General features: G+C 70.4%; 51 protein-coding genes, 2 tRNA genes and 1 riboswitch (1 of these 54 only partly in view). Of the genes, 31 read left to right on the top strand and 22 right to left on the bottom strand.

The features are described from left to right. Positions 1-194: 194 nt before the first annotated feature. Together ACIRC0_RS18825 and ACIRC0_RS18820 are read right to left on the bottom strand one after the other, a co-directional pair. Positions 195-279, bottom strand: a tRNA-Ser gene (locus tag ACIRC0_RS18825). Positions 280-364: 85 nt separating this feature from the next. Further along, on the bottom strand, positions 365-1,867 hold the full coding sequence (locus ACIRC0_RS18820; protein ID WP_403617247.1) for a trypsin-like peptidase domain-containing protein: 1,503 nt from the start codon (positions 1,865-1,867) through the stop codon (positions 365-367). Positions 1,868-2,146: 279 nt separating this feature from the next. Here ACIRC0_RS18820 and ACIRC0_RS18815 point away from each other — a divergent pair, with 279 nt between their 5' ends. From ACIRC0_RS18815 to ACIRC0_RS18805, 3 genes are all read left to right on the top strand, one after another. Beyond that, positions 2,147-2,956 (top strand): glycerophosphodiester phosphodiesterase, encoded by an 810-nt coding sequence (locus tag ACIRC0_RS18815; protein ID WP_403617246.1) that lies wholly within the window; start codon positions 2,147-2,149, stop codon positions 2,954-2,956. A 201-nt stretch (positions 2,957-3,157) separates the two neighbouring features. Beyond that, positions 3,158-3,700 carry an ATP-binding protein gene (locus tag ACIRC0_RS18810; protein WP_403617245.1) on the top strand — a complete coding sequence of 181 codons (543 nt, stop codon included), beginning with the start codon at positions 3,158-3,160 and terminating at the stop codon, positions 3,698-3,700. 452 nt (positions 3,701-4,152) lie between these two features. Beyond that, complete coding sequence (locus ACIRC0_RS18805) at positions 4,153-5,133, top strand: DUF5926 family protein (RefSeq protein WP_366025222.1); 981 nt, start codon at positions 4,153-4,155, stop codon at positions 5,131-5,133. Positions 5,134-5,538: 405 nt separating this feature from the next. Here the strand turns inward: ACIRC0_RS18805 and ACIRC0_RS18800 are convergent, their stop codons facing one another. Together ACIRC0_RS18800 and ACIRC0_RS18795 are read right to left on the bottom strand one after the other, a co-directional pair. Further along, entirely contained in the window at positions 5,539-6,102 is a 564-nt protein-coding gene (locus ACIRC0_RS18800) for a hypothetical protein (RefSeq protein ID WP_403617364.1), read from the bottom strand. A 92-nt stretch (positions 6,103-6,194) separates the two neighbouring features. Then, positions 6,195-6,860 carry a bifunctional DNA primase/polymerase gene (locus ACIRC0_RS18795; RefSeq protein ID WP_403617244.1) on the bottom strand — a complete coding sequence of 222 codons (666 nt, stop codon included), beginning with the start codon at positions 6,858-6,860 and terminating at the stop codon, positions 6,195-6,197. A gap of 552 nt (positions 6,861-7,412) precedes the next feature. On the opposite strand from ACIRC0_RS18795, the gene ACIRC0_RS18790 reads away from it, so the two are divergent. Both ACIRC0_RS18790 and ACIRC0_RS18785 read left to right on the top strand, forming a co-directional pair. Beyond that, positions 7,413-8,876, top strand: coding sequence for a PP2C family protein-serine/threonine phosphatase (locus tag ACIRC0_RS18790; protein WP_403617243.1), 1,464 nt, complete (start codon positions 7,413-7,415; stop codon positions 8,874-8,876). A 94-nt stretch (positions 8,877-8,970) separates the two neighbouring features. Continuing rightward, positions 8,971-10,452 carry an aminopeptidase P family protein gene (locus tag ACIRC0_RS18785; RefSeq protein WP_403617242.1) on the top strand — a complete coding sequence of 494 codons (1,482 nt, stop codon included), beginning with the start codon at positions 8,971-8,973 and terminating at the stop codon, positions 10,450-10,452. Between the two features lie 240 nt (positions 10,453-10,692). On the opposite strand, the gene ACIRC0_RS18780 is transcribed toward ACIRC0_RS18785, so the two are convergent. Further along, positions 10,693-11,148 (bottom strand): ATP-binding protein, encoded by a 456-nt coding sequence (locus tag ACIRC0_RS18780; RefSeq protein ID WP_366025227.1) that lies wholly within the window; start codon positions 11,146-11,148, stop codon positions 10,693-10,695. 252 nt (positions 11,149-11,400) lie between these two features. Between ACIRC0_RS18780 and ACIRC0_RS18775 the strand changes: the two genes are divergently transcribed. The 10 genes from ACIRC0_RS18775 (at position 11,401) to ACIRC0_RS18730 (ending at position 21,922) form a co-directional block, all read left to right on the top strand. Then, positions 11,401-12,213 carry a hypothetical protein gene (locus tag ACIRC0_RS18775; protein WP_403617241.1) on the top strand — a complete coding sequence of 271 codons (813 nt, stop codon included), beginning with the start codon at positions 11,401-11,403 and terminating at the stop codon, positions 12,211-12,213. A 158-nt stretch (positions 12,214-12,371) separates the two neighbouring features. Further along, positions 12,372-13,124 carry a YcnI family protein gene (locus ACIRC0_RS18770; protein ID WP_403617240.1) on the top strand — a complete coding sequence of 251 codons (753 nt, stop codon included), beginning with the start codon at positions 12,372-12,374 and terminating at the stop codon, positions 13,122-13,124. A 105-nt stretch (positions 13,125-13,229) separates the two neighbouring features. Continuing rightward, positions 13,230-13,904 (top strand): SCO family protein, encoded by a 675-nt coding sequence (locus tag ACIRC0_RS18765; protein WP_403617239.1) that lies wholly within the window; start codon positions 13,230-13,232, stop codon positions 13,902-13,904. Positions 13,905-13,930: 26 nt separating this feature from the next. Then, a complete protein-coding gene (locus tag ACIRC0_RS18760; RefSeq protein ID WP_403617363.1) occupies positions 13,931-14,383 on the top strand; it encodes a copper chaperone PCu(A)C in 453 nt (150 codons plus the stop codon). A 58-nt stretch (positions 14,384-14,441) separates the two neighbouring features. After that, positions 14,442-16,595 (top strand): copper resistance protein CopC, encoded by a 2,154-nt coding sequence (locus ACIRC0_RS18755; RefSeq protein WP_403617362.1) that lies wholly within the window; start codon positions 14,442-14,444, stop codon positions 16,593-16,595. A gap of 8 nt (positions 16,596-16,603) precedes the next feature. Then, a complete protein-coding gene (efeB, locus tag ACIRC0_RS18750; RefSeq protein ID WP_403617238.1) occupies positions 16,604-17,854 on the top strand; it encodes an iron uptake transporter deferrochelatase/peroxidase subunit in 1,251 nt (416 codons plus the stop codon). Positions 17,855-17,956: 102 nt separating this feature from the next. Beyond that, a complete protein-coding gene (gene pheA / locus ACIRC0_RS18745) occupies positions 17,957-18,889 on the top strand; it encodes a prephenate dehydratase (protein ID WP_403617237.1) in 933 nt (310 codons plus the stop codon). A gap of 519 nt (positions 18,890-19,408) precedes the next feature. Beyond that, positions 19,409-20,686, top strand: a complete 1,278-nt coding sequence (gene serS, locus ACIRC0_RS18740; protein WP_403617236.1) for a serine--tRNA ligase — start codon at positions 19,409-19,411, stop codon at positions 20,684-20,686. Then, positions 20,683-21,513 carry an HAD family hydrolase gene (locus ACIRC0_RS18735; protein WP_403617235.1) on the top strand — a complete coding sequence of 277 codons (831 nt, stop codon included), beginning with the start codon at positions 20,683-20,685 and terminating at the stop codon, positions 21,511-21,513. The genes serS and ACIRC0_RS18735 overlap by 4 nt, the downstream gene beginning before the upstream one ends. Positions 21,514-21,836: 323 nt before the next feature. Continuing rightward, positions 21,837-21,922: transfer RNA gene (locus ACIRC0_RS18730), tRNA-Ser, on the top strand. Between the two features lie 13 nt (positions 21,923-21,935). Here the strand turns inward: ACIRC0_RS18730 and ACIRC0_RS18725 are convergent. From ACIRC0_RS18725 to ACIRC0_RS18705, 5 genes are all read right to left on the bottom strand, one after another. Continuing rightward, positions 21,936-22,151 carry a hypothetical protein gene (locus ACIRC0_RS18725; RefSeq protein ID WP_103837239.1) on the bottom strand — a complete coding sequence of 72 codons (216 nt, stop codon included), beginning with the start codon at positions 22,149-22,151 and terminating at the stop codon, positions 21,936-21,938. A gap of 140 nt (positions 22,152-22,291) precedes the next feature. Then, entirely contained in the window at positions 22,292-23,011 is a 720-nt protein-coding gene (locus ACIRC0_RS18720; RefSeq protein ID WP_403617234.1) for an ABC transporter permease, read from the bottom strand. A gap of 10 nt (positions 23,012-23,021) precedes the next feature. Beyond that, positions 23,022-23,933: an ABC transporter ATP-binding protein gene (locus tag ACIRC0_RS18715; protein ID WP_403617233.1), complete on the bottom strand. Its 912-nt coding sequence runs from the start codon at positions 23,931-23,933 to the stop codon at positions 23,022-23,024. Further along, positions 23,930-24,838 carry an ABC transporter permease gene (locus ACIRC0_RS18710; protein WP_403617232.1) on the bottom strand — a complete coding sequence of 303 codons (909 nt, stop codon included), beginning with the start codon at positions 24,836-24,838 and terminating at the stop codon, positions 23,930-23,932. The genes ACIRC0_RS18715 and ACIRC0_RS18710 overlap by 4 nt, the downstream gene beginning before the upstream one ends. Continuing rightward, complete coding sequence (locus ACIRC0_RS18705; protein ID WP_403617361.1) at positions 24,828-25,790, bottom strand: ABC transporter ATP-binding protein; 963 nt, start codon at positions 25,788-25,790, stop codon at positions 24,828-24,830. The genes ACIRC0_RS18710 and ACIRC0_RS18705 overlap by 11 nt, the downstream gene beginning before the upstream one ends. A 261-nt stretch (positions 25,791-26,051) precedes the next feature. Here ACIRC0_RS18705 and ACIRC0_RS18700 point away from each other — a divergent pair, with 261 nt between their 5' ends. From ACIRC0_RS18700 to ACIRC0_RS18685, 4 genes are all read left to right on the top strand, one after another. After that, complete coding sequence (locus tag ACIRC0_RS18700) at positions 26,052-27,806, top strand: SDR family oxidoreductase (protein WP_403617231.1); 1,755 nt, start codon at positions 26,052-26,054, stop codon at positions 27,804-27,806. A 212-nt stretch (positions 27,807-28,018) separates the two neighbouring features. Next, positions 28,019-28,579, top strand: coding sequence for an RNA 2'-phosphotransferase (locus ACIRC0_RS18695; RefSeq protein WP_403617230.1), 561 nt, complete (start codon positions 28,019-28,021; stop codon positions 28,577-28,579). Positions 28,580-28,654: 75 nt separating this feature from the next. Continuing rightward, entirely contained in the window at positions 28,655-29,557 is a 903-nt protein-coding gene (locus tag ACIRC0_RS18690; RefSeq protein ID WP_403617229.1) for an LLM class flavin-dependent oxidoreductase, read from the top strand. Between the two features lie 77 nt (positions 29,558-29,634). Next, positions 29,635-30,522: an HAD hydrolase family protein gene (locus ACIRC0_RS18685; protein ID WP_403617228.1), complete on the top strand. Its 888-nt coding sequence runs from the start codon at positions 29,635-29,637 to the stop codon at positions 30,520-30,522. A 114-nt stretch (positions 30,523-30,636) separates the two neighbouring features. Here the strand turns inward: ACIRC0_RS18685 and ACIRC0_RS18680 are convergent, their stop codons facing one another. The 5 genes from ACIRC0_RS18680 to hisC all read right to left on the bottom strand — a co-directional run bounded on the left by ACIRC0_RS18680 (position 30,637) and on the right by hisC (position 39,227). Next, positions 30,637-31,596: a peptidoglycan DD-metalloendopeptidase family protein gene (locus ACIRC0_RS18680; protein WP_403617227.1), complete on the bottom strand. Its 960-nt coding sequence runs from the start codon at positions 31,594-31,596 to the stop codon at positions 30,637-30,639. Between the two features lie 187 nt (positions 31,597-31,783). Further along, positions 31,784-35,287 (bottom strand): thiol reductant ABC exporter subunit CydD, encoded by a 3,504-nt coding sequence (cydD, locus tag ACIRC0_RS18675; RefSeq protein WP_403617226.1) that lies wholly within the window; start codon positions 35,285-35,287, stop codon positions 31,784-31,786. A gap of 52 nt (positions 35,288-35,339) precedes the next feature. Further along, positions 35,340-36,359, bottom strand: coding sequence for a cytochrome d ubiquinol oxidase subunit II (gene cydB, locus ACIRC0_RS18670; RefSeq protein WP_403617225.1), 1,020 nt, complete (start codon positions 36,357-36,359; stop codon positions 35,340-35,342). A 20-nt stretch (positions 36,360-36,379) separates the two neighbouring features. Beyond that, complete coding sequence (locus ACIRC0_RS18665) at positions 36,380-37,888, bottom strand: cytochrome ubiquinol oxidase subunit I (RefSeq protein ID WP_403617224.1); 1,509 nt, start codon at positions 37,886-37,888, stop codon at positions 36,380-36,382. Positions 37,889-38,147: 259 nt separating this feature from the next. Then, positions 38,148-39,227 (bottom strand): histidinol-phosphate transaminase, encoded by a 1,080-nt coding sequence (gene hisC / locus ACIRC0_RS18660; protein ID WP_403617223.1) that lies wholly within the window; start codon positions 39,225-39,227, stop codon positions 38,148-38,150. 571 nt (positions 39,228-39,798) lie between these two features. Between hisC and ACIRC0_RS18655 the strand changes: the two genes are divergently transcribed. From ACIRC0_RS18655 to ACIRC0_RS18645, 3 genes are all read left to right on the top strand, one after another. After that, positions 39,799-40,911, top strand: a complete 1,113-nt coding sequence (locus ACIRC0_RS18655; RefSeq protein ID WP_403617222.1) for a LacI family DNA-binding transcriptional regulator — start codon at positions 39,799-39,801, stop codon at positions 40,909-40,911. Between the two features lie 227 nt (positions 40,912-41,138). After that, the gene (locus ACIRC0_RS18650) at positions 41,139-42,248 is read left to right on the top strand and encodes a metallophosphoesterase (RefSeq protein WP_403617221.1); all 1,110 of its coding nucleotides are present in this window, start codon (positions 41,139-41,141) and stop codon (positions 42,246-42,248) included. 193 nt (positions 42,249-42,441) lie between these two features. Continuing rightward, positions 42,442-43,308 (top strand): hypothetical protein, encoded by an 867-nt coding sequence (locus ACIRC0_RS18645; protein WP_403617220.1) that lies wholly within the window; start codon positions 42,442-42,444, stop codon positions 43,306-43,308. A gap of 238 nt (positions 43,309-43,546) precedes the next feature. Here ACIRC0_RS18645 and thiC read toward each other — a convergent pair whose 3' ends face one another. Continuing rightward, positions 43,547-45,331 (bottom strand): phosphomethylpyrimidine synthase ThiC, encoded by a 1,785-nt coding sequence (gene thiC / locus ACIRC0_RS18640; RefSeq protein WP_403617219.1) that lies wholly within the window; start codon positions 45,329-45,331, stop codon positions 43,547-43,549. Continuing rightward, a riboswitch (TPP riboswitch) is annotated at positions 45,324-45,480 on the bottom strand. It overlaps the preceding gene by 8 nt. A gap of 71 nt (positions 45,481-45,551) precedes the next feature. On the opposite strand from thiC, the gene ACIRC0_RS18635 reads away from it, so the two are divergent. Then, positions 45,552-46,991, top strand: coding sequence for a YibE/F family protein (locus ACIRC0_RS18635; RefSeq protein WP_403617218.1), 1,440 nt, complete (start codon positions 45,552-45,554; stop codon positions 46,989-46,991). Positions 46,992-47,088: 97 nt separating this feature from the next. Here ACIRC0_RS18635 and ACIRC0_RS18630 read toward each other — a convergent pair whose 3' ends face one another. From ACIRC0_RS18630 to ACIRC0_RS18615, 4 genes are all read right to left on the bottom strand, one after another. Continuing rightward, positions 47,089-47,526 carry an SsgA family sporulation/cell division regulator gene (locus tag ACIRC0_RS18630; RefSeq protein WP_059127372.1) on the bottom strand — a complete coding sequence of 146 codons (438 nt, stop codon included), beginning with the start codon at positions 47,524-47,526 and terminating at the stop codon, positions 47,089-47,091. Between the two features lie 99 nt (positions 47,527-47,625). Then, complete coding sequence (locus ACIRC0_RS18625; protein WP_403617217.1) at positions 47,626-48,477, bottom strand: IclR family transcriptional regulator; 852 nt, start codon at positions 48,475-48,477, stop codon at positions 47,626-47,628. Between the two features lie 239 nt (positions 48,478-48,716). Further along, on the bottom strand, positions 48,717-48,929 hold the full coding sequence (locus ACIRC0_RS18620) for a DUF5326 family protein (protein WP_403617216.1): 213 nt from the start codon (positions 48,927-48,929) through the stop codon (positions 48,717-48,719). Between the two features lie 180 nt (positions 48,930-49,109). Next, positions 49,110-49,427, bottom strand: coding sequence for a cupin domain-containing protein (locus tag ACIRC0_RS18615; RefSeq protein WP_103837260.1), 318 nt, complete (start codon positions 49,425-49,427; stop codon positions 49,110-49,112). A gap of 59 nt (positions 49,428-49,486) precedes the next feature. Here ACIRC0_RS18615 and ACIRC0_RS18610 point away from each other — a divergent pair, with 59 nt between their 5' ends. The 6 genes from ACIRC0_RS18610 (at position 49,487) to ACIRC0_RS18585 (ending at position 54,323) form a co-directional block, all read left to right on the top strand. Further along, positions 49,487-49,867, top strand: a complete 381-nt coding sequence (locus ACIRC0_RS18610; RefSeq protein WP_403617215.1) for a phage holin family protein — start codon at positions 49,487-49,489, stop codon at positions 49,865-49,867. A gap of 9 nt (positions 49,868-49,876) precedes the next feature. Continuing rightward, complete coding sequence (locus tag ACIRC0_RS18605) at positions 49,877-50,368, top strand: low molecular weight protein-tyrosine-phosphatase (RefSeq protein ID WP_403617214.1); 492 nt, start codon at positions 49,877-49,879, stop codon at positions 50,366-50,368. Then, entirely contained in the window at positions 50,365-51,519 is a 1,155-nt protein-coding gene (locus ACIRC0_RS18600) for a cystathionine gamma-lyase (protein ID WP_403617213.1), read from the top strand. The genes ACIRC0_RS18605 and ACIRC0_RS18600 overlap by 4 nt, the downstream gene beginning before the upstream one ends. Before the next feature lie 259 nt (positions 51,520-51,778). Further along, positions 51,779-52,684, top strand: a complete 906-nt coding sequence (locus ACIRC0_RS18595) for a LysR family transcriptional regulator (protein WP_403617212.1) — start codon at positions 51,779-51,781, stop codon at positions 52,682-52,684. Positions 52,685-52,841: 157 nt separating this feature from the next. Further along, on the top strand, positions 52,842-53,324 hold the full coding sequence (locus ACIRC0_RS18590) for an NUDIX domain-containing protein (RefSeq protein ID WP_200421664.1): 483 nt from the start codon (positions 52,842-52,844) through the stop codon (positions 53,322-53,324). A 132-nt stretch (positions 53,325-53,456) separates the two neighbouring features. After that, positions 53,457-54,323, top strand: coding sequence for a GNAT family N-acetyltransferase (locus ACIRC0_RS18585; protein WP_403617211.1), 867 nt, complete (start codon positions 53,457-53,459; stop codon positions 54,321-54,323). Positions 54,324-54,390: 67 nt separating this feature from the next. Here ACIRC0_RS18585 and ACIRC0_RS18580 read toward each other — a convergent pair whose 3' ends face one another. Continuing rightward, a complete protein-coding gene (locus ACIRC0_RS18580; RefSeq protein WP_403617210.1) occupies positions 54,391-55,599 on the bottom strand; it encodes an MFS transporter in 1,209 nt (402 codons plus the stop codon). 139 nt (positions 55,600-55,738) lie between these two features. Between ACIRC0_RS18580 and ACIRC0_RS18575 the strand changes: the two genes are divergently transcribed. Beyond that, complete coding sequence (locus ACIRC0_RS18575; protein ID WP_200421661.1) at positions 55,739-56,197, top strand: MarR family winged helix-turn-helix transcriptional regulator; 459 nt, start codon at positions 55,739-55,741, stop codon at positions 56,195-56,197. A 53-nt stretch (positions 56,198-56,250) separates the two neighbouring features. Continuing rightward, a complete protein-coding gene (locus tag ACIRC0_RS18570; protein ID WP_403617209.1) occupies positions 56,251-56,703 on the top strand; it encodes a GNAT family N-acetyltransferase in 453 nt (150 codons plus the stop codon). Positions 56,704-56,765: 62 nt separating this feature from the next. On the opposite strand, the gene ACIRC0_RS18565 is transcribed toward ACIRC0_RS18570, so the two are convergent. After that, a protein-coding gene (locus tag ACIRC0_RS18565) for a serine hydrolase domain-containing protein (protein WP_403617208.1) crosses the window boundary here: on the bottom strand, positions 56,766-56,862 show its end. Its footprint extends 1,289 nt past the window's final position; only the last 97 of its 1,386 coding nucleotides appear in the window; its start codon lies off the right edge, out of view — the gene reads right to left on this strand; it ends in the stop codon at positions 56,766-56,768.

Raw genomic sequence — 56,862 nt, 5'->3', positions numbered from 1 at the left:
CGACGCGCCCCGAGGCACAGAATTCAAGATCGCGCCCCGGGACCGAGAAGCCGTGAATCCCGGCCGCAGGTTGGCCGCACGGGCTGGTCAGAGGTGGGATGCCGCCGAATCAGGGTGAGACGGAGTGCATGCGGAAGGGGTGCCGCTCTGGAGAGTGGCACCCCTTCTGACCTGCAAGTCTCTGACCTGCGAAGCGGTGGGTGTGGGATTTGAACCCACGGTGGCTCGCGCCACGACGGTTTTCAAGACCGTTCCCTTAGGCCGCTCGGGCAACCCACCTCGCCCCGGTCCGCCTGGGGCGGGGCGGGACAAGCCTACCGGTCCCGGGCCGCGCTCGTCCGTGCCACCTGGCGCACCGTGCGGCTCAGTTGTCGCCGACGCGGGAGCCCAGGGTCACTTCCGCCGTGTGGGTGCTGCCGTTGCGCTGGTAGGTGATCGTCACCTTGTCGCCGGGCTTGTGGGTCCAGATCTCGCCGATCAGGGTCGGGCCGCTGTCGATCACCCTGTCGTCCAGCTTCGTGATCACATCGCCCGGCTTGAGGCCCGCCTTGTCCGCGGGGCCGCCTGACTCGACCGCGGAGGAGCCGTCCGTGCCCTGGTCGGTGATCTTCGCGCCGCCGGAGGAGTCGTCCAGCGAGACCGATGCGCCGATCTTCGCGTAGACCGGCTTGCCCGTGGCGATCAGCTGCTGGGCGACGTACTTCGCCTGGTCGATCGGGATCGCGAAGCCCAGGCCGATGGAACCGGACTGGCCGCTGCTGCCGAACCCGCTGTTGTTCGTCGACTGGATCGCCGAGTTGATGCCGATGACCGCGCCCTGGGCGTCCAGCAGAGGGCCGCCGGAGTTGCCCGGGTTGATCGAGGCGTCCGTCTGCAGGGCGCTCATGTAGGACGCCTTGCTGCCGGAGCTGCCGTCGCTGGAGGCCACCGGACGGTGCTTGGCGCTGATGATCCCCGAGGTCACCGTGTTCGACAGGCCGAAGGGCGCGCCGATGGCGATCGCCGGATCGCCGACCTCCACCTTGTCCGAATCGCCGAGGGCGAGCGGCTTGAGGTCCGACGGGGCGTTCTTGAGCTTGATGACGGCCACGTCGTAGCCCTGCGCGTGACCGATGATCTCGGCGTCGTACTTCTTGCCGTTCGGGAACGTCGCCGTGAGCTTGCCGCCGTCGACCGCGTCGGCGACCACGTGGTTGTTGGTGATGATGTGGCCCTGCTTGTCGAAGACGAAGCCCGTGCCGGTGCCGCCCTGGCCGTTGCTGGACTCGGCCTCGATGGTGACCGTGCTCGGCAGCGCCCTGGCGGCCACGGCGGCGACCGTGCCGTTGTCGTGCCTCACATCGCCGCCGCTGGTGGCCGCGGAGACCGTCGTGGAGCCGCTGGAGTCGTCGTCCTTGGCCAGCTGGTAACCGATGCCGCCACCGACACCGCCCGCGACCAGCGCGGCGACGAGGACCGCGGCGACCAGACCGCCCCGCCTGTTCTTCGGCTTCGGGGCGGGGTTCTCGTACGGGGCGCCCCAGGGGTCGCCCGCACCGGCGCCGCCCGCGTACGCGGGGGTGGCCGGCGGAGGCGGCCAGCCGGACTCGGGGGCGGAGGAGGCCACGGGGTGACCCGGTGGCACCGGCGGGAGCTGCGCGGTCGGCGCGCCCTCCGGCTGCGGCGCGCCCTCAGGCCTCGGCGGCTGCGGGGCGCCGTGTTCGAACGGCGCGCTCCCAGCGGGCTGAGTGCCCCCCGCGCCCGGGGTGCCTGCGGACGGCGCCTGCCCTTCGGGGGCCTGGCCCGGCGCGGAAGGGGGAGCGTCCACCGGCACGGGAGGTGCAGACGGGGCCGGGGGTACCGCAGTGCCCTCGTTCTCGGTGCTCACAGCTCTTCTCCTCGTTCCACGGCTGTCTTCTCGGTCGCACTCGGCCGCACTCGCACACCCACGCGCGGCGCCGGGCGCTCTCAGCTGTGCGTGTCCCTTTGTACGCCGTCCAGCTTTTCCCACCGGACGTCAGGGCACCATAAGCGGTGGCTGTGGGTCCGTGGCCATCCTTTATAACGGACCGGTGCGAACAAAAATCTGCATTCCCGACACCTCGCCGATTCCGTCACGTCGCCCTCGGGTCCCACGTGTACCCCTCGACGGTGGGACGATGACGCGGTGACCCACGCACGACAGCACCAGGTTCAGGTCGTCGCTCACCGCGGGGCCTCCGAGGACGCCCCTGAGCACACCCTCGCCGCGTACAAGAAGGCGATCGAGGACGGTGCCGACGCCCTCGAGTGCGATGTCCGGCTGACCGCGGACGGACACCTCGTCTGCGTCCACGACCGGCGCGTCAACCGTACGTCCAACGGGCGCGGCGCGGTCTCCGCCCTGGAACTCGCCGAGCTCGCCGCGCTGGACTTCGGCTCCTGGAAGAGGAGCGACGAGGAGCCCGACTGGGAGCACCGGCCGCAGGACCCCGAGGACACCTCGGTGCTCACCCTGGAACGACTGCTGGAACTCGTCGCCGACGCCGGGCGGCCCATCGACCTGGCCGTCGAGACCAAGCACCCCACACGCTGGGCGGGGCAGGTCGAGGAGCGGCTGCTGCTCCTGCTGAAGCGGTTCGGCCTGGACGCCCCGGAGTCCCCGGAGAAGTCGCCGGTACGGATCATGAGCTTCTCGGCGCGGTCGCTGCACCGCGTGCGGACGGCCTCGCCCACGCTTCCGACGGTGTACCTGCTGCAGTTCCTCTCGCCCCGGCTGCGGGACGGGCGGCTGCCGGCCGGTGTCCGGATCGCGGGGCCCTCGATGCGGATCGTGCGCACTCACCCGGCGTACATCCAGCGGCTGAAGCAGGCCGGCCACCAGGTGCACGTGTGGACGGTGAACGAGCCGGAGGACGTCGACCTCTGCCTGGAACTGGGCGTCGACGCCATCATCACCAACCGCCCGCGCGCGGTGCTGGACCGGCTCGGTCGCTGAGCGGGGTCGACCTCCGCCACGGAACGTTTCTCCCCGGGCCCCATATACGACGAAACCAGCCACGGCGATGACAGGGAGTGCACCGGCGCGTTCACTTCGTGTTCGATCGTGTCGAGTGCATCACTCGCCGTGTACGGACGGTTTCCGGCCCGGTCACGCGGGGCATTCACACCGTGGCGTGGGGCGAAGGAGGTCTCGGGGGTGGCGTTGGTGGTGGCACAGGAGGTGCCCACGTCGTCGAGCATGGCCGTACCCCATGGTCCTGCGGGCGTGGGGGAGGCAAGACACCGGATGCGCGATCAGTTGCGCACCGGTGGCATGTCGGAATCGGTCATCGACGATGCTGTATTGATCCTTTCGGAACTGCTCAGCAATGCGTGTCGGCACGGCAGACCACTCCGCGACAGCTTGACGGCAGACGGGGACGTGCGCGCCGCATGGCGTGTCGACACCTCCGGACGGCTCACGGTCGAGGTGACGGACGGGGGCGGCCCGACCCGTCCGGTTCCGGCGACCCCCTCGGTGACCGCGCACGGCGGCCGGGGGCTGAACATCATCAGGGCGCTGGCCAAGGACTGGGGCGTACGGGACGACGCCGACGGCGAGGTCACGGTCTGGGTCGTCGTCCAGGACGACACCGACTCGGCCCGCCGCAGCGAGGACTTCGCATCACGGGTCACGGCACCGGCCGTGTCCCAGATACCGGGCCTGGACTTCGAGGACGCGTTCGACGACCTGGACTGAGGCGGTCGGGGACGCGTACGACGACCAAGACCGAGGTGGTCGGGACGCGTACGACGACCAGGAGTGAACCGGTCCAGGGGGCGTTCGACGACCAGGAGTGAAGTGGTCCGGGTCGCGCTCCATGCCCCAGCGCCGACCGGTCCAGGACACCTTCGACGACCGCGACTCAGGCCGTCGGCGACCGGTCCGCCGACCCCGCGCCGCCCGGCAGCCACGCCCACCCGGCTCCGCACAGCCCGGCGCCGCACAGTCCGCTCCCCCGTCCAGCCCGAACCGGCGGACGCGCACAGTACGGGCCGTCGGCGAACCGCCGCATGCCCCCTCCCCACCCCCCGATCCGCGTACCGCCAGGTGGACCCTCCGGTGCGTTGTCCACAGGATCCCGTCGGGCGTCGTACGAGCGGCTAGGCTCGCGACCGTACGAAACGAGCCGTAACCGGGAGACACCCACGATGGCCAAGAAGCGACCCCAGACCCAGGCCAAGCGCCCGCAGCCCACGGACGGTGCCCGCGCCGATGGGGACGTCCCGGTCGTCGGCGGCCGGGAGCCCTGCCCCTGCGGCAGCGGCCGCCGCTACAAGGCCTGCCACGGCCGTGCCGCCGCGCACGCGGTGACCGAGCTGGTGCAGCGCCCGTTCGAAGGACTGCCCGACGAGTGCGACTGGGTCGCGCTGCGCGAGCTGGTGCCGGCGGCGACCGTCGAGCTGAAGCTCCGGGAGGAACTCCCCGAGGGCGTCCCCTCGGTCACGCTCGCCACGGTGCTGCCGATGGCATGGCCGGCGCTGCGCCGCGACGACGGCTCGATCCTGCTCGGCCTGCAGAACGACACGGCGTCGGGCGACATCAGCCGCGACCTCGCCGACACCCTCCAGCGCGCCCTCACCGCCGAGCCGGGCACCCCGGTCCAGGGCCGCCGGCCGCCCGCCGACGGCCCGCGCCTTCAGGACCTGCTGGACCCCGAGGGCCCCTTCGAGCCCGTCGTGCACAGCGGTTTCGAGTTCTGGGTCCCGGACGCGGAGAACACGACGCCGGAGGTGGCCGCCTCCCTGGAGCGGGCCAACGCCGCGGCGATCCCCACCGTCCGGCTGACCGGCGTGGACGCCGCGTACTGGTGCCAGACCCCCGAGAAGAACCACCTGCGGTGGGTCATGCCGCATCCGGAGGAGCGGCTTCTGGACGCTCTCGCACGGCTGCACGCGGCCGGCGGGTCGAGCCTCGGCGAGGGCACGCGCCTGGTCGGCTCCTTCCGGGCGCACGGGCTCACGGTGCCGGTCTGGGACCTGCCGAGCGACATGGGCGCGGAGGACGTGGAGAAGCCGGCGGCCGAGTTCGCCGAGCGTCTCGCGACCGCGCTGGCCTCCGACGCACCGCTCACCGCGGACGAGCGCCGGGCCCGCGGCGGGCTGACCAACCGCCAGGTGACCCTCAGCTGACGCGCAGCCCCGGCCCGGCCACACGGTCGGGCCGGGGCGGACGCCGGCCAGGAGTCCGACCTCAGGTGACTCCTGTCACAAGTCCCCGCTGCGACCGGCCAATCCGTGTCCGAATAGCCGAGATCGAATTTGCGAACCGCCGATCTCTTGTTACCGTTCCTGTAGCCCGGTTGCTGGTGCATCCCCCGTCGCCAGCAACCGGGTCTTTCCATGTACGGGTACGTGCGGCGCAACAGGCCGCGAGATCAACTCCCGTACGAAAGCGGGGAGTTACTGCCGTACGAGAGCGCAGAGTTACCGCTGACCAGATCGGTGAGTCCCTGCCGTACGGGATCAGTCAGTCACAGCCGAGGCCGGTGAGTCACTGCCGTACGAGATCGGTCAGTCACAGCCGGGACCCGCGAGTCACTGTCCGCTCGCGGCCGCCTGGTCGCTTCCCGAGCGCAGCAGCAGTGGTCCGCCCCCGTCGCTCGGGGAGAACTCCGCGACCGCCGAGTAGGCGCCCATGTCGCCCGCGACACGCTGCCGTGGCGTGTCACAGACCGCCGGGTCGTCCGCGGCGTCCACCGCGCAGTGCATCTCCACGCTGCGCCCGCCCGGCGCCATGAAGCTCAGGACCCCGGACAGTTTCTCGCCGGTGGCGTTGCGGTAGTAGGTGCGCGCCCAGGTGTCCCGCCCCTGCGTCAGCACACACGTCTGCGCCTCGATGCCGTCGCCGGAGGAGAGTTGGGGGCCGCAACGGGCGGCGGTGGCGAGGCCGAGACCCAGCAACCGGGGGCGGGAGGGGACCGCCCGCTTCCCGTCCTCGTGCGCGGGCGGGCGGAGCGCGGCGTGGTCCGCCTCGCCGACCGGTCCGGCGGACGCCACGGCGAGCGGGAGCGCGATGACGGCCGCCACCACGCCCAGGAGCGCGAGCAGCCGCTTCCTGCCGGACCGGGGCCGATCCTCGGCCCACGCGCCCGACTGCATCCCCCGTTTCCCCTGTCCCCCAGGACGAATCAGCATGAGGCCGAAGATATCGGCCGATCACGGGCGCCCGGTCCGTCGCGCGCCCGACACCCTCAGAACTCGGGCGCGCTCACACCCGTACGAGTGAGGACGTCCACGACCGCGTCCACCACGGCCTCGACGTCGGGCACCCAGGGGGAGGCCGAGCCGGGCAGCGGCGCCCGCTCCCAGCGGATGGCACCGTGGCCGGTCTCGGACGGGGGCAGTGCCAGATAGCCGCCCTCGCCGTGGAAGCGCAGCGAGCCGGGGACGAAGTCCTTGGCGTACAGCAACTCGCCGAGCTGCTCCATGGAGTACGGCTTCACGAGGATCGCCCAGCGGTGCGGCGCCGCCACGACCGGGCCGAGGCGCATGCCCTTCCGGTCGAGCGCAGTCAGGGCGCGCGAGGCGGCGAGGGCGGGCAGGCTCACCGCGCAGGGGGCCTGGCCCCCGGTGGCCAGCACGATCGGCGCGGACGGCCGGTTGGTCCACCACCAGCGAACCATGCGCTCGTCGGTGGTGGCCGCGAGCAGCCCGGGGTCGAACGGGTGTGCGCCGGGCACTGTGCACTCCGGGTCGGGACACCCGCAGCGGGCACGCCCCTGCGGGTCCGGTGCCACACCCGGGAGTACGGGCCACTGCCATTCGGTCGCGAAGGTCAGGGCCGCGCTGATCAACTCAGGCGTCCCGTCGTTCCGCCTGGACAGGAGCCTGCGTCGCCTTCCGAGGATCTCGCGCATGAGCGCTCGTTCCTTTCCGTTGCACGCCGGCAACACCGAGGGCCATCACGTCATGTGTCGATCATGGTCGATCACTTCACTGTGCGTACCTGCTGGCGCATCACACCCCTGTCCTGGACAAGGGGAACCCCTATGGGCCGAGCGTTGGCTGCGTCCGCGTCCATACTGCGCCCACGACAAGCATGGGCATGGCGTGGGGTGGCGACGCCTGGCGTTTTACCGTCCCGCTCTTACTCGCCGCCTCCGCCACGGGAGGATGGGGCTCGGCCGTCGGTGGTTATGACGCCCGGTTGCGGTGCCAGGTTCCGGGTGGCCGCCAACCACCCCTGGCCTTCACCGAGTACGTACCCATCACGACCGTTGTGACGCTCCGTTGAACAAGGCCAGTCGACCGCAATACGACGGTCCTTGAGGCTATTTTAAGCCAACTTTGCTGTGCTGTAAGGGGGGAGAACCTGCATCCCGGACACCAGGAATCCCAGCAGGACAATGCTGGACATCCCCTCCTGAGTGCGTGTACATGTGGAGCCACCGCTAGCGGCGCAGATTGACATGGGGGTTTGCGATGCTATCGAGCGATACGCTCCGGCCCGAAAGCCGGACGACATGAACGCCCCTCACCCTCCGAAAGTGGCCGGAATCGATTCAACGGTTCCCCCGCCCACCCACACTGTCGCGCCGACGCCTGCCGCCACGGAAGCCCCCTCGGCCGCCCTCTCCGCCTCCACCGGCCCTTCCGGCGCCGGAGCGCTCCTCCAGGACCGGCTCGCCGGCTGGGTCTCCGATCTGACGACCCTCCACGAACTGACCGAACGCCTGGCCCGCACCGGCTCCCTCGCCGAAGCGCTCCAGGAAACGCTGCGCGCCGGAGCCGCCCTGGTGGGTGCCCGGCGCGGTCTCGTCGTACTCGAACCGCGCGACGGGCTCGGCCCGGACACCACGATCGGCCTGGGCCTGGGCCGCGCCGACCTCGGGCACATCGAGACCGTGCCGCGCAGCTCCCTGTCGTACGGCAGGATCCTCGACGGGTTGCCGGGCGGGGAGCGCGGGATCGCCCAACCCGACCTGTTCTCCGAGGACGGGCTCGACCCCCGCCACCGCGATGTGGCCGCCCGCCTCGGCTACGCCGCGAGCTACGCCCTCCCCCTGTCCACCGAGGCCGCCGGCCGCCTCGGCGCCGCCGTCTGGCTCTACGACGAACCGGCCGAGCCGGTCGAACGCCAGCGCCACCTCGTCGGTCTGTACGCCCGCTACGCCACCGAGCACCTGGCCCGCATGGTGGAGATCGAGCGCACACGCGCGTGCATGGCGACGATCACCGAGGAGCTCCTGCCCGCCCGGCTGCCCCGCATCCCCGGCGTCCAGCTCGCCGCCCGCCGCCGCACGAGCCCGCGCGGAGGCGGCGACTGGTACGACGCGCTGGCGCTGCCCGACGCCGCGCTCGGCCTCGCCGTCGGGTCCGTCACCGGTTCGGGGCCGGGCGCGGTCGCCGCGACGGGCCGGCTGCGGGCCTCCCTGCGCGCGTACGCCGTGATGGAGGGCGAGGACCCGGTGGCGGTCCTCTCCGATCTGGAGCTGCTGCTGAGACTCACCGAGCCCGCCCGCTCGGCCACCGCCCTGTTCGCGTACTGCGAGCCAGCGCTGCGCAAACTGACGCTCGCCGGGGCGGGGCACAGCCCGCCGCTGGTGATCGGCCCCAGACGCACCGAGTTCGTGGAGACCTCGCTGTCGGCGCCCCTGGGCATGCTGGCCTGCTGGGAGGCACCGAGCATCGAACTGACCGCGGAGCCCGGCGAGACCGTGCTGCTCTACACCGACGGTCTGCTCCAGCGCACCGGCGACCCCATGGACCGCGCCTTCGCCCGGCTGCACGCGGCGGCCACGAGCGTGCCGAGGGCGCTGCGCATCGACCCGGGAGCGGTCGCCGACCACATCCTGCGGACGGTGCTCCCGGACGGGCTCGGCGAGGCCGACAGCACGGAGGACGTGGTGCTGCTGGCGGCCCGCTTCGAGTGAGCCGCCGGCCACGCCGGGTGACGGTCTCTTCCTGCCCGGGCCCCCTTCTGTACGACCGTACGATGGGGGTGGCCCAGTGCCGTATCCAAGGAGGATGACCGTGGCGGACGAGCTCACGCCTGAAACGACGGAGACCCCGGAGCTTCAGGACGAGACCGAAGAGCCGATCAAGCAGCGCAAGAACGGCCTGTACCCGGGTGTGTCCGACGAGCTGGCCGAGAACATGAAGTCGGGCTGGGCCGACACCGAGCTGCGCGACCTGAAGCCGATCGCCCAGGCCGCCGAGACCGCCGCCCGCCGCGCCGCGCTGTCCGCGCGCTTCCCGGGCGAGCGTCTGGTGATCCCCGCGGGCAACCTGAAGACCCGCTCGAACGACACGGAGTACCCCTTCCGCGCCTCCGTCGAGTACGCGTACCTCACCGGCAACCAGACCGAGGACGGCGTCCTGGTCCTGGAGCCGACCTCCGACGGCCACCGCGCGACCCTCTATCTGCTGCCCCGCTCCGACCGGGAGAACGGCGAGTTCTGGCTCTCCGGCCAGGGCGAGCTGTGGGTGGGCCGCCGCCACTCGCTCACCGAGGCGGAGAAGCTGTACGGCATCCCGGCCTCGGACGTGCGCAAGCTGCCCCAGAGGCTGAAGGAGGCCACCGGCCCGGTCCGCGTGGTGCGCGGGTACGACGCGGGCATCGAGACCGCGCTGCACGACAAGGTCACCGCCGAGCGGGACGACGAGCTGCGGGTCTTCCTCTCCGAGATGCGCCTGGTCAAGGACGCGTTCGAGATCGGCGAGCTGCAGAAGGCGGTCGACTCCACCGTGCGCGGCTTCGAGGACGTGGTGAAGGTCCTCGACAAGGCGGAGGCGACCTCCGAGCGTTACATCGAGGGCACGTTCTTCCTCCGCGCGCGCGTGGAGGGCAACGACGTGGGCTACGGCACCATCGCCGCGGCCGGACCGCACGCCTGCACGCTCCACTGGGTGCGCAACGACGGCCCGGTCCGCTCGGGTGACCTGCTCCTGCTGGACGCGGGCGTCGAGACGCACACGTACTACACCGCCGACGTCACGCGGACCCTGCCGATCAACGGCCGCTTCAGCGAGATCCAGAAGAAGATCTACGACGCGGTGTACGAGTCCCAGGAGGCCGGTATCGCGGCGGTGAAGCCGGGCGCCAAGTACCGCGACTTCCACGACGCCGCGCAGCGCGTGCTCGCCGAGCGGCTCGTCGAGTGGGGCCTCGTCGAGGGCCCGGTGGAGCGGGTCCTGGAGCTGGGCCTGCAGCGCCGCTGGACCCTGCACGGCACGGGCCACATGCTCGGCATGGACGTCCACGACTGCGCGGCCGCGCGGACCGAGACCTACGTGGAGGGCGTCCTGGAGCCCGGCATGGTGCTCACGGTGGAGCCGGGCCTGTACTTCCAGGCGGACGATCTGACCGTCCCGGAGGAGTACCGCGGCATCGGCGTCCGCATCGAGGACGACATCCTGGTCACCGAGGACGGCAACCGGAACCTCTCGGCGGGCCTGCCGCGCCGCTCCGACGAGGTCGAGCAGTGGATGGCGTCCCTGAAGGGCTGACACGCGAACCGACCCGCGAGCGTCGGGTGCGAAGGGCCGGGTACCGCTGAGGTGGCCGGCCCTTCGTATGAGGTCCGGGGTCCCTCGCCCCGGTTCCGCGGTCACGGCGGGTGAGACGGGGAACGGCGACAGAGGTGGTGAACTCCGGCCTCTTGGCGTCGAGTTCGTCGATCATGGGCTCGTGCGGCGGCGGCAGGTCCCGGCCGTGAAGAACTCCACGCAGCACGGTCCGGCAGGGCACTACACCGCCATCAGCGGAGAGTCGTTGCGCCACTTGAGGATCTTGTCGAAGCTCACCACCGCGCCACCCCGCCCCGGCTTGTTGCCGATGTGCACATGGTCGGCGAGTTCCTCGATGAGACCCAGGCCGCGACCGTGCTCGGCGTCCGCGCGCACCGGGCGGGTCACCGTACGAGGTCTGCCGGCGGGGAAACCCGGGCCGGAGTCGGCGACTTCGATGCGGCACTTCTCGCCGTCGAGGTAGGCCGTGACCCGGTACGCCTCCGACACACCGCCGTTCGCGGTGTCGCCCCCGTGCTCGACCGCGTTGGCGCAGGCCTCGCTCAGGGCGACGGAGAGATCGTAGGAGATGTCCGGATCGACGCCCGCCGTCTCCATCGTGCCCAGCAGGAGCCGTCGGGCGAGCGGCACGCTCGCAGCTTCGCGCCGCAGATGGAGTGACCACCAGATGCTCATGCTCCAGCCTCCTGGCCGCGGCTCGACATACCGTTACGTATTGCCACGCCTGCCGGGGGGCAATCGCCCGATTGTCGACTTCCCGCCCGTTCGGCGGATGCGCCGGGGCGAGGGTCGGGTGTATGCGCGGACGGCTCGAGGAGAGGCCACCAGAACGTGATCTTCTGGATCACTGTTCTGATTACCACATTTACGTCATCTTGCGGACCTGCCGTACGGCCCCGCCGAGGCCAGTGGGATGATGAGGCCGCCATGAGTGCCCCCCACCCGCGCACGGCGCGCACCGGATGCGATCTCCGGATTCTGCGGGCCGCGGTGTTCGCCGCGGTCTGCGTCGTGCTGGCCGCGGCCGGGCACGGGCTGGCCTCCTGCGCCACGGTCCCGCTGTGGACGCTGGGCGCCGGCCTGCTCGGCATGTTCGCCGTCGCCGCCCTGCTCGCCGGGCGGGAGCGCTCGCTGCCGGGCATCGCGGCGCTCCTCGCGGTGGGCCAGGTCGTGCTGCACACGCTGTTCGGGCTCGGGCAGCACTCCGGCGCCATGGCGTCCAAGGCGATGTCCACGGCCGACGCCGCACTCGTGGCCCGGGCCGCGCACCTGATGTGCGGCGCCACCGCGGCGACGATCTCCCCGGCACACGCCCAGAAGATCCTCTCCGACGCGCGGCTCGCCACGGCGGCGGACACGGCCGCCGCGCACCACCCGGCCGACGTCCTGTCGGCCTCCGGCTCGTGGTGGTCGGTCCTGCCGTCCCTGCCCATGCTGCTCGGGCACGTCCTCGCGGCCGTCGCCGCCGGGTGGGTGCTGCGCCGCGGGGACATGGCGCTGCTGCGGCTCATGCAGCTCTCGGCGCACGGGGCCGCGGAGGGGGCGCTCGTACGATCCCTGCGCTCGGCGTTCGCCCTCGCGCGCGCCCTCCTGGCCGGGCTCCCCGGCGCGCCCGACGCGGGGCCGCGCGCCCCGCGCACCGCCTTCCTGCTGCCGCCGAAGCCGCGGACGACCATGCTGCAGCACACGGTGATCCGGCGCGGACCGCCCTCCTCCACTCCGTTCGTCCTCGCTGCCTGACGCGACCGCGCCGCTCCACCCGCCCGTACGGGAGAGGCCGCCGTCGCGCGGCACGCGCGCGTGCCCACAAAGAGGAACCGGCCACGGCCGCATCACCCCTGCGCACGCACATCTCTCCTCGTCAACGACTCTCACTCGAAGTGGAGTGGTCTCAAGCCATGAAGGCCATCAAGGGTTCCCTGAAGGGCTCCCGCATCGCCGTCGCCGGTGCCGCCGCCGCATCGGCCGTCCTCGTCCTGTCCGCGCCCGCCTTCGCGCACGTGACCGTGCAGCCGGAGGGTCAGGCCGCCAAGGGCGGTTACGCGGTCGTCGACTTCAAGGTCCCGAACGAGCGGGACGACGCCTCGACCACCAAGCTCGAGGTCAGTCTCCCGACCGACCACCCGCTGGCCTCGGTGATGCCCCAGCCGGTCGACGGCTGGAAGGTGCAGGTCACCAAGTCCAAGCTCGCCAAGCCGCTCACAATGCACGGCCGGCAGATCAACGAGGCCGTCTCCAAGGTCACCTGGACCGCCACCGGCAAGGGCATCGAGCCGGGCTACTTCCAGAAGTTCCCGCTTTCGCTCGGCCAGTTGCCCGAGGACACCGGCCGGCTCGTCTTCAAGGCCCTCCAGACGTACTCCGACAACGAGGTGGTGCGCTGGATCGAGCCGCAGAAGGAGGGTCAGGACGAGCCCGAGAAGCCCGCCCCGGTGCTCGAGCTGGCCTCCGCCTCCTCCTCCGGCCACCACGGCTCCACGGCCGAGGACGCCTCCGACACCACGTCGCCCGCCAAGGACACCGCCGCCGACACCTCCTCCGGCGGCACCGACACCACCGCCCGGGTCCTCGGCGTCGTCGGCATCGCCGTCGGCGCGGCGGGCGTGGCGTACGGCGTCCTGGCCGGCCGCCGACGCACCACCGACGCCTGAGCTCCATCCCGCCTCCGGGCACGCGCAGGGGTCGTACGAAGCGCGGTGACGCGACACGTACGGCCCCGGCGCACCCGTAAGCACTGACATCTGGGACATTTCTCCATGCGCACCAAGAAGACGTTCGCAGCGGCCGCGCTCCTGGCCACCGCCGCGCTCACCCTCACCGCCTGCGGGTCCGGCGACAGCGGCGACAAGCCGGTCGCCGTCGTCTCCGCGGAGCCCGGCTCCGACAAGGCCGGAACGGTGCTGGACCAGCCGTTCGAGAAGCCGGACCTCGTCCTCACCGACACCCACGGCAAGAAGTACGACCTCCGCGCGCAGACCAAGGACAAGCCGACGCTGATCTACTTCGGCTACACCCACTGCCCCGACGTCTGCCCGCTGACGATGAACAACCTCGCCGTCGCCAAGAAGGAGGTGGACAAGAGCAAGCAGCTGACCCAGGCGCAGAAGGACTCGCTGCGGATCGTCTTCGTCACCACCGACCCGGAGCGCGACACCCCCTCGGCACTCGGCACTTGGCTCAAGGGCATCGACCCCTCCATCGTGGGCCTGACCGGCGACTTCTCCACCATCCAGGCCGGCGCCCGCACCCTCGGCATCAGCATCGAGCCGCCGAAGAAGGACAAGGACGGCCAGATCGTCTCCACCCACGGCACCCAGGTCATCGCGTTCTCGCCGAAGACCGACGGGGGTTACGTGGTCTACGGCCAGGACGCCACCGTCGACGACTACATCCGCGACATACCCAAGATCATCAAGGGGGAGAACCCGTGAACCGCCGCCTCGGCGGGCCCGCTGCGATGCTGGCGGCGGGGATGGTCCTCGCCGGCTGCGGCGGGCTGGTGCTCGTCGGCTGCGGCGACTCGGGCGGCTCCTCCGCCAAGCCGGAACTGAAGGTCACCGGCGCATACATGCCCCAGCCCGTCACCGCCGACATGGCGGCCGGCTTCTTCACCGTCACCAACTCCGGTGGCTCCGACACCCTCACCTCCGTCACCAGCGGTCTCGCCGGCGACATCACGCTGCACTCCACCCAGGGCGGCGCGATGGAGGAGGAGAAGTCGTTCGCCGTGCCCGCGCACGGCGAGCTGGACTTCACCAGCGGTGGCAACCACCTCATGTTCGAAAAGCTCAGCCACAAGCCGAAACAGGGCGACAAGGTGTCCGTACAGCTGCACTTCGCGAAGTCCGGAACGGTCACCGTCGAGATGCCCGTGAAGCCGGCGACGTACAACCCGAAGACCGGCCACTGAGGGAGGCATCACCGTGACGCAGGCCATCGCTCCCGGCGGGCGCGCCGTCCCGAGCACCATCCATACGGCGTCCCGGCGCACGGTCCGCATCCGCGCGGCCCGCCTGCTGCTGACGCTGCTGCTCGCCGTCGCAGGCGGGCTGTTCACCGGGGCCGCACCCGCCTCCGCGCACGCCGCGCTGCTCGGCAGCGACCCCGCGCAGGGAGTGGTGGTCGACAAGGCGCCCACCCAGGTCACGCTCACCTTCTCCGAGCAGGTCGCGTTCTCCGACAGCTCGCTGCGCGTCCTCGACCCCCGGGGGCAGCGCGTCGACACCGGGAAGCCGACCGACCTCAGCGGCACGACCTACGGCGTGCAGCTGCGGCCGGGGCTCCCGGGCGGCACCTATACCGTCACCTACCAGGTGGTGTCCGCCGACAGCCACCCCGTCTCCGGAGCCTTCACCTTCTCCGTCGGCGCCCCCTCCGCGACCACGGTCTCCGCCTCCGGTCCGACCGTGGGCGGCGGGGTCGTCGGCACCCTCTACGGGATCGGGCGGTACGTCTCCTACGCCGGGTACATCGTGCTGATCGGCGGAGCGGCCTTCGTGCTCGCCTGCTGGCAGCGGGGCGCCGGGGTGCGGGCCGTGCAGCGGCTCGTCGTCTCCGGGTGGGTGGCGCTCACCTCGGCCACCCTCGCGCTGCTGCTCCTGCGCGGCTCGTACACCGGCTCGGGCAAGGTCGCCGACATCTTCGACCTGTCCCTGATCGGGCAGGTGCTGCAGACCAAGGCGGGGGCGGCGCTGGTGTCCCGGCTGCTGCTGCTCGCGGCCGGGGCGCTGTTCATCGCGGTGCTGTTCGGGGCCTACGTGAGGCGGGACGCGGAGGATGCGGCCGCCGAGGTGGATGCCGGGGAGGGCGCCCCCGATGAGGATGCCGAGGAGGGCGCAGTCGACCCGTCCGCCGAGAAGCGGGACCTCACCTTCGGGCTCGCCATCGGCGGAACCGTGATCGCGGCGGGGCTCGCGGCGACCTGGGCGATGGCCGAACACGCCTCGACCGGCATCCAGACCGGCATCGCGATGCCCGTCGACGTCCTGCACCTGCTGGCGGTCGCCGCCTGGCTGGGCGGCCTCGCCACGCTGCTCGTCGCGCTGTACCGGGCGCCGTCGATCGGGGCGACAGCCGTACGGCGCTTCTCGCGCCTCGCGTTCGGCAGCGTCGTGACACTGGCCGCGACCGGGGTCTACCAGTCCTGGCGCCAGGTCGGCTCCTGGTCGGCGCTGACCGGGACGACGTACGGGCAGCTGCTGCTCGTGAAGGTCGGCCTGGTCGCCGTCCTCATCGGGATCGCGTGGATCTCACGGCGGTGGACGGCGCGGCTGGCGGACGCCGCGGCCGACGTCGCGGAGGACACGGCCCAGAAGAAGCGGGCGACGGTCGCGGCGCAGACGTCGGCGTCGGCATCCGCATCCGCATCCGCATCGCCATCAACATCGACATCGACATCGACATCGGCATCGGCATCGGCATCGGCATCGGCTGAGCAGATGCCGGTCGACCAGACGTCTGCCAAGGCCAGCGGGCCGGAAGTCTCCCGCGCGGAAGGCGCCACCCGTCCGGCCGGAGCGCCCGGCAAGGCGTCCGCGGGGTCCGGTGACTCCGAGCGTGCCGCCCAGCTCGCCCGGCAGCGGGCCGCCGTGGCCGCCGCACGCGCCAAGCGGGTCCGGGACGCCGACCCCGTCCGTACCGGGCTGCGGCGCTCCGTCCTCGCCGAGGCGGCGGTCGCCGTCGTCCTGCTCGCCGTCACCACCGCGCTGACCACCACGGAACCCGGGCGCACGGAAGAGGCGGCCAAGGCGGTCACCGCCTCCTCCGCATCGCAGCGCTCCGGGTCCCTGTCGCTGAAGATCCCCTTCGACACGGGCGGCCAGGACGGCAAGGGCACCGTGCGGCTCACCCTCGACCCGGCCCGCGTCGGCGGCAACGTGCTGCACGTCTATGTGACGCGCCCGAACGGCAAGGCCTTCGACGTCCCGGAGGTGAAGGTCGCCTTCACGCTTCAGGCCAAGGACATCGGACCGCTGCCGATCGCGCCCGACCACGTCGCCACCGGCCACTGGTCGGCGAGCGGTGTCCAGATCCCCATGGCGGGCGACTGGAAGATCGAGGTGACCGTGCGGACCTCCGACATCGACCAAGTGACCGTGAACAAGAACGCGCAGATCGGCTGAACCCCACGATGGCTGACCAGTCCACCGACACCACCACCCCCATAGCGGCCATCACACGGCGACGGCTCCTCGGCACCGCGGGCGCCACCGGCCTCGCGCTCGGGGCCGCGGGCGGGGCCGCCGGATACGCCGCCGCGCCCGCCGAGAAGAGCGCTCCGCTGACCTCGCTGGGCGCGGACCGGGTGATGTTTCACGGGAAACATCAGCCCGGCATCACCGACGCCCTCCAGTCCCGCGGCCATCTCGTCGCCTTCGACCTGGCGGCGGGCGCCGGCCGCAAGGAGGCCGCCGCGCTGCTGCGCCGCTGGTCCACCACCGCCGAGCGGCTGATGGCGGGCGAACCGGCCGCGCACGACGACACCGACGTCGCCCGTGACGCCGGCCCCTCCTCCCTGACGATCACCTTCGGCTTCGGACACAGCTTCTTCTCCCGCACCGGACTGGAGAATCAGCGCCCGGACGCCCTGGACCCGCTGCCCGACTTCTCCTCCGACCACCTCGACAAGTCCCGCAGCGAGGGCGATCTGTGGGTGCAGATCGGTGCCAACGACGCGCTCGTCGCCTTCCACGCCCTGCGCGCGATCCAGAAGGACGCGGGCGGCGCGGCCCGGCTGCGCTGGCAGATGAACGGCTTCAACCGCTCGCCGGGCGCGACCGCGCACCCCATGACCGCCCGCAACCTCATGGGCCAGATCGACGGCACCCGCAACCCCAAACCCGGCGACGCCGACTTCGACCAGCGCGTCTTCGTGCCCGCGTCCGGCGACCCGGCGTGGATGGCGAACGGCTCCTACGCCGTCGTACGCCGCATCCGCATGCTCCTCGACGACTGGGAGAAGCTCTCGCTCAAGGCCCAGGAGGAGGTCATAGGCCGCCGCAAGTCCGACGGGGCACCGCTCAGCGGCGGCACCGAGACCACCGAGATGGACCTGGAGAAGACCGGCGCCGACGGCAAGCTGGTCGTCCCGATCAACGCCCACGCACGGATCACCCGGCCCGACCAGAACGGGGGCGCGGCGATGCTCCGCCGCCCGTTCTCCTACCACGACGGTTTCGACGCGGACGGGACACCGGACGCGGGCCTGCTCTTCATCTGCTGGCAGGCGGATCCGCTGCGCGGATTCGTGACCGTGCAGCGCAAGCTCGACCGGGGGGACGCGCTGTCGCAGTTCATCCGCCACGAGGCGAGCGGCCTGTTCGCGGTGCCGGGCGGCGCGGCGAAGGGGGAGTACGTCGGACAGCGACTGCTGGAGGGATAGGGCCTGTCATCCTCGGATCAGGTCGGCCGGGGCAGGCCCTCGATGGGGTGCCCTTTCCCCAGGTGCGAGCCGAGCGGCGGCACGGCGCATTAGGGTGAGGGCATGCCAGCCAGCTACGCGTATCTCGGTCCCGAGGGCACCTTCACCGAGGTCGCCCTCCGTACGCTGCCCGAGGCCGCGACCCGTGAGCTCGTCCCGATGGTGTCCGTCCCGGCGGCGCTCGACGCCGTCCGCAGCGGCGAGGCCGAGGCCGCCTTCGTGCCGATCGAGAACTCGGTGGAGGGCGGCATCACCACCACGCTCGACGAACTGGTCGCGGGCGAGCCGCTGATGATCTACCGCGAGGTGCTCCTGTCGATCACCTTCGCGCTGCTCGTCCGCCCCGGCACGAAGCTCTCCGAGATCAAGACGGTCACCGCGCACCCCGCCGCCCAGCCCCAGGTGCGCAACTGGCTGAAGGCCAACCTCCCGGACGCCGTCTGGGAGTCGGCGGCGTCGAACGCGGACGGCGCCCGCCTGGTCCAGGAGGGCCGCTACGACGCGGCGTTCGCGGGTGAGTTCGCCGCCGCCCGCTACGGCCTTGAGGCGCTGGAGACCGGCATCCACGACGCGGAGAACGCGCAGACACGGTTCGTGCTGGTCGGCCGGCCCGCCCGGCCGGCGGCACCGACGGGCGCGGACAAGACCTCCGTCGTGCTGTGGCAGCGTGACGACCACCCCGGTGGGCTGCGCGACCTGCTGGGCGAGTTCGCCGTGCGGGGCATCAACCTGATGCTGCTGCAGTCCCGCCCGACGGGAGCCGGCATCGGGAACTACTGCTTCTGCATCGACGCCGAGGGCCACATCTCGGACCGCCGGGTCGCCGAGGCGCTGATGGGGCTGAAGCGGATCTGTCTGCAGGTGCGGTTCCTCGGCTCCTACCCGCGGGCGGACATCGAGCCGGACGCCGTGCGGGCCCCGCTGCCGGGGACGTCGGACGACGAGTTCGTGTCGGCCGCGGACTGGGTGGCGCGCTGCCAGGACGGCCGGTTCTAGCGTCTCGTCCTACCTGCAGATTTTCGTTGTCCACAGAAGTTATCCACAGGCGGCCTTCTCGATCTGGGGACAAGTCGACAGCACGGCACCGGTGAGTCGACAAATCGCTCTACGGACCCCCCGTCCGTCCACCATCGCGTACGCCACAGTTGTCCACCTGTTCCTTTCGATCAACCCGTTGGAGCGACCCCTTTCCACCCGAAAGTGCGGATGACGGCGGTTTGAACCTGGAATTCTCCGCTCCCCGCAGAGCTTTCGGAATGATCACCTCCGGTGTCCACAGATCTTCCGCACAGCCTGTGGATAACCCTTCGGGGTCTGTGGACGCCTGTGGACGAGCGAACCGGAAATCCGGGTCAGCTCAAGGAAGTCGGGTCAACGATCCGTTGACAAGCCGCCCCTTTCCGGCGACCGGCGCTCTTTTATTGACGACTGCGTAATCGCCCCATAACGGAACCATGCCCCGCGGATGGGAATACGCGGTCGTGTCCCGGAACTCCGCACCGGTAGCCTTGAGGGGTGATTGACCTTCGCCTGCTCCGTGAGGACCCCGACCGTGTTCGCGCCTCCCAGCGCGCCCGTGGTGAGGACGTCGCGCTCGTCGACGCCCTCCTCTCCGCCGACGAGCGGCGCAGGTCGTCCGGCGTCCGCTTCGACGAACTCCGCTCCGAGCAGAAGGCGCTCGGCAAGCTGATCCCCAGGGCCACCGGCGACGAGAAGGCCGAGCTGCTGAAGAAGGCGAGCCAGCTGGCCGCCGACGTCAAGGCCGCCGACGCCGAGCAGCACGAGGCCGACGAGGAGACCAAGCGGCTCCTGCTCCAGCTGGGCAACCTGGTCCACCCGGACGTCCCGGTCGGCGGCGAGGAGGACTTCCTCGTCCTGGAGACGCACGGCACCATCCGCGACTTCGCCGCCGAGGGCTTCGAGCCCAAGGACCACCTGGAGCTCGGCGAGGGGCTCGGCGCGATCGACGTGGAGCGCGGCGCGAAGGTCTCCGGCTCGCGCTTCTACTACCTGACGGGTGTCGGCGCCCTGCTGGAACTCGCGCTGGTCAACGCGGCCATCGCGCAGGCCACGGAGGCCGGGTTCACCCCGATGCTGACGCCGGCCCTGGTCCGCCCGCGCGCCATGGAGGGCACGGGCTTCCTCGGCCAGGCCGCCGAGAACGTGTACCACCTGGAGAAGGACGACTTCTACCTGGTCGGCACCTCCGAGGTCCCGCTCGCGGCGTACCACATGGACGAGATCATCGACGCGGACAAACTGCCGCTGCGTTACGCGGGCTTCTCGCCGTGCTTCCGCCGCGAGGCCGGCACCTACGGCAAGGACACGCGGGGCATCTTCCGCGTGCACCAGTTCGACAAGGTCGAGATGTTCTCGTTCATCGACCCCGAGGACGCCGAGAACGAGCACAAGCGGCTCCTGGAGTGGGAGAAGCAGTGGCTGACCTCGCTCGAGCTGCCGTTCCAGGTCATCGACGTGGCGACCGGTGACCTCGGCGCGTCGGCGTCGCGGAAGTACGACTGCGAGGCCTGGATCCCGACCCAGGGCAAGTACCGCGAGCTGACCTCGGCCTCCAACTGCGACACCTTCCAGGCGCGCCGGCTGGCGGTCCGCATGCGCGACGGCAAGAAGGTGCAGCCGCTGGCGACGCTGAACGGCACGCTGTGCGCCGTACCGCGCACCATCGTGGCGATCCTGGAGAACCACCAGCTGGCCGACGGATCGGTGCGGGTGCCCGAGATCCTGCGCCCCTACCTGGGCGGCCGGGAGCTGCTGGAGCCCGTGGCCAAGTGAGCACGGGCGAACACGCCGGTCTTCCGTCCACGTTTCCCTACAAGCTGATCGCGACCGACCTCGACGGGACGCTCCTGCGCTCCGACGAGACGGTCTCGGAGCGCACACGGGAGGCGCTCGCCGCGGCCACCGCGGCGGGCGCCGCGCACATCGTCGTCACCGGGCGCGCGGTCCCCTGGACGCGCCCCGTCCTCGACGACCTCGGCTACCGGGGTCTCGCCGTGTGCGGCCAGGGAGCGCAGGTCTACGACGCGGGCGAGCACCGTCTGCTGACGTCGGTGACGCTTGACCGGCAGATAGCGGGTCTGGCCCTCGCCAAGATAGAGGCGGAGGTGGGCCCGCTGCTGCTGGCGGCGAGCCGGGACGGCCTGGAGGGGGAGGTACTGGTCGGCCCCGGCTACCGGGTGCACGACGGGCCGCTGCCCTACCAGCCGATCAAGGACGCGGCGGACCTGTGGTCGGCGCCGCTGAACAAGGTCTACCTCCAGCACCCGACCCTGAGCGACGACGAACTCGCCGAGGCGGCGCAGCAGGCCGCCGGCGGTCTCGTCGGGGTGACTATGGCGGGCGAGGGCATCGTGGAGATCCTCCCCCTCGGCCTGAGCAAGGCGACGGGCCTGTCCCTGGCGGCACGCCGCCTCGGTGTGAAGGCCGCGGAGACGATCGCCTTCGGCGACATGCCCAACGACATACCGATGTTCGCGTGGGCGGCCCACGGTGTGGCCATGGCCAACGCGCACACGGATTTGAAAGAGGTCGCGGACGAGGTGACGCTGACCAACGACGAGGACGGCATCGCGGTGGTGCTCGAGCGGTTGCTCGGCTAGGGCCTGTCTTTCTTTCGGATCAACTCGGCGTCGCGAGGGCCCTGGTCGAGCGTCCGGGAAGCCGGACTACGCGACTTTTATTCAGTGGCGCCCGATTCGGCGAACGGGCACAGTAGTCATGTTCGCGACGCCGGATCAGGCCGGCGCCACGTTCTGGGAGAGGAGCTGGGCGATGTCCATGCACGACAGTACGCCGAGCTCCCTGCAGGGCAGCCCGCGGCGGGCTCCGGAGTAGTTACCCCTCCGTCGAGCCCGCCCCGCACGGGGAGCTGCCCGGGGCGGCCGCTTCGAGCGCGCGAGCACCTCGCGTGGGCCGCCCACCCGGAGGATTGGCCGAGTGGAAAGGCACCGGCTTGCTAAGCCGTGGTCGGGGTCAACCCCCGCGCGCGTTCGATCCGCGCATCCTCCGCAGAACCTGACCGCTACCGCCGCCGCCACCTGCGGCGCCGCGCCTTGCTGAAGAACCAGCCGGCGGGCGGCTCGTCCGAGCGCCACGGCTGGGGGGCGGGCGCCTCGTTGCGCCAGCGCGCTGCCAGCATCCGGGCGCGCGCGGACGGTTCCCTGGTCGACGCGGACCGTATGAAGTCCTCGTCGAACTCGACGCCGTCCCAGGTCTCCCCGGCCTCGTCCGCAGTCATCCCCGGTCCTTTCCCCTGCTGTGCATCCCCTTCGCCCAGTGTGCCCAGGCAGGTGTGAAACTCCTGTCAAAAAAGGCTTCGAAAAGAGAAAGAAGACCGGGGCCGCCATCGAGGCCCCGGCTCCAGCCCCGCAGGGACTGTCACTCCTCGCCCGCCAGCGTCAGCGTCCGCAGCTTCTGCCCCGCATACCAGGTGGCGGCCACGGTCACCACGACCAGCAGGACCGTGGCGGTGGGCAGCCCCACGTCCGAGGTGACCAGGGAGCTGTCGGAGACCTTGTGGGCCACGGCCAGCGACCACTGCTGGACGCTGAGCGTGCGCGCCCCGGAGACCAGCGAGCCGAAGAGCGCCTCCCAGACCAGCGCGTAGACCAGGCCGAACACCACCGCGTGCCGGCTCACCGTGCCGAGCAGCAGGAACAGCGCGGCGTAGGCGATGGAGGAGACGAGCGCCGCCACGGTGTAGGCGACCGCGATCTGCTGGCCGTTGCCGTTGAGGATCAGGCCAGCGATGAACGTGGGCAGCGCGGAGAACGCCATGGTGACGGCGATCGCGACGATCAGCTTGGTGAAGATGATCGTGGACCGCTTCACCGGCTTGGCCAGCAGGTACACCACCGAGCCGTCGTCGATCTCGGGCCCGATCGCGCCGGTGCCCGCGATGACGCCGATGATCGGGACCATGGTCGCCAGGGCGAACCCGCCGAGGACGTCGTGGGCGACCTGGTCGTCGGCGCCGGTCAGCGCCCGGACGACCGCCGAGATCACGATCAGCAGGACGGGCAGCGCGCCGAGAATGAGGGCCCGGCGGCGGCCGAGCAGGCCGCGGTAGGTGAGGCGGGCGACTGTGGGGTCGTACATCTTCGGCCTCCTACGCCGCGACCAGATACGAGAAGACGGACTCGAGGGACTCGTCGGACGGCGAGACCGTGAGCAGCCGGATGCCGTGCTCGCGCGCGACCTTCGGCAGCAGCGTCGTGAACCGGCCGAAGTCGATCGCCTGGATACGCAGGGCGCCCTCGGCGAGGTCGACCTCGATACCGGAGGTCGACGGGTCGGCGATCAGCGCGGCGGCGAGTGCCCGGTCGTCGCTGGAACGCACCAGGTAGCGGTGCGGGCGGTCGGTCATCAGGCGGCGGATCTTACGGAAGTCGCCGCTCGCCGCGTGCCGTCCGGCGACGATCACCTCGATGTGCGAGGCCAACTGCTCGACCTCTTCGAGAATGTGGGAGGAGAACAGCACGGTGCGACCCTCGGCGCCCATGCGCCGCAGCAGCTCCATGAGTTGCATGCGCTGGCGCGGGTCCATGCCGTTGAACGGCTCGTCGAGCAGCAGCAGCGACGGGTCGTGCACGAGTGCGGACGCCATCTTCACGCGCTGCCGCATGCCCTTGGAGTACGTGGAGATCTTCCGGTCCTGCGCGTACTCCATCTCGACCGTGGCAAGGGCCCGCTGGGCGGCCTTGGCGCCGAGTCCGTGCAACTCGGCGTTGGCGACGACGAATTCGCGGCCCGTGAGGAAGTCGTACATCGCCTCCCGCTCGGGGACGATGCCGATGTGCCGGTAGATCTCCTCGTTGCGCCACACCGGCCGGCCGTCGAGGGTGACGGAGCCGGTGGAGGGGGCGAGGAAGCCGCCCATCATGTTGATGAGGGTGGACTTCCCGGCGCCGTTCGGGCCCAGCAGGCCGGTGACTCCGGGGCCGATGGTCATCGTGACGTCGTTGACGGCGACCACGTTGCCGAACCAGCGGGAGACGTGGTCGATGGTGAGCGTGGTCACAGTCCGACCTTTCGGTAGCGGCGCGTCAGCAGGCCGTAGCTGCCGGCGATGAGTCCGAGGACGACCAGGAAGAAGACGACCCCCTGTGCGGTCGAGGGTCCGTGCCCGCCGGGGAAGGAGGAGTTCGCGCCGAGGAAGGCGGTCTGCACCCCGTCGATGAGGGTGATGGGCGAGAACAGGCCCATCCACACCAGGGGCGTGGAGTTGCCCGAGTGGACCTCCGCTATCGCCTGGATGGTGGAGACGGCTCCGTAGGAGATGGTCAGGACGGCGATGACGGCGGCGATACCGAAGCCGCGCCGGGGCGTCGCCGCCGCGATGACGAGGCTGATTCCGGAGAACAGCAGGGAGAGCAGGGCCACGGACACCAGCCCCTCGGCGAATCCCTTGGTCTGGTGGGCGAAGTCCAGCTTGGCGAGCAGTGCGCCCACATAGAGGACGAGCAGGGGCGCGGCCGTCAGGATGAACATCGCCGACGCCAGCGCCGCGTACTTGGCGCGGACGTAGTCGACGGTCTCGATGGGGCGGGAGAAGTACAGCGGAACGGTCTTGAAGCGCAGGTCGCGCGAGACCGACTGGGGTGCCTGCGAGGCGACGTAGAGGCCGATGACGGCCTGCATGATGATCGCGTAGCGCGTGTACTGGACGGGGAGGTCCTTGGCGTTGGTGGCGACCGCGACCGCGACCATGATCAGCGCGGGGGCGCACATCACGACGAACAGCAGCATCGGCAGCACCTTGGACTTCACCGAGCGGCCGAGGCCGTAGGCGCCGCGCAGGGACTGCGAGTACAGCGAACGGCGGGCGTAGGCGCGGCCCAGGCGCGGGCCGTCGTACGAGCGGTAGCCGATGTTGTGGATCCGGGTCTGTTCGGCCTCGTGGGCCAGGGGCTGCTCAACCGCCATGACCGACCGCCTCCTTCCGCTCGGCGTCGCTGTCCTTGAAGACCTCCGCGATGTGGTGCCTGCGCTGCTCCATACGGACGAGGCCGAGACCGAGGTCGGCGACGACGTCCCGGACGAGGTCGTACGTCTGCTCGCCCTCCGCGGTCAGCAGCAGGATGTGGCCGGAGCCCGGCAGGCCGGTGCCGTCCTGCGTGGTCACCCCGCGCGCGTGGAGCGCGTCGCGCACCGCGCGGGTGCCGTCCGGGTGCTCGTCGGAGTCGGTCACCTCGATCGCGAGGGTCGTGGTGGTCTGGGTGAAGTCGCGGGTCGAGCTGGACCGCAGCAGCTTGCCGCCGTCGATGATGACGACGTGGTCGCAGGTGCGCTCGAGCTCGCCCAGCAGGTGCGAGGTGACCAGCACCGAGATGCCGAAGTCGGTGTGCACGCGGCGGATCAGGCCGAGCATCTCGTCGCGGCCGACCGGGTCGAGACCGTTGGTCGGCTCGTCCAGGAACACCAGCTGCGGGTCGTGGACCAGGGCCTGAGCGAGCTTGACGCGCTGCTTCATGCCGGTGGAGTAGCCGCCGATGGGGCGGTAGCGCTCCTCGTACAGGCCGACGTGGCGCAGGGTGTCCGCGGTGCGCTCGCGGGCGGCGGTCGGGGGCAGGCCGGACATGCGGGCCATGTGCACGACGAACTCGGTGGCCGACACGTCGGGCGGCAGGCAGTCGTGCTCGGGCATGTATCCGACGCGCTCGCGGATGGCGCCGCCCTTGGTGGCGACGTCGAGGCCGAGCACCTCGGCGCGGCCCTCGGTGGCGGGGGACAGACCCAGCAGGATCTTGATCAGAGTGGACTTGCCGGCTCCGTTCGCTCCGACGAGTCCGGTCACGCCGGGTCCCACGTCCACGGAGAGCCGGTCAAGCGCGGTCACCCTCGGGAACCGCTTGCTCAGGCTTTCGGTCGCGATCACAGTCACGACATCGACGGTAGTGACGCGGACCACTGCCGTCGTCAGACCGCAGAGCTGTCTGGGGGTCCGACTCGAGTATTACGGGCCCGTAGGGGTCACCCTCAGGTCGAACGGCGACGAGCGCGGGAGGGGTGGCGCATTGTCCGCATCACGGTGGTTTTCCACAGACGGCGGGACCGCTGTTGACGCCATCTCTAACAACTGCCACATTCGCCGGTATGACGTGACACACCAGGTGCCGGTGACGGAAGAGGGGGACGAGTGGCTCTCACTGGGGCGCGCGAGCGCCGGGTGCGGACAGGCGGGATCGAGCTGTGCGTGGCGGAGCTGGGCGACCCCGCGCGGCCCACGGTGGTGCTCGTGCACGGCTACCCGGACAGCAAGGAGGTCTGGTCCGAGGTGGCGCCCCGCCTCGCCGACCGCTTCCACGTCGTGCTCTACGACGTCCGCGGCCACGGCCGGTCGACGGCGCCGAAGCCGCTGCGCGGCGGTTTCACGCTGGAGAAGCTGACGGACGACTTCCTGGCGGTCGCCGACGCGGTCAGTCCCGGCCGCCCGGTGCACCTGGTGGGGCACGACTGGGGCTCGGTGCAGGGGTGGGAGTTCGTCACCGCCGGGCGCACCGAGGGCCGGGTCGCGTCGTTCACATCGATGTCGGGGCCGTCCCTCGACCACCTCGGGCAGTGGATCAAGCGGCGGGTCCGTCGTCCGACCCCGCGCCGCGTCGGCCAGCTGCTGGGCCAGGGCGCCAGGTCCTGGTACGTCTACCTGCTGCACACCCCCGCGCTGCCGGAGCTGGCCTGGCGCGGACCGCTCGGCAGACGCTGGCCCGGGATCCTGCGGCGCGCCGAGCGGCTGCCCGGCGGCGACTACCCGACCCCGTCGCTCCCCACGGACGCGGCCAACGGCGCCTGGCTGTACCGGGACAACGTACGGCCCAGGCTGCGCGACCCGCGCCCCGACGCATACGCGCACGCGCCCGTGCAGCTCATCACGCCGCTGGGGGACGCGTTCCTGTCGGAGCACCTCTACGACGAACTGGAGCGGTGGGCACCGCGGTTGATCCGCCGCACGCTGCCGGACAAGCACTGGATCCCGCGCACGCGGCCCGACCAAGTCGCTGCCTGGATCGCGGAGTTCGTGACCGCCGTGGAGAACGGCCGTTCGGCGCCCGTCGGGAGCGGGCGGTACGCGGAGCGGTTCGGCGGGCAGCTCGTGCTGGTGACGGGTGCGGGCAGCGGCATCGGGCGGGCCACGGCGGTCGCGTTCGCCAAGGCCGGAGCGCGTGTGGTGGTGGTCGACCGAAACGGCGAAGGCGCCGCCCGGACGGCCGAGTTGGCCCGGCGGGGCGGTGCTCGGCAGGCGTGGGCGGAAACGGTCGACGTCTCCGACGAGCAGGCGATGGAGAAGCTCGCCGATAAGGTCGCCGCCGCATACGGGGTGGTGGACGTCCTGGTGAACAACGCCGGGATCGGCCTGTCCGGTTCCTTCTTCGACACCACCGCCGAGGACTGGCGCACGGTCCTCGACGTCAACTTGTGGGGTGTCATTCACGGTTGCCGGTTGTTCGGCAAGCAGATGGCCGAGCGCGGTCAGGGCGGCCACATCGTCAACGTCGCGTCGGCGGCCGCCTACCAGCCGTCGAAGGTGCTGCCGGCCTACAGCACGTCCAAGGCGGCCGTCCTGATGCTCAGCGAGTGCCTGCGCGCGGAGTTGGCCGGGCGCGGCATCGGAGTGTCGGCGATCTGTCCCGGGTTCGTCCACACGGACATCACGTCGACGGCGCGGTTCGTGGGCGTGGACGCGGAGGAGGAGAGGCGACGGCAGAAGAGGACCAACCTGCTGTACGGACTGCGTGGTTACCGACCGGAGAGGGTCGCCGACGCGGTTCTGCGGGCGGTGGTCCGCAACCAGGCGGTCGTACCGGTCACCCCGGAAGCACGGAGCGCGCGACTGCTGTCCCGCATCGCGCCGGGGGTGTTGCGCACGATCGCGCGGATCGATCCGCCACTGTGACCGATTGCCAAGGGAGTTGGCGAACCATCGTCTCTCACAGCCCGGTTGGCCAATCGGCTGCATATACAACTTACTTGGCGAACACCGCCAAGACGCCCCGCAGTTGTCCACAGAGTCGTCAATTTCCTTGTGGATAACCTGGGTTGGTTGTGGATCAAACATCAGGAACAAAATCAAGTGCGTGATCCCCGTCTCTCCCGCAGGCTGGAAAGATGACGGAAAGGAATGACGACAGACGTACCGTGAAGGTGTCGAAGTACCTCTCGAAGCACCTGCGGCACCAGCCGGAGCTCATAGGGATCACGCTGGAGCACGGTGGCTGGGTGGAGATCGACACGCTGCTCGCCGCGGCGGCCGCCCACGGCTTCCCGATCACCCGCGAGGAACTGGACCGGGTGGTCGCCACCAACGACAAGAAGCGCTTCGCGATCGAGGGCACCCGCATCCGCGCCAGCCAGGGCCACAGCGTCGACGTCGACCTGGGGCTGCCCCCGGCGACTCCGCCCGCCTACCTCTACCACGGGACTGTGGCCCGCAACCTGGACACGATCCGTGCCGAGGGCCTGAGGCCCATGGGCCGGCACGATGTACACCTCTCCCCGGATCGCGAGACGGCCACCCGCGTCGGCGCCCGCCGCGGCCGCCCGGTGGTGCTGACCGTGGACGCCGGCGCCATGCACCGCGACGGCCATGTCTTCCACGTCAGCGAGAACGGGGTGTGGCTCACCAAGGCCGTCCCGCCGCACTACCTGCGTTTCCCAGAGCAACACTGACCCGTGGCTGCGATTCCCGGGCTTTTCTGATCAATCCCGCCCACGACCACTCCCCGGCTCCCTTACGCTCGAGGCATGAGTCTGCGTCTGAGCACCGTGATCCTGCCGTACGTCCGCTGGCACGAGGGCGGGCGTTCCGCCTGGGAGCGTGCGGAGCAGCTCGGGTTCCACACCGCGTTCACCTATGACCACCTGTCGTGGCGGTCCTTTCGCGACGGCCCCTGGTTCGGAGCCGTGCCGACGCTGACGGCCGCGGCCGCCGTCACCGACCGGCTGCGCCTCGGCACCCTGGTGACCTCGCCGAACTTCCGGCACCCGGTCACCCTCGCCAAGGAGCTGATCTCCCTGGACGACATCTCCGGCGGCCGGATCACGCTGGGCATCGGCGCGGGCGGCACCGGCTTCGACGCCACCGCGCTCGGCCAGGAGCCGTGGACCCCGCGCGAGCGCGCCGGCCGGTTCGGCGAGTTCGTCCCGCTGCTCGACCGGCTGCTCACCGAGGACTCCGTCACCTACCAGGGGACGCACTACTCCGCGCACGAGGCGCGCAACATCCCGGGCTGCGTACAGCGCCCCCGGCTGCCCTTCGCGGTCGCCGCGACCGGCCCGCGCGGCCTGAAGCTCGCCGCCCGCCACGGTCAGGCATGGGTGACGACCGGCGACCCGAAGCTGTACGAGACCGGTACCCCGGAGGAGTCCCTGCAGGCTCTGCGCGCGCAGACCGAGAAGCTGGCCGACGCCTGCGCCGCGGTCGGGCGTGACGTGGCGGAACTCGACAAGGTCCTGCTCACCGGCTTCACCCCGGACCGCGGCCGTCCGCTTCAGTCCCTGGACGCGTTCGTCGACTTCGCCGGCCGGCACGCGGAGCTGGGCTTCACCGACATCGTGATCCACTGGCCCATCCCCGACTCCGACTTCGCGGCGGACCAGAAGGTCTTCGAGCAGATCGCCCTGGAGGCCCCGGCGCAGCTGGGCTGAGCATGACGCGACGTGACGGCGCTGGTGAGCAGTGTCACCACTCAGATGTGCGAGGTCTCGCACGGCCGTGCGGGCATATGCGCCAGAATGGGCCGGTGACCTCAGCGACCCGACAGTCCGAGACCCCGGCCTCCACTCTCCCGCCCCGGCTGATCGCGACCGACCTCGACGGCACTCTGCTGCGCGACGACAAGTCGGTCTCCGAGCGGACCGTCGCCGCGCTGGCCGCCGCCGAGGAGGCCGGGATCGAGGTGTTCTTCGTCACGGGCCGGCCCGCTCGCTGGATGGACGTCGTCAGCGACCACGTCCACGGTCACGGACTGGCGATCTGCGGCAACGGCGCGGCCGTGGTCGACCTGCACGGCGGCCCCGGCGCCCACCGCTTCGTCAAGGTCCGCGAGCTGGCCCGGGAGAACGCGCTCGACGCGGTACGGCTGCTGCGGGACGCCGCTCCCGGCACGGTCTACGCCGTCGAGCAGACGTACGGCTTCTACCAGGAGCCGGCGTACCCGAAGCTGCACATGGAGATCCCGGACCTGCTCGCACCCGCCGAGGAACTGCTGGCCCCGGACGCCCCCGGCGCCCGCGAGCCGGTGCTCAAGATCCTGGCCTACCACCCGCAGCTCGACCCGGACGCCTTCCTCACCCTGGCCCGCCTCGCCGTCGGCGACCGCGCCACCATCACCCGGTCCAGCCCCAGCGCCCTGCTGGAGATCAGCGGCCCGGGCGTCTCCAAGGCGAGCACCCTCGCACTGTGCTGCGCTGAGCGCGGCATCTCCCACGAGGAGGTCGTCGCCTTCGGTGACATGCCGAACGACGTGGAGATGCTCACCTGGGCGGGACAGTCCTACGCGATGGGCAACGCCCACCCGGACGTGGTCGCCGCCGCGTCGGGGCGGACCGTCGCCAACAACGACGACGGCGTGGCCGTGGTGATCGAGCGAATTCTCGCGGAGCGGTCGTAGATCGCCGGCGGTCGAAGGCCACCCGCGGTCATAGATCGCCGGCGGTCGAAGGCCACCCGCGGTCATAGATCGCCGGGACCGTCCATCGGGCGGCGGCTTCCTCGCGTACGGCTCTCAGAGTCGTACGCCCCGTGCCGTCAGCCACGGCACCGGATCGATGCCCGACCCCCACTCCGGAGTGACCCGGACCTCGAAGTGCAGGTGCGGACCGGTCGAGTTGCCCGTCGTGCCGGACTGGGCGATCCACTGGCCGGTGGCCACCGGTTCTCCCTGGTCGACGGTGACGGCTGCGAGATGGGCGTACTGGGTGAAGTAGCCGCCCGGGTGCTGGATGACGACCTCGATCCCGAAGGCGCCGCCGCACGCCACCCGCACCACCTTCCCGGCGCCGACTGCTCGCACCGGTGTCCCGATGGGGACCGCGAAGTCCTGGCCGGTGTGCCGGTGCGCCCAGTGGCCGCCTCCGCTGCCGAACGGAGCGGACAGCCTGTACGACTCCACCGGCGCCCCCCAGGCGCGGTGGGTCCTCTGACGCGGCCGGCCCAGATGGACGGCGCCCCGGCACGATCCCGTGGCGGCGGTCGCGTCGGCCTGCCTCTGCAGGACCTGCCGTGCCTCCTCCAGCTTCGCCTGGAGGATCCGTCTTCTGTCCGCCAGTTCGGCCTTCCGCTTCTGCAGCCGCCGCGACAGCGCCGACGCCTCGGCCAGGTCTGCGGCGAGGCGGTCCTCCACCCTGTGGATACCGACGACCGCGTTCGCGGCGGCGCGATCCCCTCCCGTGAGTGAGTGCTGACTTCGCATCAACTTCAGCGCAGTGTCGGGGAGGAGTGTCTGTGGCACATATGGGGGAGCCACGCTCTGGTGGTACTGGGCGCGCGCGATCAGGTCCGGATCCTTGCTGAGGGCCGCGCCCAGCCGACGCTCCCGTATGAGGAGTCTCTCGTCACGCCGCGCTCGGGCACGCTGCTTCTCGGCTTCCCGGAGCCCGGTCTCGTACTGCCGCGCCACCACGGCGGCTTCGTCGTACAACCGCGCCACCCGTATGGCGGCGGAGGAATCTGCACCGTCGCCCACCGTCGCGCCCCCGGCCACAGCGGACCGGGCCGGAAGCGTCGTGAACGCGGACAGCACAACCGAAACGAGCAAGGCTCGCCGACAGGATGAATGCATGTCAACGATCGTGGCCCGTGTCGCGGGCCCAGTCCTGTTGACGTCCTGCGGCTGGAGGAACGCCCGGCCACGGATGGCCCAGCGGCGTCCCTCATCCGGCTCCCAGCAGGTCCCCCTGGGCCTCCCGCTCGAGCATCTCCCGCAACGGCCCCTCCACCGCCGCCAGCTCGCCATGGCCGCCCCGCTGGACCACCCGGCCCTCCGCGAGGACGATCACCTCGTCGACCCCCTCGAGTCCGGCCAGCCGGTGGGTGATCAGCAGGGTGGTACGGCCCTCGGTGGCGGCGAGCAGGTCCGCGGTGAGCGCGTCCGCCGTCGGCAGGTCGAGGTGTTCCGCGGGCTCGTCGAGGATCAGGACGGGGAAGTCGGCGAGCAGGGCGCGGGCCAGGGCCAGCCGCTGCCGCTGACCGCCGGACAACCGGGCGCCGTGCTCGCCGATCAGGGTGTCCAGGCCGTCGGGCAGCGCCTCCGCCCAGTCGAGGAGCCGGGCCCGCGCGAGCGCGTCCCGCAGTTCCGTCTCGCTCGCGTCCTTCCGCGCGAGCAGCAGGTTCTCCCGCACCGAGCTGTCGAAGAGGTGGGCGTCCTGCGCGCAGAGTCCGACCAGGCGCCGTACGTCGTCGCCGTCGAGCGTGTAGGCGTCCGCGCCGCCCAGCGTGTACGTGCCGGCGTCCGCGTCCAGGAACCGCAGCAGGACCTGCGCCAGGGTCGTCTTGCCCGCGCCCGAGGCGCCGACCACGGCGACCCGGCGGCCCTGTTCGAGGGTGAGGTCGAAGCCGCTGAGCGCGTCCCGCCGCTGCCCGTCGTACCGGGCGGTGAGCCCTTGCAGGACGAGCGGGAAGGGCGAGGGGGGAGCCGGCTGCGGCTGCTCGGGTTCGCGTACGGGCTCCGGGGCGTCCAGCACTTCGTGGACGCGCTCGGCGCTCCGGCGCACCCGCTGGCGGTGCTGCACGGCGAGCGGCAGCCCCAGGACCGCCTCGAACGCGGCCAGGGGCGTGAGCACCAGGACCGCCATGAGCACCCCGTCGAGCCGCCCCTCGGCGACGGCCTGTGCGCCCACGAGAGCGGAGGCCGCGACGGTCAGCCCGGTGACCAGCGCGGTGAGCCCGTCGCCGAGCGCCGTCGCGGTGGCGGCGCGGGAGGCGATGCAGGTCAGCGCTGCGTCGGCCTGCCGTGTCCGAGCGGTCCGCGCCGGCAGCGCACCGGCGACCGTCAACTCGGCCGTTCCGGTCAGCAGCTCGGCCACCCGGGTCGCCAGTACGCCCCGGGCGGGCGCCAGCCTCCGTTCCGCCCGGCGTGCCACGGCCCCCGTCACCAGGGGCACACCCACCCCGGCGGCGAGCAGCCCGACGGCGAGGACGGCACCGGCCTCGGGCAGCAGCCAGGCGGTGAAGCAGACGGAACCGGCCGACACGACGAACGCGGCCCCCGCGGGCAGCAGCCAGCGCAGCCAGTAGTCCTGCAGGACGTCCACATCGGCGACCAGCCGGGACAACAGGTCGCCCCGCCGGGCCGTGCGCAGCCCCGCCGGGGCCAGCCGCTCAAGGCGCCGGAAGACGGCGACGCGGGTGTCGGCCAGCATGCGCAGGACGGCATCGTGGGACACCAGCCGCTCCGCGTACCGGAACACGGCCCGTCCGATCCCGAACGTCCGCGTGGCCGTGACGGCCACCATCAGATAGAGCACCGGCGGCTGCTGGGAGGCCCGCGAGATCAGCCAACCGGAGGTGGCCATCAGCCCCACCGCACTGCCGAGCGCGAGACTCCCGAGCACCAGGGCGAGGCCGAGCCGCCCACGACGGGGTCCGGCCATGGCACGGACTCGGGCGAGCACGCCACCGCGCCTCACCGGGGGCGGGACAGGGGCCGGCTCCCCTTGGGCAGGTGGCGTGCTCAGCGTCTCGCGGCGCGGGCGCGGCTCGGGGCCGGCCTGCGCGAGCAGACTCGACGTGACGTGCTGCTCCGCCTCCAGCCGCACCACCCGGTCCGCCAATCCGAGCAGTGCCGGCCGGTGCACCACCAGAAGGACGGTCCGCCCGACGGTGAGACGGCGCACCGCTTCCACGATCTCCGCCTCGGTCGCCCCGTCCAGGGACGCCGTCGGCTCGTCCAGCAGCAGCACCGGCCGGTCCGCGAGGAACGCCCGTGCCAGGGCGAGCCGTTGCCGCTGCCCGGCGGAGAGGCCCGCACCGTCCTCGCCGAGCACCGTGCGGATCCCCTCGGGCAGCGCGTCCACGAACGGAAGCGCCCCGGCGTCGGCCAGCGCCCTTCGTACCGCCGTGTCGTCCGCGTCCGGGCGCGCCAGCCGTACGTTGTCGGCGATCGTGCCCGCGTACAGATGAGGCCGCTGCGGCACCCAGGCGATCCGTGAGCGCCACTCCTCCAGATCGGCCGAGGCGAGATCGACTCCCCCGACCCGTACGCGCCCCTCGGTGGGCGGCACGAATCCGAGCAGTACGTTCAGCAGGGTCGACTTGCCCGCTCCGCTCGGTCCCACGAGGGCCACCGTTTCACCGGGCGCGACGGTGAGCGACACGTCGGACACCGCGGCGGACGACCGCCCGGGATAGCGGACGGTCACCTCCTCGAAGACGATCGGCCCGTCCGGGACGCGCCGTTCACCGGAGGCCGGTACCGGAGTCTCCAGCACCGCGAAGATCTCCTCGGCTGCGGAGAGCCCCTCCGCCGCCGCGTGGTACTGCGTCCCCACCTGCCGCAACGGCAGATATGCCTCCGGGGCCAGCACCAGGATGACCAGCCCGATGTAGAGGTCCATGTCGCCGTGGACGAGCCGCATACCGATCTCGACGGCGACGAGCGCGACCGAGATCGTCGCCAGGAGCTCCAGCGCGAAGGACGACAGGAAGGCGATGCGCAGCGTCCGCATGGTCGCCTGCCGGTACTCGCCGGTGATCCGCTTGATCGACTCGGCCTGAGCCTTGGCCCGGCCGAACACCTTGAGCGTCGGCAGTCCGGCGACCACGTCGAGGAAGTGCCCGGACAGCCGCGACAACAACCGCCACTGACGGTCCATCCGGGTCTGTGTCGCCCAGCCGATCAACATCATGAAGAGGGGGATCAGCGGCAGAGTGCCGGCGATGATCGCCGCCGAGACCCAGTCCTCGGTGACGATCCGCGCCAGCACCGCCACCGGTACCACCACCGCGAGCCCCAACTGCGGCAGATAGCGCGAGAAGTAGTCGTCGAGGGCATCGACTCCCCGTGTGGCCAGAGCGACCAGCGAACCGGTTCGCTGCCCGCTGAGCCATCCGGGACCGAGGGCCCCGGCTCGCTCCAGCAGCCTCGCCCGCAGTTCCGACTTCACCGCCGCGCTCGCGCGGTGGGCGGAGAGTTCGGTGAGCCAGGACACCAGGGCGCGTCCGACCGCCACGGCCGCCAGAAGCAACAGAGACGCGCGGAGTTCACTGATCGCATGGTGGCGCTGGAAGGCGCCGACCACCACCTCGGCGATCAGCATCGCCTGGGCGATGACCAGAGCCGCGCCGATGGCGCCCAGGCCGATGACCGCCCCGAGGAAGAAGCGTGTGGCCCGCGCATAGCGGAGCAGTCGTGGATCGATCGGTTTCACGTGAAACATGCCCTTCGGTCCGGGCGGGGTGTTTCACGTGAAACACCCCGCCCCACCAGATTCAGTGCACGGCACCGGCGGACGTGTCGGCGGCGATGTGCTGGGTGCCGATGCGCTTGCGGAACACCCAGTAGGTCCAGCCCTGATAGAGAAGGACGATCGGCGTGGCGATCCCGGCGCACCACGTCATGATCTTCAGGGTGTAGGGGCTCGACGAGGCGTTGCTCACCGTCAGGCTCCAGTCCGCGTTCAGCGTGGACGGCATGACGTTCGGGAAGAGCGTCAGGAACAGCATGGTGACCGCGGCCACAATGGTGACGCCGGAGAACGCGAACGACCATCCCTCGCGCCCTGCCTGGTTGGCCACGAGCGCCGCGACGAGCGCGGCCACCGCCACGCCCAGGGCGACCAGGCTCTTGCCGTCCCCTTGGTCGATCTGCGTCCAGGTGAGGAAGAGAACCGCCAGCCCGGCGGTGACCGACCCGATGCCCAGAGCCAGCTTCCGAGCCCGCTGCCGGATGTCCCCGACGGTCTTCAGTGCGGTGAACACCGTCCCGTGGAAGGTGAACAGAGCCAGCGTGACCAGGCCGCCGAGGAGCGCGAACGGATTGAGCAGATCCCAGACGCTGCCCACGTACTCCAGGTGCTGGTCGATCTTCACACCCCGCACGATGTTGGCGAAGGCCACGCCCCACAGGAACGCCGGGATCAGCGAGGTCCAGAAGATCGCGTTCTCCCAGTTCCGCTGCCAGTTCTCCTCGGGCCGCTTCGCCCGGTACTCGAAGGCGACACCGCGCACGATCAGACAGACCAGGATGACCAGCAGCGGCAGGTAGAAGCCGGAGAAGAGCGTGGCGTACCACTCGGGGAAGGCGGCGAACGTGGCGCCGCCCGCACTGAGCAGCCATACCTCGTTGCCGTCCCAGACCGGACCGATGGTGTTGATCAGTACCCGCCGCTCGGGGCGGTTGCGGGCCAGCAGCTTGGTGAGGATGCCGACCCCGAAGTCGAAGCCCTCCAGGAAGAAGTAGCCGATCCAGAGGACCGCGATAAGGACGAACCAGACGTCGTGAAGTTGCATGGTGTGAGCGCTCCCTGGGCCTAGTACGAGAAGGCCATCGGCTTTTCGGCGTCCCTGGAGTCGCCGCCGAGCCTGGTGGGCGGGTTGAGATCGGACTCGGTGAGCTCGGGCGGTCCGGCCTTGACGTACTTCGTCAGCAGCTTCACCTCGACGACGGCGAGGATCGCGTAGAGCACGGTGAACACGGTCATCGACGTGATGACCTCGCCCTGGGAGACACCGGGGGAGACGGCGTCACGGGTGCGCAGCACGCCGTAGACGACCCACGGCTGACGGCCCATCTCGGTGAAGATCCAGCCCCAGGAGTTGGCGATGAGCGGGAAGGCGAGGGTCCAGATCGCGATGCGCCAGTACCAGGTGGTGAGTGTCGGGCCGAGTGCCTTGTTCCTGAACAGGACCAGATGCGGCACCTCGTCCTCACCGACCCGCAGATGCTGCGGCAGCAGGAACTTCTTGCGGGTCAGCCAGAGCCCGGCAAGGCCGATGGCGAAGGACGCCATGCCGAAGCCGATCATCCAGCGGAAGCCCCAGAAGGTGACGGGGATGATGGGGCGGTAGTCGCCGGGGCCGTACTTCTGCTGTTCGGCCTTGTTGGTGTCGTTGATGCCGGGGACGTACGAGGTGAAGTCGTCGTCGGCCAGGAAGGACAGCAGGCCGGGAACGGACAGTTCGACGGAGTTGTGGCCCTTGCTGACGTCGCCGTACGCGAAGATCGAGAACGGCGCCGAGTTCTGCCCGTCCCACAGGGCCTCGGCGGCGGCCATCTTCATCGGCTGCTGCTTGAACATGACCTTGCCGAGGACGTCACCGCTGACCGCGGTGAGCAGGCCGGCGATGACGACGGTGACCAGTCCGAGCCGCAGCGAGCTCTTCATCACGGGGACGTGCTTCTTGCGGAGCAGGTGGTAGGCGGCGATACCGACCATGAAGGCGCCGCCGGTGAGGAAGGACGCGGACAGGGTGTGGAAGACCTGCGCGAGCGCGGTGTTCTGGGTCAGGACGTGCCAGAAGTCGGTGAGTTCGGCGCGGCCCTTCACCTTGTTGATCCGGTAGCCGACGGGGTGCTGCATCCAGGAGTTGGCCGCGAGGATGAAGTACGCCGACAGGATCGTGCCGATGGAGACCATCCATATGCAGGCCAGGTGGAGCTTCTTCGGCAGCTTGTCCCAACCGAAGATCCACAGCCCGATGAAGGTGGACTCGAAGAAGAAGGCGATGAGGGCTTCGAACGCGAGCGGGGCACCGAAGACATCGCCCACGAAGCGGGAGTAGGCGGACCAGTTCATGCCGAACTGGAACTCCTGGACGATGCCGGTCACGACACCCATCGCGATATTGATCAGGAAGAGCTTGCCCCAGAACTTCGTCGCCCTGAGGTACCTCTCCTTCTCCGTCCGTACCCACGCGGTCTGCAGGCCGGCCGTCAGCGCGGCGAGCGAGATCGTGAGCGGGACGAACAGGAAGTGGTAGACGGTGGTGATGCCGAACTGCCATCGCGCCAGGGTCTCCGGCGCCAAAGCTATGTCCACGTCGTCCTTCTCCTTACGTCGCCGTGGTCACGCGGCAGTCTGCCCTGTTTGCCCCACTCATCATGGGAACAATCGGGCCCGCTTGTGAACGCGTTCACATTCACAAGCAATTATGGCGCATGGTGGTCGCAAGGCGGAGGGGTGGGGGGTCCCTAAGCGGGGACTGTTCGGCATCTGGCACAATCCGCGCCGGTCCGGGTCCCACGCCCCTCGCGCGGGACCCGGGAGGACTCCGCCGGGCTGATCCGAAAGACGGGGTCTAGAGCTCCTTGTGGAAGCCCTCCGCGACCTTCATGAAGATGTCGTTCGCCTCGGCCTCGCCGATCGTCACGCGCACCCCCTCGCCCGGGAAGGGCCGCACGACCACACCGGCCTGCTCACAGGCGGCCGCGAAGTCCACCGTGCGCTCCCCCAGCCGCAGCCACACGAAGTTCGCCTGCGTCTCGGGCACCGTCCAGCCCTGGGCGCGCAGCGCGTCCACCACGCGCGTGCGCTCGCACACCAGCGAGCCGACCCGGCCGAGCAGCTCGTCCTCCGCGCGCAGCGAGGCGATCGCCGCCTCCTGCGCCAGCTGGCTGACACCGAACGGCACCGCCGTCTTGCGCAGCGCCGCGGCCACCGGCTCCTGCGCGACCGCGAAGCCGACGCGCAGCCCGGCGAGGCCGTACGCCTTGGAGAAGGTGCGCAGCACGCACACGTTCGGCCGCTTGCGGTAGAGCTGGATGCCGTCCGGCACCTGGACGTCGCGGACGAACTCGCGGTACGCCTCGTCGAGCACCACCAGCACATCGCCCGGCACACGGTCCAGGAAGCGCTCCAGCTCCTCCCGGCGCACGACGGTGCCCGTCGGGTTGTTCGGGTTGCAGACGAAGATCAGCCGGGTCCGGTCGGTGATCGCGTCGGCCATCGCGTCCAGGTCGTGCACGTCGCCCTCGGTCAGCGGCACCTGCACCGATGTGGCACCACTGATGCGGGTGATGATCGGGTACGCCTCGAAGGACCGCCAGGCGTAGATCACCTCGTCGCCCGGGCCGCTCGTGGCCTGCAGCAGCTGCTGTGCCACACCGACCGAGCCCGTCCCGGTCGCGAGGTGCGACTGGGGCACCCCGAAGCGCTCCGACAGCTCGCTCATCAGGCCCGTGCACGCCATGTCCGGGTAGCGGTTGAAGGACGCGGCCGCCGTGGTCACCGTCTCCAAAACGCCCGGCAGCGGGGGGTAGGGATTCTCGTTCGAGGACAGCTTGTAGGCCACCGGGCCGCCGGCCGCGGCAGGCTTGCCGGGCTTGTAGGTGGGGATATCCTCCAGCTCGGCACGCAGCCTCGGGCTCGTCTCGCTCACCGCAGTCCTCCTCGCGCACACCACCGGCTCGTGACCGCCACCGGCGTCCAATGCTTCTCACCTTATGAGGATTCGGGGCCACTGCGAATGGGCTGTGGACAACCGCTCCGTCCCGTGTGGATCACGGCACGGACAGGCCGGTGGCCGGGCTGGTGTCCGTACGGATGCGGGCGGGTGACCGCATGGATGCGGGGCGGGTGGCCGTGCAGATGCGGGCGAGTGGCCACGGATCCGGACGGATGGCCGTACCAACCCGGACAGATCGCCGTACGACCCCGCGCGCGTCACTGCGCGAAGGCGCGTGAATCCGGGGGCGCGTCGCCCCCTGTCGCACGCGCCGGTGGCTCACGCCGTGGCGCGCATCCCCCGTGAAGGTGAGTTGAGACCTCTTCGCAATATGGCCACCTCGACAGGCCCATGCGGGCCGTCGCGCCATCTATTGACCTTAGATCGTTCGAGTCCCTTGCATTCCAAGGTACTTGAGTGTTTTTGATCATGCAGAAACGTACCTGTCAACGGGTGCATATGCGTCCGCACTACCCCACCACATGAGCCCTACTATCGGCTCGCCATGACAGCAGCAGGGAAGCACCAGGTGAGCCGGGCGGAGACCTCCCGCCGAGGCAGCCGGCCGGGCCGGGCGGGCATCAGAGACGTGGCCGCCGCCGCCGGGGTCTCCATCACGACCGTCTCCGACGCCCTCAACGGCAAGGGCCGGCTGCCGGACGCCACCCGACGCCACGTCCGCGAGGTCGCCGACAGGCTGGGCTACCGCCCGTCGGCCGCGGCCCGCACCCTCCGTACCGGCAAGTCGGGCCTCATCGGCCTGACCGTGACGACGTACGGGGATGAACCTTTCACCTTCACCGAATTCGCGTACTTCGCGGAGATGGCCAGGGCCGCCACCTCCGCCGCGCTCGCCCGGGGATACGCCCTGGTCATCCTGCCCGCCACCTCGCGCCACGACGTGTGGTCGAACGTCGCCCTTGACGGCACGGTCGTCATCGACCCCTCCGACCAGGACCCCGTGGTCACCGAGCTGGTCCGGCAGGGGTTACCGGTCGTCTCCGACGGCCGCCCGGCCGGCTCGCTGCCGGTCACCGCCTGGGTCGACAACGACCACGAGGCCGCCGTCCTCGGCATCCTCGACCATCTGGCGGAGGCGGGCGCCCGCCGCATCGGGCTGCTGACCGGCACCACGACGGACACGTACACGCACCTGTCCACGACCGCGTACCTCAACTGGTGCGAGCGCGTCGGACAGGACCCGGTCTACGAGGCCTACCCGGCACACGACCCGTGCGCGGGCGCCGTCGCCGCCGACCGGCTGCTGGCCCGTCCGGACCGCCCCGACGCGGTCTACGGGCTCTTCGACCCGAACGGCACCGATCTGCTCGCCGCGGCCCGCCGCTACGGCCTGCGCGTCCCCGACGACCTGCTGCTCGTGTGCTGCAGCGAGTCCGCCGTGTACGCCAACACCGAGCCTCCCGTCACCACGCTCTCCCTCAAACCCCGCCGGATCGGCACCGCGGTGGTCCAGCTCCTCATCGACGCCATCGAGGGTGTCCAGCCGGAGCAGCCGGTAGAGCAGGTGATACCGACCGAACTGATCGTGCGTACGTCGTCCGAGCGACGCCCGCCCCGCACCACGGTCAGCCCGCCCCGGTCACCCGAGCAGAGATAGCCCGCACGGGGCCCGCGTGTGACGCAACAGTCGCCCGCGGGCGACCGACCGCCGGGACACCGGCGGAAACCCCCGCCCATTTAGGGCGAATGCCGCGGTGAACTGGAGGGCTTCCCCGATTCACCACCCCTGGGTCATCACATGGCGCGATCCGCATTCCTATGATGGGCCCACGACACCGCGGGCCGCTGCGACCAGGCAGTCCGATGCGGTGCAGATGCGGCGCGATGGTGGAGGGGTCGATGACTCAGGGGGCCGGTCAGGGACCCGAGGTGGAGCGGACGGCGACGCTGCGCGACTTCCGGGTGCCCGCGTACGTCCACGAGGCCGGTCCGTACGCGCAGAGCACGCCCCACGACCAGGTCACCGGCCCCGTCGCCGCCCCGGAGACCTACCCCCATGGCTACTCCGACGCCTACACGCCCACCGAACGGGACCTCCCGGTCGTCGACCGCGGTGACGCTCTCCAGGCGAACGTCGCTCCCACGTCCGCGCCCGCCCCGCAGCCCGCGGAGGGTCCCGGTCCGCTGTTCGTCGTCGGGGACGTGCACGGCTATCTCGACCAGCTCGTGGCGGCGCTCCAGGAGAAGGGCCTCATCGACGCCCAGGGGAACTGGTGCGCGGGCACGGCGCGGCTGTGGTTCCTCGGCGACTTCACCGACCGCGGGCCCGACGGAATCGGCGTCATCGACCTGGTGATGCGGCTGTCCGCGGAGGCGGCCGCGGCCGGCGGCTACTGCAAGGCGCTCATGGGCAACCACGAGCTGCTGCTGCTCGGCGCCAAGCGCTTCGGCGACACGCCGGTCAACTCCGGCGCGGGCACGGCGACCTTCCAGGCGGCCTGGCTGCTCAACGGCGGCCAGAAGACCGACATGGACCGCCTGCAGGACCACCACCTGCAGTGGATGGCCCGCCTCGACGCGGTCGAGGAGGTCGACGGGCACCTGCTGGTCCACTCGGACACCACCGCCTACCTCGACTACGGCGACTCCATCGAGGCGGTCAACGACACCATCCGCGAGACGCTCACCCGCAACGACGCGGACGAGGTGTGGGACCTCTTCCGCAAGTTCACCAAGCGCTTCTCCTTCCGCGACGAGGGCGGCGCCGACGCCGTACGGTCCCTGCTGGACACCTACGGCGGCAGGCGCATCGTCCACGGCCACAGCCCCATTCCCTACCTCCTCGGAGAAGTCGGCTCGGAGGAAGCCGAGGACGGCACGGGTCCGGTGGTCGAGGGGCCGCACATCTACGCGGACGGACTGGCGATCGCGATGGACGGCGGCGTGACCATGGCCGGAAAGCTGCTGGTCCAGCAACTGCCCCTGGATATCTGACCGTTTGGCGGACAGACATCCCCCCGACGGAGGACCGCGCAGAGGAGCGCAGGCCGGGGCCATTTTCCGGAAACCCCCTGTCACCGCGCGCCGTCACCGCTCTACCATCGGCTTATCCGTAGCAGGCTCCCCTCCGTTTCTGCCCGACGGCTCGTCAGCATGCCGAGCCCCAAGCCCTACGGAGCATCGGGGGATGCACATGAACAGCGTTCCGCAGCACCTGCTGAGCGAGGACCGCCAGGACTACGAGCGGGTCCTCGATGAGGCGCTGCGCTCCGCACCACACCGCCCGGATCTGGCCGCTGTTGGTCAGCGGCTGAACCCCGAACAGTTGCGCACCATGGCGCTGAACGCCACCGCCCTCATCACCGCGGCGGCGGCCACCGAGTACCAGCACTACGTGATGGTCCGCGAGGAACTGCGCCGGCCGGCGCCGTCCACCCCGATCGTCCAGGACAGCACCCCCGGTTCCCCGGAGGCGGACCTGGACGCCCTGGGGCTCGCGGCCACCGTGGGAGAGGCCGCCGCGAGCGCCGGGACCGGTGCCGTCATCGCGGTCCTCGCCCCCTTCCTCGCGGGTGCCGCCGCCGCGATCTTCCTGCTCGTGGGGTACATCCTCAAGATGGTCAATCCCGATCAGGCGTTCGCCCGGACGCTCCTGACCACCGGGTGGGTCTTCGGCGCGGTGACCGCGGCGTCGATCATGGTCGCCGCGATCGGCCTGCTGCTCACCGCCCTGCGCAACAGCTCCTCGGGACAGGAGGCGGCCGCGTCGGGCACGTTGACGACGGAGGTGTCCCGGGCCAGGGACGCCTGGCACCAGGCGCTGCTGGAACGCGGCATCCTGCCGTTCCTCCGTGAGGCGCTCAGCGACCCGGGCACGGCCGCGATGACCCGGAAGGCACCGGAGGCGGCCGCCGGCCGCATCCCGCACCTCGGCTACGACCGTCCGGGGTTCAGCAGCCCCGACAGCGGCCCGGCCACCGGCACGCGCCCCAGCTTCACCAGCCCCGACTTCACCAGCCCGGACTTCGGGGGGCCGGAGCACAAGCCGGAGTGACGGGCCCCGGCCGACGACCGGCCGGGTCCACACGAGTCCCCAGCCGGAACGCCCACCATCGGACCGTCACCCGAAGATGTGGGCCCGGACTGCTCCACCCAAGCCGGGCCCGCACTTCTCACTCGGCGCGGGCCGTCCCGCGCCCTGCACGGCGTCGACCCCTGCGAGGGCGAGGACAAGACGCTGCCCCGCAACAGCCTCTGTGGCGTCCCGGGTCAGCGCCCCGCTCGGCCCCGTGTCAGTCGGCGATCGGCAGGTACACCCTGTTCCCCGCCTCCGCGAACTCCTTCGACTTCTGGGCCATGCCCTCCTCGATCTCCTCCCGGCTACCGCCATGTTCGCGGCGGATGTCCTGGGAGATCTTCATCGAGCAGAACTTCGGACCGCACATCGAGCAGAAGTGGGCCGTCTTGGCCGGCTCCGCCGGGAGGGTCTCGTCGTGGAAGTCGCGGGCCGTGTCCGGGTCGAGGGCCAGGTTGAACTGGTCCTCCCAGCGGAACTCGAAGCGCGCGTCGGACAGCGCGTCGTCCCACGCCTGCGCACCCGGATGCCCCTTGGCGAGGTCGGCCGCATGGGCGGCGATCTTGTAGGTGATCACACCGGCCTTGACGTCGTCGCGGTTGGGCAGGCCCAAGTGCTCCTTGGGGGTGACGTAGCAGAGCATGGCCGTGCCCCACCAGGCGATCATCGCGGCGCCGATGCCGGAGGTGATGTGGTCGTACGCAGGCGCGATGTCCGTCGTCAGCGGCCCGAGCGTGTAGAACGGAGCTTCGTCGCAGATCTCCTGCTGAAGGTCGATGTTCTCCTTGATCTTGTGCATCGGGACGTGTCCCGGGCCCTCGATCATGGTCTGTACGTTGAAACGCCTGGCGATGCGGCCGAGTTCCCCGAGCGTGCGCAGTTCCGCGAACTGTGCCTCGTCGTTGGCGTCCGCGATGGAGCCGGGCCTGAGGCCGTCGCCCAGCGAGTACGTGACGTCGTAGGCCGCGAGGATTTCGCACAATTCTTCGAAATTCTCATACAGGAACGACTCCTTGTGGTGGGCGAGGCACCACGCCGCCATGATCGAACCGCCACGCGAGACGATGCCGGTCTTGCGGTTCGCGGTCAGCGGTACGTACGGCAGACGCACCCCCGCGTGCACCGTCATGTAGTCCACGCCCTGCTCGGCCTGCTCGATGACCGTGTCCTTGTAGATCTCCCAGGTCAGTTCCTCGGCCTTCCCGTCGACCTTCTCGAGGGCCTGATAGAGCGGCACCGTGCCGATCGGCACGGGGGAGTTGCGCAGCACCCACTCGCGCGTGGTGTGAATGTTGCGGCCGGTGGACAGGTCCATGACCGTGTCGGCGCCCCAGCGGGTCGCCCAGGTCATCTTCTCGACCTCCTCCTCGATGGAGGAGGTCACGGCGGAGTTGCCGATGTTGGCGTTGACCTTCACCAGGAACCGCTTGCCGATGATCATCGGCTCGATCTCGGGGTGGTTGACGTTGGCCGGGAGGACCGCACGGCCTGCCGCGATCTCCTCGCGTACCACCTCCGGGGACACGTTCTCCCGGAGGGCGACGAACTCCATCTCCGGTGTGATCTCCCCGCGGCGTGCGTACGCCAGTTGCGTCACCGCCTTGCCGTCGCGGCTGCGGCGCGGCTGACGCGGCCGCCCCGGGAACACCGCGTCGAGGTTGCGCAGTCCGCCCCGCGGCGAGGTGTGCTTGATGCCGTCGTCCTCGGGGCGGACGGGACGGCCCGCGTACTCCTCGGTGTCGCCGCGGGCGGTGATCCAGTTCTCCCGCAACGGGGTCAGACCCCTGCGGACGTCGGTCTGGACGAGTGGATCGGTGTACGGGCCGGAGGTGTCGTACAGCGTGACCGACTGCCCGTTGGTGAGGTGCACCCGACGGACCGGCACCCTCAGGTCGGGGCGTGAGCCCTCGATGTATGCCTTGTGCCAGCCGATGGACTGTCCGGCCTCCTGGGACTGTTCGCCTTGAACGGAGGCAGGCGTGCGTACGTCCTTGTTGGTCATGAGACCTACTCCCTACGCCGGCATTACCCGGTAACAGGTTCAGCGGTCGACGCAGCGGTTTCCGCCCGCCGATGTTCCACGTGAAACATCGCGTCTGCGGAGGTCAGCGCCCTCTCAGCCCGGTGCTCCGAGCTCCCGCGTGTGCAAAGGTCCCCCCACGCTAGCGTCTCTTTGCGCGAGCTGAACAGTGGGCCTCACGCCTTCTTGCGATGATGCCTCGGTGACCACGACACAGCATCCGCCCCCGTACCCGCCGCCCGACCCGCCTCATGGCCACGGCCACGGCCACGACCCGGGCGACGCACATGGCCATGGACCGAGCGGCGAGCACGGGCAGGGAGCGCCCGGCGGGCACGGACCGAGTGGGCACGGCCACTCGCACAGCCACAGCCATGGCCCGGCGGCCCCCGTGTCGCGGCACCTGCGCAGAGTGATCGCCGCGATCCTCATCCCCTTCACGGCAGCCGTGGTGGTCGGTCTCGTCGTGCTGTGGCCCGGCGGGGTGCCGTCGCACAAGCGCACCGGCGTGGGATTCGACCGGCAGACCCAGCAGGCCACGGTCACCAGGGTGGTGGAGGTGGACTGCAAGTCCGTGAACGCCTCGGGTGACACCCCGACCGGCGACACCTCCACGGCCGAGGGCTCCTCGGCCCAGCAGCAGTCGACCGGCACGTGCAAGAAGGCGACGGTGCGCGTCGACACGGGCAAGGACCAGGGCCGGACGTTCACGGAGATCGTCCAGCCCGACCAGTCACGGCAGTTGCATCAGGGCGAGAAGGTCGTTGTCGCGTACGAACCGTCCGCCCCCAGGGACCTGCAGTACTCGGTGGCGGATGTGAACCGCAAGCTCCCCATGGCCCTGCTGGCCGGCATCTTCGCCATCGCCGTGGTGGTCGTGGGCCGGATGCGCGGCGTGATGGCGCTCATCGCCCTGGCCGTCAGCTTCCTGGTGCTGAGCCTGTTCATCCTGCCGGCGATCCTGCAGGGCTCGAACCCGCTGCTCGTGGCCGTGGTCGGGTCCAGTGCCATCATGCTGATCGCCCTCTACATGTGCCACGGGCTCTCGGCACGCACCTCGGTGGCGGTGCTCGGCACGCTCATCTCCCTGTCCCTGATCGGTGTGCTGGGCTCCCTGTTCATCGGCTGGGCAGCGCTGACCGGCAACACCGACGACAACACCGGCCTGATCCACGGCCTGTACCCGGGTATCGACATGAGCGGCCTGCTGCTGGCAGGCGTGATCATCGGCTCGCTCGGCGTCCTCGACGATGTGACGGTGACGCAGACGTCGGCGGTCTGGGAGCTCCACGAAGCGAACCCGTCGATGGGCTGGCGTGGTCTGTACCGTGCGGGTATCCGCATCGGCCGCGACCACATCGCGTCGGTCGTCAACACGCTCGTCCTGGCGTACGCGGGTGCCGCTCTGCCGCTGTTGCTGCTGTTCTCGATCGCGCAGAGCAGCGTGGTCACCGTCGCCGACAGCGAGCTGGTCGCGGAGGAGATCGTGCGCACGCTCGTCGGTTCGATCGGCCTGGTCGCGTCGGTGCCGGTGACCACGGCACTGGCCGCCCTGGTGGTCTCCGCCGACCGCTCCGACCGCTCCGCCGCTCCGGCCGCCGTACCGGCCCGCGGTGGGCGCGGGCGGCGCCGCAGGCACTGAGGCGCCCCAAGCCGCGGGGAGGCACCGCAGAAGCGTTACGGCACCCACCGCGCCCCGCACGGCTCCGCGAGGAACCGTTACAGCACGAAGCACGGACTCAGCCCGCGCTCTGCTCCTCGGCCAGGATCCGGTCCAGCGCCTCGTCGAGATGTGCGTCGAAGTCGGCGAGGGAACCCTCCTGACCGAGCGGCACCAGCTTGTCCGTACGGTCCAGGAACGCGACCAGCGGAACCGCCCCGGACCGGAACAAGGCCCGGTCCGCACCCACCTGGAGCCGGATCAGCACATCGCCGAAGGTGTCCGGCTCGGCGGGCGCGATGTGCACATCTCCGTCGCCGCACGGCCGGCCCACTCCGTCGACCAGCAGCTCGCGACCGAACGCCCAGGTCACGGGCGCGTCCCCGGGCAAGTGGAAGGTCAGCCGCACGGCATAGGGATCACAGGTCTCGTAACACAGCTCCACCGGAATGCGGAACGAGAGCTCCTCCGAGACGAGAAAGCTCATCATCACCTCTGCCTGTACCGACTCGCGCATCGTCTACCCCGTCAGTAGCCGTGGACTGGCCAGGAAGCATCCCCTGACACCTGCTGGAAGTTTGCTTAACGTACATGGCAGATCACAAGGAGTGAGTTTTCAGATGCTGATAGAGAGGGCGAGTGTCCCGAGCATCCGTCCGATCTCCTCCTGAAGTCGGCGTGCCACCGGCAGCAGCCGATCGGCCTCACAGGACGGCAGGGAGATCGCCATCGTCGCGGCCGTCGACCCCACGGTCAGGGGAATCGCGGCACACACCGTCCCGAGCGCGTACTCCTGCCGCTCGATCACGGGTTCTGCGCGTTGCAGGCGATCCAGTCGCCGGAGGAACACGCGCTCGTCATGGACGGTGTACTGCGTGATCGCCCGAACGGGGTAGCGGTCGAGGTGGTCTCGGCGGGCGTCGTCGTCGAGCTGGGACAGCAGGCACTGGCCGATCGCATGGGCGTGCCCGGTCTCCCGGAAGTCGGCCCACTCCTCCACCGCCGGGTTGCCGGGGGTGTCGGCGACGCCGAGGACGTCGATCTCGCCTTCGCGATAGACCGCGTAGTAGACGGGGACACCGATGGAATCACGCCATTGTGCGAGCGCGTCGTCCACCATGCTGCGACGTTTCTGCTGGGCTGCGCCGGCGCTCAGCCGCTCGGCCGCCTCGCCGAGGAAGAACAGGCCCTTCTCGCGGCGCAGGTAGCCCTCATGAGTCAGGGTGCGCAGCAGGTGGTAGGCCGTGGGGAGCGCCAGGCCGACCTCGCGGGCCAGTTGTTTGGCGGTGGCTCCGTACGGGCGTCCGGCGACGGCCTCGAGCAGGCGCATCGCGCGCTGTACGGATCCGATGAGGGTGGTGGAGGTCGGTTGTGCGGGCGGCAGCCGGGGGTGTGCCTCCGCCGGTGAGGCACGTCGCTGTGCGGGCGGAGCGGTTGAGTCTGCGGATGCGGTACCAACCGTGGCCAAAGGTCACTCCCGGAGCGCGAGGGCGGCCTCCCGTGCGGGGACACGAGAGGGGATGCGCCGCGCGCGGAGGCTGCCGCGCGCGAGTTCCGGACTTTAACGGTCCGTCACCGCGCTCCGACGGCGTCGCCGGGAAAACTTCCCTCCCCCGAGGGAACGTCCTGTTCCCTGTTACCGCTGAGCCCCCGCCCCCACGGAGCGCCTCCCCGTGAAGCGCCCTTCGTCTCGGCGCTCCGGACGACTCACCAGTCTCCGCGGGATGTGGAGCTCGACATGAACTTCCGTACGACGTAGATGAGTCCGCCGACCAGCGCGACGAAGAGCAGCACCTTGAAGAGCAGCCCGATCACGAAGCCGATGACGGACGCGATCACGCCGCCGAAGACGACCAGGGCGATGACCGGCACCGCGATCCACTTCACCCACCACGGCAAACTCGCGAAGATCTCTCGCATCGCCCTTGTCCTTGTCTCTCGGCGTCTGTGTGCGTCTTCGGGCCCGCGTCCCGTCCGGCGACGGCGCGCGGGTCCTTCGACGTCCTGACCTCGATGCTAGGGCCGCCGAGGGGAGCGGCGGGCGTCTCGCATCCCTTGTCCTCCCCTGATTCCTCCCCTGAGGGAACCCCTAGACGCGCCTCAGCTCTCGGGCGGAGAGAACACCACCAGCACCCTCAGGTCCTCGGTGATGTGGTGGAACTTGTGGGGGACTCCGGCGGGCACATAGACGACGCTGCCGCGCCCGACCTGGGTCGTCTCCATGCCGACGGTGATCGAGGCGCGTCCGCTGACGACGAAGTACACCTCGTCCTGCCGGTGCGGCTTCTGCGGGTCCAGGTCGCCCGCGTCGAGCGCGTACAGGCCGACCGACATGTTCCGCTCCCGCAGGAACTGCAGGTACGCACCCTCGTTGGCGGCGCGCTCCGCCTCCAGTTCGTCCAGCCGGAATGCCTTCATCGCCCTTGTCCGCCCTTGCTCGGTGCTCACCTGTGATCCGGTCTGCCACGATCAGACACATGAAGAATTTCGTAGTCAAGACGATCGCCAACGCGGGGGCCCTCGCCGTCGCCGTCTGGCTCCTGGACAAGATCACCCTCACGGGTACGAGCACCGGCCGGAAGATAGGCACGCTCATCGTCGTGGCGCTGCTGTTCGGCCTGGTGAACTTCCTGGTCAAGCCGATCGTGAAGGTGCTGACCTTCCCGCTGTTCATCCTGACGCTCGGGCTGATCACCCTGGTCGTCAACGCGCTGATGCTGCTGCTCACCTCGTGGCTGGCGGGCAAGCTGGACCTGAGCTTCCATGTCGAGGGCTTCTGGACCGCCGTCCTGGGCGGCCTGATCATCTCGATCGTCTCCTGGGCCCTGCACGTCGTGCTGCCCGACGACAAGGACTGAGTGAGCCGCATGACCTACCGCGTCTGTTTCGTGTGCACCGGCAACATCTGCCGTTCCCCGATGGCAGAGTCCGTCTTCCGCGCCCGCGTCGCGGAGGCCGGGCTCGACGACCGGGTCGAGGTCGACAGCGCCGGCACGGGCGGCTGGCACGAGGGAGACGGCGCCGACCCGCGTACCGTGGCCGTCCTGGAGGAGAACGGCTACGACAGTGATCATGTCGCACGGCAGTTCCAGCCCTCCTGGTTCTCCCGCCTGGATCTGGTGATCGCCCTGGACTCCGGGCACCTGAAGGCCCTGCGCCGCCTCGCGCCCACCGCCGAGGACGCGGCGAAGGTGCGGCTCCTGCGCTCCTTCGACCCGGCCGCCGACGGCGATCCCGACGTACCGGACCCGTACTACGGGGGGATGGACGGCTTCGAGGAGTGCCTTGAGATGGTGGAGGCGGCGAGCCTCGGCCTGCTCGCCGCGGTACGCGAGAAGGTGGAGGGACGGGCAGCATGAGCTCAGGGGATGCCGGCACGGCCGGCGCGGGGTACGGCGACGGCACGCGCGCGGTCCGCGCGGGGCTGCCCGAGCCGGTCAAGCACGAGCCGACCCTGCCGGGTCCCGTCTTCGCCGCGCACTACCACCTGCCCGGCGAGCCGACCGGTCCGTACACCTATGGGCGGGACGAGAACCCCACCTGGAGCCGTCTGGAGCGCGCGATCGGCGAGCTGGAGGCGCCCGGGGAGGACGGCGTGGAGACCCTCACCTTCGCCTCCGGCATGGCCGCGATCTCGGCCGTCCTGTTCTCCCAGCTGCGCGCGGGCGACACCGTGGTGCTGCCCTCGGACGGCTACCAGGTGCTGCCGCTGGTGCGCGAGCAGCTCACGGCGTACGGCATCGAGGTGCGTACCGCGCCGACCGCCGGCGACGCCCAGCTCGGCGTCCTCGACGGCGCACGGCTGCTGTGGATCGAGACCCCCTCCAACCCGGGACTCGACGTCTGCGATGTACGACGGCTCGTCGAGGCGGCCCATGCGCAGGGCACCCTCGTCGCCGTGGACAACACCCTGGCGACCCCGCTCGGCCAGCGGCCCCTGGAGCTGGGCGCCGACTTCTCCGTGGCCAGCGGCACGAAGATGCTCACCGGGCACGGCGACCTGCTGCTCGGATACGTGGCGTCCCGGAACGCCGGGCCGATGACCTCCGTGCGGCGCTGGCGCAAGATCGTCGGCGCCATCCCAGGTCCCATGGAGGCCTGGCTGGCGCACCGGTCGCTCGCCACGCTCCACCTGCGCGCCGACCGGCAGACTGCCAACGCGCTCGCCGTCGCCGAGGCGCTGCGCGGCCGACCCGAGGTGACCGGGCTGCGGTATCCCGGCCTGCCCGACGATCCGTCCCACAAGGTCGCCGCGCAGCAGATGCGGCGCTTCGGCTGTGTGGTGTCGTTCGCGTTGCCCACACGCGCGCGTGCCGAGCGTTTTCTGGATGCGCTGCGCCTCGTCGACGACGCGACGAGCTTCGGAGGGGTGCGGTCCACCGCCGAGCGACGTGGACGCTGGGGCGGTGACGCGGTACCGGAAGGCTTCATCCGGCTGTCGGTCGGCGCCGAGGATCCCGAGGACCTGGTGACCGATGTGCTCCGTGCGCTGGAGGAGTCGGCGCACTGACCACGTGCCGGCCGCCGGTCACCGCCTGGGCTACGCACCTCGGGGGAGCCGGTCCGCCGGTCAAGGATGCCGTTCTACGTACGACGGACGGTCCGAGCCTCCCCCCTCATGGCTCGGACCGTCCCGGTTCCGCGCGCAAAGAACCGCGCGAACAAGGCTAGTTGACTCTGTGTCAGTGTCCAATCACAGTAGCGACAGAGACCTATCGACTTATTTATAGTTGGGCGCGTCCGGGGGTGCGGGGAGCGGAGGGAGCACCATGGATCTGGCCCTGCTGCGCACCTTCGTGACCGTGCACCGGGCCGGCTCGTTCACCCGCGCCGCGGCGCTGCTCGGCCTCTCACAGCCGGCGGTCACCTCCCAGATCCGCACGCTGGAACGGCAGCTGGGCCGCCCCCTGTTCCTGCGGCAGGCTCGCGGGGTGACACCCACGAGCATCGGCGACGAACTCGCACACAAGGCCGCGCCCCATCTCGACGCCCTGGTGGAGATCGCCGAGACCGGGCTCGACGAGCAGGTGTCGCTGCGCACCCTGCATCTCGCCGGGCCGCCGGAGTTCACCGCAGAGCGCGCCCTGCCCGCGCTGGCGGAACTGACCGGCGACGACGGCCAAGGGCTCGCCCTGCGCGCCTCCTTCGGGACCGTGGACGAGACACTGGAAGGGCTCGCCGCCGGGCACCACGATCTGGCCATCACCACGGCCAGGCCGCGTGGCGCGCTGCTCACGGCGACTCCGCTGTGCGACGAGGAACATGTCCTGGTCGCCGCCCCGCGGTGGGCGTCCCGCATCGGGCCCGGCAGGCTGCGCCGCAAGGGTGCCCACGCGCTGGAGAATCTTCCGGTGGTCGAGGTGCACGAGTCGCTGCCGTTCGTCTCCCGGTACTGGGCCTCCGTCTTCGACTCCCGCCCGGCCGCCGCCGGCACGGTCATCGTCCCCGATCTGCGCGCCGTGCTCAGCTGCGCCGCAACCGGTGCCGGGCTCGCCGTACTGCCGCGCTACCTGTGCGCCTCGGCACTGGAGCGGGGTGAGGTGGTGGCCCTGCACGAACCTGCGGTTCCGCCGCTGCGGACCTATTTCCTCGTGGTCCGCACCGGGACGCTTGCCATGCCGCCCATAGCCCGGGCCCATGAGTGGCTGCTGCGGGCTGCGGCCGACTGGTGCTGAATGACTACCCTTCGTGACGAAGATGCGGGCGACGGTGACCGGGTCCGGCGAAGGCTTCGGCCGCCCACCGTGTGCATCGCCCGGTGTTCACCCGGGATGGGGTGCGATGTGGGGCGGGCGATGTTTCACGTGGAACATGCTGGGCCACATTTCTCCCATGACCGTTCGCCCCGTGGTCAAGCGCACCGCCCGCGCCATCCTGCTGGATGGTGACGATCTGATCCTGATCAAGCGAACCAAGCCCGGCGTGGATCCCTACTGGGTCACTCCGGGTGGCGGGGTCGAGCCGTCCGACACGACCGTCATCGACGCGCTGCACAGGGAAGTCGACGAGGAACTCGGTGCCAAGATCACCGATGTGGTGCCCTGCTTCGTGGACACGGTGGAGCACATCGGCGAAGGCGGCGGCCCGACCGGCGTGAAGGTTCAGCACTTCTTCGTCTGCCGTCTGGAGTCGATGGACGAGCGCCTTCGGCACGGTCCCGAGGTGGAGGAGCCGGCCGGGGAGTACGAGGTCGTGCGGGTGCCGTTCACCCGCGTGGGCATCGCCTCGGTCCACCTCGTCCCGCTGTCGCTGCGGCACTACCTGGACGGGAACATCGAGGGCGTACGCGCCATGCATGCGCCAGACCTGGGCTGAGAGCCCGGGCTGACGTTTCACGTGAAACGTCTGGCCCTGGGCCGTGCGGTCGGGTGAGACATGGCCAAAAGCATGTGTGTTACGCCTCAAACCAGTGGACGCCGGTGGTCCATGTCGGACAGCCTGACCAGCGTGTCGACACCTGCCCTCGCCGCTCTGCCCATCCGCCGTCTGACCCCCCGCGACCTCCATGCCTGCGCCGACTTGTCCCAGGACCGGGGCTGGCCCCGCGAGGAACACAAGTGGGGCCTGCTCCTGGCCGCCGGGAAGGGATACGGCATCGACGATCCCGAGGGTGGTCTCGTGACCGCGTGTGTCGTCACCGAGTACGGGTCCAGCTACCGCCCCGACCTCTGCGCCATCGGCATGGTGCTCGTCGCCGAGCGGCACGCGCGCCAGGGCGTCGGCCGCCGGCTGATGCGGCATGTGGTCGCGGAATCGGGCACCGCCCCGCTCACGCTGTACGCGACCCCGTACGGTCGCCCCCTGTACGAGGAGCTGGGCTTCAAGGCCATCGGCAGCTCCGAGATGGTGCATGGCCACTTCACGGCCGGCGGACCGCCCCCTACCGTCTCCACCCGTCCGGCCACCGCGGAGGATCTCGCCACCCTTGTCCGGCTCGACGAGGAGGTGTTCGGCACCGACCGCACGCACATGATCACGCGGTTGCCCGCCTTCGCCGACCAGTTGCGGGTCGCAGAGGAGAAGGGGCGGATCATCGGGTACGCGGCTGCCTGGCCCAACATGAACACCCAGGTCGTGGGTCCCCTCATCGCCCGCGACACCGAGACGGCGAAGGCACTCGTCGCCTCCTTGGCCGCGCACACCGACCGCCCGCTGCGCACGGATGTCGATGTACGGCACGAGGGCCTGCTGGCCTGGTTGAAGGAGCGGGGTCTCGCCTCGGCGGGCGTCAACGCGGTCATGACGTACGGCATCCCGGACCTGCCCGGCGACTGGACCCGGCGTTTCGCCCCGCTGACGGTGGCGGCGGGCTGAGCACAGCCGCACGGCGCGACGCGGGCTCCCGGGTGCGTGGGGGCACGCGTCGCGTTCGCAGAGCCACTCAGTGCCGCACTGCGGTGCGCCGTTCGCCGGGCGCGACGCCCGCCACGACCCTGCTCGAGGCCGTCTCCCGGCGCTCCAGCGCGGCGGAGAGGAAGGCCAGCAGCAGGGCGGACACGGCGAGGACGGCGCCGACCCAGTTGGGGGCGGTGTAGCCGAGTCCGGCGGCGATGACCAGGCCACCGAGCCAGGCCGACAGGGCGTTGCCGAGGTTGAAGGCACCGATGTTCGCGGCGGAGGCGAGGGTGGGAGCGCCGTGCGCGTGGTCCAGCACCCGCTTCTGCAGGGGCGGCACGGTTGCGAACCCGAGGGCGCCGATCAGCACGATCGTGACCGCGGCGAGCGTCTTGGTGTGCGCGGTGACGGTGAACAGCGCGAGCACGAGGGCGAGACCGCCCAGTGACACGTACAGCATCGGCATCAGGGCCCGGTCCGCGTACTTGCCGCCGATGAGGTTGCCGCCGACCATGCCGAGGCCGAAGAGCACGAGCAGCCAGGTGACCGAGCTGTCGGCGAAGCCGGTGACATGCGTCATCATCGGCGCGATATAGGTGATGGCCGCGAACACACCGCCGAAGCCGAGCACGGTCATCGCCATCGCGAGCAGCACCTGCGCGTTCTTGAAGGCGGCCAGTTCGTGGCGCAGATGCACGCCCTCCGGCCTCGGCATCTCGGGCACGAGCTTCGCGACCCCCAGCAGCCCGACCACGCCGAGCACGGCGACCAGCGTGAAGGTGACCCGCCAGCCTGCGGACTGTCCGACGAGTGTGCCGAGCGGGACACCGACGACGTTGGCGATCGTCAGACCGCTGAACATCATGGAGATGGCGCCGGCCTTCTTCTCCGGTACCACCAGATCGGCGGCGACCACCGAGCCGATACCGAAGAACGCGCCGTGGGCCAGGGAAGCCACCACCCGGCCCACCAGCATCAGTCCGAAGGCCGGGGCGACGGCGGACAGCAGATTGCCCACGACGAACAGGCCCATCAGAAGCATCAGCATCCGCTTGCGGGGCACCTTGGTACCGAGCGCCGTCATGATCGGAGCGCCGAACATCACTCCCAGGGCATAGCCGGTCACGAGGAGCCCGGCGGTAGGGATGGAGACGCCGAAATCGCTCGCGACCTCGGGCAACACACCCATGATCACGAACTCTGTGGTTCCGATCCCGAAGGCTCCGATGGCGAGGGCCAGAAGCGCGAGGGGCATGGGGGACACCTTCCCAATGTTTGCGTGAGCATCTTGCGCGCTTCGACAATAATTGCAGACGCGCTATATATGCAAACGCCGTCTATTGCGACCGTGCTCTACCCTGGTGGTGAGCTGCTCCGGGATGGAGGACAACGCCATGTCAGCGACGGACCCCGCGCTCACCGCCCTCGCCCAGGGCTGGTGTGCCCTCTCCCTGCTGCACGGGAGGATCGAGGCCCACCTCGAACGCGCGCTCCAGGCCAAACACGGGCTGAGCGTGCGGGAGTACTCCTTGCTGGATGTACTCAGCCGTCAGCACGACGGCGAGGGAGGACACCTGCAGATGAAGCAGGTCGCCGACGCGGTCGTCCTCAGCCAGAGCGCCACGACCCGACTGGTGACCAGACTCGAGGACCGCGGTCTGCTCTCGCGGTATCTCTGCCCCACCGACCGCCGCGGCATCTACACCAACGTCACCGAAGCCGGCCTCAAGCTCCTGGAAGAGGCCCGCCCCACCAACAACGCCGCTCTCCGCGAAGCCCTCGCCGAGGCGGCGAAGAAGCCGGAACTGGCACCACTGGTCCGCGTCGTCGAGTCCTTGGACGTGCCGGCCTAGCGCCATCCGCTCCCGGCCCCCCGGCACGTTCGAAGCGGCCCTAGGGTGCGGGCATGGGAGAACTCGACATACGGCCCGCCGTCGCGGGCGACGTCCCCGCGATCGTCGCCATGCTCGCCGACGACCCGCTCGGCGCCCAGCGGGAATCACCGGACGACCTGACGCCCTACCTGAACGCCCTGAAGCGGGTGAGCAGCGACCCGAACCAACACCTCGTGGTCGCCGTACGCGACGGCCGGGTGGTGGGCACCCTCCAGCTCACCATCATTCCCGGACTGTCCCGCATGGGCGCCACCCGCTCCATCATCGAGGGCGTCCGCATCCATGCCGACGAACGCGGCAGCGGCCTGGGAACGCAACTCATTGAATGGGCGATCGATGAATCCCGGCGCGAGGACTGCCAGTTGGTCCAGCTGACCTCCGACGCCACCCGCACCGACGCCCACCGTTTCTACGAACGCCTCGGCTTCCAGGCGTCGCACGTGGGCTTCAAACGGCAGCTCTGACACCGCTCACCGGTGAAGGGCCTGTTTCACGTGAAACAGGCCCTTCCTGACCCTCAGCGGGACTACCGGATCCCCCTCCACCCGTCCTGGTCCACACCGCCGGGTACGGGAGCCCCCTCCTCGTACGGCTGGCGCGTGAACACGAACGACCCGAGGTCC

The sequence above is a fragment of the Streptomyces sp. NPDC093984 genome, assembly GCF_044764595.1.
GTDB classification, from domain to species: Bacteria; Actinomycetota; Actinomycetes; order Streptomycetales; family Streptomycetaceae; genus Streptomyces; species Streptomyces cynarae.
Note: the sequence above shows the minus strand (reverse complement) of the source record. Positions and strands in the feature narration are given on the sequence as shown.

Bases quoted from the DNA above. Each gene is read 5' to 3' on its own strand.
- ACIRC0_RS18710 (WP_403617232.1), bottom strand. From the start codon at position 24,838: ATGGCGGTTGAGCAGCCCCTGGCCCACGAGGCCGAACAGACCCGGATC.
- ACIRC0_RS18775 (WP_403617241.1), top strand. From the start codon at position 11,401: ATGAGTGCCCCCCACCCGCGCACGGCGCGCACCGGATGCGATCTCCGG.
- ACIRC0_RS18580 (WP_403617210.1), bottom strand. From the start codon at position 55,599: ATGCCCCTCGCGCTTCTGGCCCTCGCCATCGGAGCCTTCGGGATCGGA.
- ACIRC0_RS18725 (WP_103837239.1), bottom strand. From the start codon at position 22,151: ATGACTGCGGACGAGGCCGGGGAGACCTGGGACGGCGTCGAGTTCGAC.
- ACIRC0_RS18650 (WP_403617221.1), top strand. From the start codon at position 41,139: ATGGTGGAGGGGTCGATGACTCAGGGGGCCGGTCAGGGACCCGAGGTG.
- ACIRC0_RS18720 (WP_403617234.1), bottom strand. From the start codon at position 23,011: ATGTACGACCCCACAGTCGCCCGCCTCACCTACCGCGGCCTGCTCGGC.
- ACIRC0_RS18610 (WP_403617215.1), top strand. From the start codon at position 49,487: ATGAAGAATTTCGTAGTCAAGACGATCGCCAACGCGGGGGCCCTCGCC.
- ACIRC0_RS18595 (WP_403617212.1), top strand. From the start codon at position 51,779: ATGGATCTGGCCCTGCTGCGCACCTTCGTGACCGTGCACCGGGCCGGC.
- ACIRC0_RS18605 (WP_403617214.1), top strand. From the start codon at position 49,877: ATGACCTACCGCGTCTGTTTCGTGTGCACCGGCAACATCTGCCGTTCC.
- efeB (WP_403617238.1), top strand. From the start codon at position 16,604: ATGGCTGACCAGTCCACCGACACCACCACCCCCATAGCGGCCATCACA.
- ACIRC0_RS18620 (WP_403617216.1), bottom strand. From the start codon at position 48,929: ATGCGAGAGATCTTCGCGAGTTTGCCGTGGTGGGTGAAGTGGATCGCG.
- ACIRC0_RS18655 (WP_403617222.1), top strand. From the start codon at position 39,799: ATGACAGCAGCAGGGAAGCACCAGGTGAGCCGGGCGGAGACCTCCCGC.
- ACIRC0_RS18770 (WP_403617240.1), top strand. From the start codon at position 12,372: ATGAAGGCCATCAAGGGTTCCCTGAAGGGCTCCCGCATCGCCGTCGCC.
- ACIRC0_RS18760 (WP_403617363.1), top strand. From the start codon at position 13,931: ATGCTGGCGGCGGGGATGGTCCTCGCCGGCTGCGGCGGGCTGGTGCTC.
- cydD (WP_403617226.1), bottom strand. From the start codon at position 35,287: ATGTTTCACGTGAAACCGATCGATCCACGACTGCTCCGCTATGCGCGG.
- ACIRC0_RS18645 (WP_403617220.1), top strand. From the start codon at position 42,442: ATGCACATGAACAGCGTTCCGCAGCACCTGCTGAGCGAGGACCGCCAG.
- ACIRC0_RS18695 (WP_403617230.1), top strand. From the start codon at position 28,019: ATGACGGAAAGGAATGACGACAGACGTACCGTGAAGGTGTCGAAGTAC.
- pheA (WP_403617237.1), top strand. From the start codon at position 17,957: ATGCCAGCCAGCTACGCGTATCTCGGTCCCGAGGGCACCTTCACCGAG.
- ACIRC0_RS18615 (WP_103837260.1), bottom strand. From the start codon at position 49,427: ATGAAGGCATTCCGGCTGGACGAACTGGAGGCGGAGCGCGCCGCCAAC.
- ACIRC0_RS18690 (WP_403617229.1), top strand. From the start codon at position 28,655: ATGAGTCTGCGTCTGAGCACCGTGATCCTGCCGTACGTCCGCTGGCAC.
- ACIRC0_RS18805 (WP_366025222.1), top strand. From the start codon at position 4,153: ATGGCCAAGAAGCGACCCCAGACCCAGGCCAAGCGCCCGCAGCCCACG.
- ACIRC0_RS18570 (WP_403617209.1), top strand. From the start codon at position 56,251: ATGGGAGAACTCGACATACGGCCCGCCGTCGCGGGCGACGTCCCCGCG.
- ACIRC0_RS18685 (WP_403617228.1), top strand. From the start codon at position 29,635: ATGCGCCAGAATGGGCCGGTGACCTCAGCGACCCGACAGTCCGAGACC.
- thiC (WP_403617219.1), bottom strand. From the start codon at position 45,331: ATGACCAACAAGGACGTACGCACGCCTGCCTCCGTTCAAGGCGAACAG.
- ACIRC0_RS18765 (WP_403617239.1), top strand. From the start codon at position 13,230: ATGCGCACCAAGAAGACGTTCGCAGCGGCCGCGCTCCTGGCCACCGCC.
- ACIRC0_RS18795 (WP_403617244.1), bottom strand. From the start codon at position 6,860: ATGCGCGAGATCCTCGGAAGGCGACGCAGGCTCCTGTCCAGGCGGAAC.
- ACIRC0_RS18575 (WP_200421661.1), top strand. From the start codon at position 55,739: ATGTCAGCGACGGACCCCGCGCTCACCGCCCTCGCCCAGGGCTGGTGT.
- ACIRC0_RS18600 (WP_403617213.1), top strand. From the start codon at position 50,365: ATGAGCTCAGGGGATGCCGGCACGGCCGGCGCGGGGTACGGCGACGGC.
- cydB (WP_403617225.1), bottom strand. From the start codon at position 36,359: ATGCAACTTCACGACGTCTGGTTCGTCCTTATCGCGGTCCTCTGGATC.
- ACIRC0_RS18785 (WP_403617242.1), top strand. From the start codon at position 8,971: ATGACCGTGGCGGACGAGCTCACGCCTGAAACGACGGAGACCCCGGAG.
- ACIRC0_RS18630 (WP_059127372.1), bottom strand. From the start codon at position 47,526: ATGCGCGAGTCGGTACAGGCAGAGGTGATGATGAGCTTTCTCGTCTCG.
- ACIRC0_RS18590 (WP_200421664.1), top strand. From the start codon at position 52,842: ATGACCGTTCGCCCCGTGGTCAAGCGCACCGCCCGCGCCATCCTGCTG.
- ACIRC0_RS18780 (WP_366025227.1), bottom strand. From the start codon at position 11,148: ATGAGCATCTGGTGGTCACTCCATCTGCGGCGCGAAGCTGCGAGCGTG.
- ACIRC0_RS18790 (WP_403617243.1), top strand. From the start codon at position 7,413: ATGGGGGTTTGCGATGCTATCGAGCGATACGCTCCGGCCCGAAAGCCG.
- ACIRC0_RS18800 (WP_403617364.1), bottom strand. From the start codon at position 6,102: ATGCAGTCGGGCGCGTGGGCCGAGGATCGGCCCCGGTCCGGCAGGAAG.